Raw genomic sequence first — 57671 nt, 5'->3', positions numbered from 1 at the left:
TAAACGCAGCGTTTTTAAAGCTGATAGTTTTTAAAGTACCATACCCGTCGCGTACCTCGCTGCGGGCACGCAGCTGCCCCGAAACGCTTACCTGAGCCCGGGCTTTTGTGCCGGCGGCCGCAATAATTATGGGAATAGTTAAGGCAATAGTGTATCGGTTTAATACATTTTTGTACATTTGAAGTGGTTTTTTATTTGTTAAAGCAATCTAAAACTGTTTAACCCTGTTCGGGAATGCGACCTCCCGGCAGGGCTTTTTTTATGTCTTCTTTTGTCTGTTTACTTACCCATAGGCATCTGTCAAATAGTCTTGATTTTTTCCTCGTTCGTTATTATAAATATATCTATAATTAGTATAAAAATCAATTAATAGCCATATAAAGCCAATTTTTTATGATATATATCATAAAAAACTCATTTTTTATCAAAAAATGAAAAAACAAAGCTTTCAAATACATGCAAAATATAAGTTTTGCAATATTTTAATTGCTTTTTTGAACCAAAGTCACTTAAAATCAATAGTAAAAATTCTATTTAACAAATAAATAGCATTAAAATTACTTCAAATAGTGATTGCTGATGCCTATTTTATGATTTAAACAATAATATTCCGCTGCTTCCACATTGAAATATTTCCCTTACTATTGTATAGTTATAAAAACAAGCTTAACCTATTTGTAAATGATACAGAAAACCAACCTTTGCGATACAAGAAGTTGCTTTTTATGCCGCAACGCTATGGCCGAGTGGCTGCCGGCGGTGCAAGCCAATAAGATCAACCTGAAAGTTAAAAAAGGCGAGGTGGTTTTTAAAGAAGGCGACCCGGTTACCGGAATTTACTTTGTGTACCAGGGGCTGGTAAAAGTTTATAAAAAATGGGATGCCGAAAAAGAACTCATTATCCGCTTTGCCCGGGAGGGTGCAGCCTTTGGTCACCGCGGGCTGGGGCACAACAACGTATACCCCGTATCTGCCGCTGCTGTTGAGAATGGCACGGTGTGCTATATGAGCCTGGATTTTTTTGAAGCAACCCTAAAAGTAAATTCAAACTTTACTTACGAGTTGCTGATGTTTTTTGCTGATGAGCTGCGCGAATCGGAACGAAAAATGAGAAACCTTGCCCACATGCCCGTAAAAAACAGGGTTGCCGATGCATTGACCGCCCTGCAAGCTCAATTTGGCGTAACAGAACAAGGTTTCATTAACGTTGATATTAGCCGACAAGACCTGGCCTCTTACGTGGGGGCAACTTACGAAACCGTTTTTAGGATGATGAATGAGTTGGTGAACGAGAAACTAATCAGCCTTTCAGCAAAAAGCATCATGATTACTAACCATGATGCCCTTGCCAAACTTTCGCAGGATGCGAATTTCCAATAACGTTTACGCAATACCAACGTACACCTTCCCGTCCTGCACCATTATGGGATAGGTCTTTATCTGGTAATCATCGCCGCTTAGGCATTCGCCATTCTTTAGCGAAAATGTTTTTTTGTGGAAAGGGCATGCTACCTTCGGGTTACAATCTTCACCTGTGCTGCCAATCATCCCGCGAGATAAAACCATTTGCTGCTTGTGGGGGCACAAATTTTGAGTGGCGTACCATTCATTACGTCTACTAAAGTTAAATATGGCTATCTGCTCATCGCCGTGTTTTATGCAAGCGCCGCCATCTGCCGGTACATCATCTGTGTAGCAAGCCAACACCCATTGTATATCTGTAACTGTTTGCATTTTTTGTCTGTTTTAAAACTGTTTAAATAATACCCATTACCACTGCGCTTTAACCTGATCACGCATTGCCTCAAATTTTATATTAGGGTCTTTCACCTCGGGCGCGTTCACAAAGTGAGCAAAGCGCTTGCGCAGGTTACTATCCTCTACTACTTCTTTCCATTCGCAATGGTAGGTATCTACCAGCTCCTGCATTTCTCCTTCCAGCCGGGCAGCGATTCCCAAACTATCGTTCACAACCACATTTTTAAGATAGGCGATACCGCCATCCATTTTATTTAACCAGGTAGCGGTACGGGTGAGCGGGTCGGCTGTTTTAATGTAGAACATCAGGAACCTGTCGAGATATTTGATACAGGTTGCGCTATCTATATCTGTAGCCAGCAACAGGGCATGCTGCGGCTTGACGCCGCCATTACCGCATACGTATAAGTTCCAGCCTTTTTCGGTAGCAATAATGCCGAAATCCTTGGCCTGCGCTTCGGCGCATTCGCGCACGCAGCCGCTTACGCCCCCCTTTAGCTTATGCGGCGAGCGTACACCTTTATACCTATCCTCAATTTCAATAGCGAACGATACGCTATCGTGCAAACCAAACCGGCACCAAGTGCTACCCACGCAGCTTTTTACGGTACGCAAAGCTTTGCCGTAGGCATGCCCGCTTTCGAACCCGGCATTTATCAATTCTTCCCAAATATCAGGCAGATCGTTTACGTGCGCACCAAACATATCTATACGCTGGCCGCCGGTAATTTTGGTGTACATGCCATATTTTTTCGCCACCTGTCCTAACACTATTAGTTTATCGGGCGTTATTTCGCCGCCGGCAATGCGCGGAACAACCGAGTAAGTACCTCCTTTTTGGATATTGGCGAGGTAACGGTCATTGCTGTCCTGTATAGTATCTTGTTGTACAATAACATCATTCCACAAACTGGCTAAAATACCGGCGACTGCTGGCTTGCAAACTTCACAACCATCGCCTTTGCCAAAATGGTCAAGCACCAAATCGTAGCTTTTTATTTTACCTATTTTAACCAGATCGTAAAGCTCCTGGCGCGAATGGTCGAAATGTTCGCATATTACGTTTTTAACGTACTGCCCGTTTGCTTTCAGCGTGCCGGCAATAAGATCTTTCACCAAAGGCACGCAACCCCCACAACCCGTGCCGGCTTTTGTGCATTTTTTCAGGGCATCAATCGTTGTAGCGCCATCATTCACCGCATCGCAAATAGCTAATTTGGTTACCGCCTCACAGGAACAAACCAGCGCATCGTCCGGTAAACTCATTACGCCAGCGCCTTCGCTTGCTTCGCCGCCTCGTGCACCCAATATCAAATCCTCCGGGTTTGGCGGCAACATTATCTTATTATTAACGGTTTGCAACAGCATGTTATAAGCGTCGGCATCGCCAATTAAAATACCGCCCAGCAGGTACTTGCCATCGTTACTAATGTTGATGCGTTTGTAAACCCCCTTAAAGCTATCTTCAAAAACGAGGGTGCGGCAATCCGGCTCGGTTATAAAGGCATCGCCAAAGCTGGCTACATCCACACCAATCAACTTTAGTTTGGTGCTCATATCATAACCACAGAACGCCTTGCTGCTGCCGGTTAGCTGGGTGGCTACAATGTCAGCCATCTCATATCCCGGGGCAACTAACCCGTATATCATCCCATCGTACAGCGCGCATTCGCCAATGGCGTATATACACTCGTCGCTGGTTTGCATTTTTTCGTTAACCGTAATACCGCCACGGGTACCGGTATGGAGCCCTGCAAGTTTAGCCAACTCATCGCGCGGGCGGATCCCGGCGGATATCACCATCATATCTACCGGCAAACGGCTGTCATCGTTAAAAAGCAAACCATCAATTTTATCTTCACCGGTAAAACTTGCGGTGCTTTTATTAAGATGTATGTTTAAGCCAAGGCTTTTTAATTTAGATGCCAGCATACCGCTGCCCGCGGCATCTATTTGCCGCGGCATCAGGCGTGGTGCAAATTCTATTACATGGGTCTCTGCTATACCTAAATCTATCAGGGCTTTTGCAGCCTCGAGCCCTAAAAGCCCGCCACCCATTACTGCGCCGACTTTGGCGTTTGCGGCGTAAGCCTTTATCAGGTCCAGGTCATCAATGGTGCGATAAACAAATACGCCTTCCTTTTCTACGCCAGGCACATCTGGCACAAAGGCTGAAGAGCCGGTTGCCAGCACCAGGTAATCGTATGGTACGGTGAGGCCGCTTAAAGTGTGGATGTTTTTGTTAGCGCGGTCAATCTCCTGCACCGGGTTGTTCAGATGCAGGGTAATGCCATTGTCCGTATACCAATTGCCTGCGGCCATGGAGAGGTCGTCTGCCGATTTTCCGTTGAAGTATTCGCTGAGGTGAACCCTATCGTAAGCTGCGCGGGATTCTTCGCCAAAAACAATAAGGTTAAAATGAGATGACTTAGCAATAAGTTTTTCACAAAACTTATATCCTACCATGCCATTGCCTACAACTACGACAGTTTGTTGAAACATAACAGATTTTATTAATTTTTAAAGCAATCATTTGATTAAATGCATACGATTTGCGACCTATAGACATTTAACTGAACAATAATACACAATAAATTCATTTAAATCATATAATATAGCTATAAATTAATTTTTATTTTGCTTTTGTATGATTTAAATCATACAAAAGCTGTACTTTTGTTATTAAAGGCGTAAAAAACAATGGCTTTGTCGATAAAAACAGATAAAATCAATGAATTATATCTTAAAGTTACTTTAAAATGTAAAATTTAGACAAAAAATGAGACATGAACACGTTTTTCCAGAGCTTTTTGTTTTAGGGGCGGGCCCCGGCGACCCGGAGTTGATAACCATCAAAGGGCACCGTGTTTTGCAGGAAGCAGATGTTATATTATATGATAACTTGGCCAACAAAGCGCTATTAGATTTAGCCAAACCAAATTGCGAAAAAATATATGTGGGCAAACACCCCTACGGCGATTACACGCCACAGGAAGTTATCCACGAAATGATTGTGCAATATGCTTATACGCACGGCATGGTGGTAAGGCTAAAAGGCGGCGACCCCTTTATCTTCGGCCGGGGGTTCGAAGAAATAACCTACGCCCGCCAGCATGGTATCCAAACACATTACATACCGGGCATCACCAGCATGCAAGCATCCGGGTTGGAAGATATCCCCCTCACGCACCGCGCCATAAGCGAAGGCGTTTGGATGATAACCGGCACCAAAAAAGACGGCACTCTCCCCGCCGACCTTCGTTTGGCTATGCAAAGCAACGCTACTGTAGTTATATATATGGGTATGAAACAAATACCGTCTATTACAGCAACTTATTTAGCTGAGGGTAAGGGCAGCACCCCCGCAGCAATAATCCAGCATGCATCATTACCGCATCAAAAGTGCGTAAAGGGGCGGGTAAAAGACCTTGCCGAAATGGCCGCCCAAAATCAATTAACCTATCCTGCCATTATCATTATAGGCGAAGTAGCTGCGTTAAATTCTCCGTTAAACTTAAACTATCAACCATCACAACATGAAAATACGTATAAAAGGGAACTCGTTACGATATAGGCTTACTAAAAGAGACGTAGACCGTCTGCATAAAACCGGCTTTATTGAAGAAACTACCGACTTTGGGGCTGTATATTTTACTTACGCGTTGCAGCGCTACTCCATACCTGAGCTTACCGCCTGCTACCACAATAATTGTATAACCGTATTTATTTCAACTGCCTGGGTTGATGAATGGGTAAACACGGGTAGGGTTGGATTCTCGGCTGCGGATAAACAGTTAAGTCTTTTGGTTGAAAAAGATTTTGTTTGCCTGGATGATGTTGCAGAAGACCAGAGCGACAACTACCCCAATCCAATACTGCAAATAAGGAATTGACTAACTGCTATAAAAGCGATTGCGGGGCTGCCAAGGCACCAACTATTAAGGTGTTTTCAAAAAGAGTTGGAGTTCCGATGAACCTTATAGTCCTATACCATATGAGCAGTGCAGGTTCTGTACACTTATCGCTTATTATTTGGTGTTTTATTGCTTAATAAACAAGGATTTAAAAGGTCAAAAAAAAGGGACAAACGATATGATTTATCGCTTGTCCCAAGAGGTGATCCCGCTGGGATTGCAAAAAAGTAAGATAAATACCTTATATTCAGTTATTTATATCGTAAAATCTAATTAGTATACCGCGAAGTATACCGAATTCTTTGTATCAATTTGATGTTGTTTCAGAACGTTTGTTACTCAAATATAAGAATTAAATCAGTACAATTCAATCAAAATAAAGGCAAATTATTGAGTTAAATGTTTGATTTTGAGGATTTTTTTTGATCAATATTATCCTAACTCGGGCTAAAAATGTGGCGGAACTTTGATTTTTTTTCAGTAAGGAAAATGCAGTTTAATTGTCCGGACTATCCAATGTTTTTGGGTATTTTACTAAACAATCCAAACTAAACGTGCATAATTCTAAAAAATTATTGGCTCCATTGAAGAATTCCAAAAGGCAAAAAGTTACCAAACGACTTTTGATGGACTTTTTTCGAACCATTTTTTACATAATTGAAAGAAATTAGCAGATAGCTTAAGTTGGTTCGAGCCCAGTCTGGGGAGCCAGAATGGGCAAGCACGAAAAATCGGTCGCTTGCCCTTCTTTTTTGCCCGCTATTTTGCTGTTAATCAAGTAGATACAAGAATATAATTCACTTGTAAAAGCGGTTCGATGTTGCAATTCCTCGAAAGTGAATTTTTGGGGGTACATCGAACCAATTAGTTCACGCTTTTCAGAAGTGCTTGATTTATAATAGATTCTGTCCAGCTGCGTTAATTTGATAATAGCCCTCCTAAGTATCGGTTCTATGTTTTCAGCTTTAGAGTTTACTGCTGCCGCCTCTGCTAACTTCGCTTCCAATACGTTGATCTTGTATTCATTTTCAGACTTGATGGTCTTGTAATCCGCGCCGTCTATATCGCCATTCAAAAGTAACTCCCTTGCTTTGGCAATACGGCTGTTCAGGTCGTTGATCTCTTTAAGGAGTTCAGAGCGGGAAATCAGTTGCGTTGTGTTTTGGCTTTTGTAAGTATCAGCAATAACTTCCGTAAACAACTCTGCATAATTTTCCTCGATGGTAAATTCCTCTATCACTTCATTAAATACCTTATTCACTTCTTCAGCCTTATACCTGCACCCGCAGGCAGACGAGCAATGGTAATAGTAGTAATAACTGTTACGCCCTTTAGATGCGCTGCCGCATAGGACACGGCTGCACTTAGAACACCTGATAAAGCCTCGTAGCGGCAACATATCCGGCGAAAGGACTTTGGTCTTCTCTAACTTCTTTTTGCCGCTCAGGACGTCCTGTACATCATAAAAAAGGCTTTCAGAGATAATGCCTTCATGCAAGCCATTGACAGTGTGCGCTGCTTCATCCTTATATTTAACGATCAGGATCTTTCCGCAATACACCGGGTTGCGGATAGCGACATAAAAGTTGTTGCGTTTGCATCTCAAACCCATCTCCGCAGCCTTTTCATAAACCTGCTGGATAGAGTAAACGCCTTTAGCTAATTCTTTAAAAGCCCACTGAATGATCTTAGCCTGTGGCGGATCAATGGCAATGAATTTCTTACCGGACACATCATGCCTGTTCACATAACCCATTGGTGCGTGTGATACCCAACGCCCTTCTTTCCTGGCACGTCTCAAGCCATAAAAAGTATTTAATGCCCTGCGGTCGTTCTCAATTTCCGGTGCTGTGAGATAAATCGCCAGCATCATTTTATTTTCGGGAACCTCCATATCTAAGGGCTGTTCGATCGCCTGCGGTTCCACACCCAATATTTTCAGGGTATTGATCATTTGGTAAGCATCGGGGGCATTACGGCTGAACCTGTCCCACTTGGTGAACAGTACCAGGTCAACTTTACCCCGTTGCTTTCTAAGGTTAAGCAACAAGCCCTGCCATTGCGGCCTGATGAAGGTTTTGGCAGAATGGTCTTCAAAAATGGTTTTTCGTATGCTAATGTTATTGATCTCGCAATAACGCCTTAAAACCTCTTCCTGGCTTCTTTGGGAATAACCCTTGTCGGCTTGTTCATCGGTACTTACACGGATGTATATATCTGCAACTTTCATTTTTTAATCTCCTGATTTACAATGAATTTAGCTAAAAAATACATGATTTCCAAGACTTCTTCAGCTTTTTTTTCACTTATTTCCACACCCCTTTTCTTCAATATTTCTATTGCTCTTTGAGTAGTGATATTTCGCTTCCGTCCCGAATTGTTGCCCATGCCGCTGAGATTAAGCGGCAAAATCGCGTCATCGGACGGGTTTGATTGACAAGCTTTTCGGTAGTACCGAACAATAAAGTTTGGTTACGGCTCTTTAACACAGATAGTCATTGCTCCGCTTAAACAACCGGGAGTGCTAAGCCGCTAAATTGTCAAGGGTGGCGTAACAACTCCAAACAACAATCGCCATTTACATGCCCTTTACGATTTAGGGGCTGGGCTAACTTTGTGAGTGCGGTGTAATGCAACGATAGGCATTCAGAGACGATTTATTTATTCGTTAAACTAATAAATTACAAGCCGTGGTTATAGAAATTGTCACTATAAAAGGCATATAGCATTAGTCTATGTTCTTGCTTTTCTTTTAAGCCAGCTTTCTGGTTTTGCAGATGTAACGAGGTAGGAGTTACTCCTGGTTTTGCAGCGAGGCTGGCGGCGAATGAATATAGCGTGGATATGCGTGATGTAATGAGCCGCTTGCCGCAGCTGCATTACTCCAAAGAACAAATTACAAACTGCTAATAAGCAAATGTTGCTCATAGACCCTTTCAGCCACATTCAATAGCTGTTTTAGCGTACCTAACAATGCTCTTACCTTATTCCGATCTGCTTCGTACCCATCTTTATACCTGACATTCACATAGGCGTGTTTCAGTTCGTTAAACAGCATTAGATTCCCCGGTTCATCTGTCTTAAATACGATAACAAGATCAACTGTAAACATCTCGGTTATGGTCAATAACCTCGATAGGTTGTGATTGTTGATATCATAGTTCAGTACTGCACGCACCAAGGCGACCAAAATACACTCCGCACATTGATGCCGGCAGAAAAGGGCAGCGTTATCTGCATCTTGTTGTAAATGATATTTTGCACCGTTGTAAAAGTCTAATCCCAACCGGTGCCAGTGTTGCCATTGCGATGATGGATGTTGAACGGCAGATAAAGGCATGGCAGCGGGTAGTAATAACTCCCCAGACAAATAAACGGCCGGATGAATTAATGCGGTATTAAAAAACACGTTGCCACGCTTTAATCCCGTGAACAAGGCAGAGGCATGATGTACTAATGCTACAACGGTTGCCGTTTCCCGGCAACTGTCTTCTATCATACCTGCAAGGCTTTGTGCCAAGCGTTGTTCATCATTAGCGGTAAGTACAAGTAGGTATATTTTATCATTAGTTGCCGTACCCAAATAAATCACCGCCTGAACAGAGCTAACTTTATAAATGATGATGGAAAGAAGCTTGCTAATCAGTACACCTTGCTTATCCGGCATGGTGCTATTCAATTGGTATAATTTAGCAGCATAAACCTCCCGTTCGGCTTGTGAGAGATTAGCGGATAACGAAAACGGCACCCTGCCCATAGGAGCGTTGCATTTCAATGATGGCTTTGCCGATAGCCGCTGAAAAATAAACCATGCAGCCCCAAATAGCTTTTCCATGTTTTCGTTTACGGTCAGCAGGTCTAAAGGCTCTATAAATTCACGGGCGGGTTTGCTTGACAGGCCATGCTCCAGCCAATCGTAAAGCATCGCACGGTATTGAGGCAAAGTGTATTGGCTAAAAAAATCATTAAATAGCAGATACGGATTCTGCTGTTGTTCTTTGCTTAGCGATACCGGGTAATAACTCCATTCCATTTGTTCAAACGAAAGTTCATTTGCTATTACCATAACGTTAGGTTTGTCGGGCATATCTTTAATAAGATATGCTGCTTCGACCAAAGAAATTGTTAACTTATGAAAGTAAAGCAATCCCGATGGGCTACCTTTTTCATCCCGGTAAAAGTCCGGCTTCAATATGGTAAAACACCAGTTCTGTAACGTTTCTAAATGTCCCGGCAAACTATCGTGATCAAAAAAGGTCGTGATAACGCTTAACGGATTGTTAACCTGCTCGGGTGTCAGGTTAAGCGGGTAGAAATCCCAGTGGTTAAATTCTTCAGCCTGCATAAAATTTCGTTTTCACCTGTCGGCATTGGCAGGTATTCAAAATAAGTACACAATGCAGCCGTACCGAACCATAGCAAATTGTATTTTACAATGGCACTGTTGTTTGTTACATTTACATTTTATAATACATTTGATTATGGCAGAAACTACTTTACATATTGGCAGGAAAATAAGTCGCATTCGCGAGCTACGAGGTATGAAGCAGGAAGCACTTGCCGCCGAATTGGGTATAAGCCAGCAGGCGGTTTCAAAGATTGAGCAAAGTGTAGAGGTAGAAGAAACGGCGTTGGATAAGATTGCGGCAGCTTTAGGAGTTTCTGTATCCGTAATTAAAAATTTTGACGACCAGAAAGCAATTAATCTTTTTAATAACATTTACAATAATCAATTTCATGAAAATTCAACTGCTTTCATCTATCAACAATTCAATCCGATAGAGAAGGTTATTGAATTGTATGAACGCTTGTTAGCGAGCGAGCGTGAAAAAATTGAATTGATAAAAAATAAATAAAAAGCAGACTTTTATTACCACCCTACAACCTCTTTTTTTTAACAAGCTGTCTTAATATCTTGGCCGTAGAAAAGATGGCCCTTGCTAAAGCGCCTTGTCAATAGCCAATCTTATACGAAGTTTTTAATTCTTTGTGTTAGCTAAAAAGTCAATCATGCCAATTAAAAACTGTTTCTTTATTTTTGTGCTTATAATTTTTATACAATCGACATTATTGGCGCAAAATAAAATCCCTAAAGCTGAAAAATTGCAAGAAGATGTAGGCGATATTAAATTTGATCCGAAGATCGATAAAGCTGATTTTTATCTTTGCCACAAAGACTTTATCATACAGTATTACAACTTCGGAACAAGTTATAATGGAGGGGGGCGGGGTATTAAAGATTTTATCTATAAGCGATACCACTATGATTCGGCTTACAAGTTAGCTACGGGATTTATCACTATAAGGTTTGTAATAAATTGTAAAGGACAGACAGATCGGTTTCGCCTGTCTGAAATTGATAACCATTACCACCCAACTACATTTGACAATGGTCTGAAAAGGCAGTTGTTGAAAATTTGCAAAGCTCTAAATCAATGGATACCAGGTAAAGACAGCAAAGGCAATATTTACGACAGTTACTATTATATCAATTTTAAATTGGTAAAGGGCCAAATATTAAATATCACACCATGAAAAAACTTGCAGGTGTGTTTGTTTTGTCATTCCCGTTCTTAGTTCTGGCGCAAAATAATTGTAGTGTATATAAAGATGCCGCTCATAAAAAAGCTTGTGAGCTTTATAATCGGGCTATAGAAGCAAGTCAAGGAAGCAAAACTTCTCAAATCATTTTTTTGAATTCAATTGAAGCCTGTCCTTCTTTCGCGCCTTCTTTAAATGAAATGTCGGTTCCCTATTTAAAACGTGGCGATTTTTCTACATGGAAAGTATTGATGGATCAAGCTGTAAAGGCAGATCCTCAATATTTAAGTACCAGAGGTTGGTGTTTATTCAAATTTTTAAGAGACTATAAAAACTCTTTTCAGGATTTAAAAAGAGCGTATGATATCAATTCCGGTATTCCTGGATATTCCGGGGATGGTGATTATGATCTGCGAATTGTTATGGCCTTAAATCAGCGGGAGATGGGGAATTATAATTTGGCTATTAAATATTTCAATGAATGTATCCAGGATAATGAGAAGAAAAAGGTTGTTGGTTTATTCGATTATTTGCATCGTGGCGTAACAGAATATAAGTGCAAGAACTATCAAGCCGCTTTAAATGATCTGTTATTGGAAACAAAAAAGTATGAAAAATTAGCTGATACCTATTATTACCTTGGTTTAACATACTTTAAGTTAAAGTTAAACAGAAAGGGTAAACAAAATCTGTTAAAGGCTAAAGAACTGTATTTGCACTCAGGTTATTATCGAAATGACCCCTATTGTGAAGCATTGGATCAAGTATATTTAAGTGATATCAATAAGGCAATAAGGTCCCTCAAATAAGGGTTTTTTCAAATGGCATTTTATAGTCAGCGAAATGCCCCGCATGTAAAAGTCAACTTAATAAAAAGCATTAAATCGATGGCATGAAGTTTAGCGTGAATAATTAGACAACCTATTCGAAAGATATTTTCAATATTTCCAAAGCCTTTTTTTGCTCCCTAACCTTTCCTACGCGGATGGCATCGGTTAACGCAAGCATATCATATAACCGCTCATCATCTTTAACTGCCAGCACCTGGTTAGGGTATAAGGGAATAATGGCCTGTCCTTTTACTTTTCCGCCAGCATCCGGCCACACATATTGTTCGTCCGCTATAAAGAAATCTTTTAAAACAGATGCACTGTGTGCGGTTGGTAACCCGCGAAGGATCGGCCCAGGTTCAGCAGGAAATACGAATTTCAAACCATGTTCGATAAAACCATACAACCCGGTCTTGAAAACGATACGCTTATCGGGGCTGATTAATTTAGCGATCATTGAGCGGTTTAGAGATTCACTGATCTCCGAATTGCTGATATGTAAGCTCGCAGCAAGGTCTTTGCTTAACCAGTTTTTATCTGAACAAATGATCTTTAACAATACCACCACATCATGTGGCCGCATCCCGTTATGTGCTTTCATATACAAATTTAGCCATAATTCCTCAATTCGCAAAACGCGAATTTATTTTAATACGCTACCTTCTGTTTGTACGTGCTTGCTTTTGCTTTCTGCGGTTTCTGCCCAGAATAGCCTCGTCATCAATATCGTCACTTATTTGAATACCGCCTGTAGGATGGTTATCGCTATCCATAACAGTACCAGTATTGTCAGTGTCCAAATGAATTTCATTTGCCTTTGAATCGTCAGCTCTAAGTCCATTAGCTTCTTCTGTACCTCCGCTAAGGCCTGTTGGTTGTCCAGCGACAATTGATGTATCTGGTGCAAGGTTTTCAGGAAGTCCGTCACCTCGCCGTTCGTTACCGGCGGATTGGGCTTCTCCGTAGATTGCTTTTGTTCTGTCATTTGCAAGGCTAATCGCCTTGCTATCTCGGTCTTGCTCATAGTCGATAAATTTGATCAGCTCCGCCCACTTAAAGCGGTTACCTAATGCCTGTCCCTTTATCTTAAAGTCATTAATAAAATAAGTGATACCGCTAACCCTGCCGGTACTTGCCTGATTAAATAACAGGTAGATGCCACGCTTTTCACATTCTTTGATAAAACGCTGTAAGGGTACGCCGTGGGTGCCGACCAATGGATTAAGCAAGGCCTGTAATACACTTTTATCAGATGGATGGCCTGTCCTGATCGACTTTTCAATTTCGTTTTTGGTTAATGAACGCTGGGTTGCCAGTACGGGCTTGCCATTTGTTACATGGTTACTGTGTCCTATTGCTTTGTTGTTACCTTGTTGCTTTGATCTGTTGGTATTAGTGTCTAATGATCTATTGTTAGGGTGATCTTTGGGTATATTGTCACTCCGGTCTGAGGATATGTTGGTATGGCGATACTTTGTTATACTGCTATACTGATCTAATGGTATCAAGTTATATTGTTTTTCTAATCTGCGTAGTGCTGACTGGCTCTTATGATAGTTATTACTGTCGGATACTACTTTGCCATCGTAGGTAATACGGTTAACGAGCAGGTGGACATGAGGGTGGCCTGCATCATGGTGCCTGACAATCAGGTATTGGTTATCTTCATAACCCATTGTTTTCATATACGCCAAAGCCATTTCCAGTAGGCATTCATTAGTTAATTTATCCGGGCGTTCTTCTTTGGAAAAATTAAGGCTGGTATGCCACACGTATTTGGATAATGCCGGGCGTAATTCCCGGATCAGTTCAACTTCCTTTTTAATCATACCCGTAGACAGAGAAGAAAAGCTGGTTGCCAATAGTTCGGCACGTTGCCCGATGTCAGGATGGTCCATTTTCTTTAAGTTATAGCCTAACGCGCCCATAAAGTTGGAACCGAACTTTTCAACTGCGACCATCTAACAAATGACCAATAATAGATTGTTGCTGTGCCAGTAACCGGTTGAGTAGATCCAACAATAGCTGCGAATGGCCTTTATACATAAACCCGCTGTTAGCCCTACGGGCGAGCTGGTTAAGATTGTTCCCGATACGGTTTAATCCGGCGTATAACTGGTGGTCTGACTTGGGCATCACTTGCCTGGGGAAACTTCCTTTGAATAATTTATCCCTGACCATGACACCAATGGGTTTGCCACAGCTTTCGCTATAAGCCTCCAGTCTTTGATGCTCCGTTTCCGTTAAACGAAAGACGATTACTTTAGAGCGTTTATTGTCTTTATCTTTCCTTGGCCTGCTCATTCCTTAATGATTTAGGCCAAAGCTGCGTGATTAATAGAGTTATAATTGACAAGCTTTACGGTAGTACCGATAAATAAATCCCCCCAAGGAACCCAAATTAAAGTGCTTATTTATTTGGAATGCTGAACTTGGTGAAGTATCTCCCTACCCGATGATAAGTGAAGCGAACCCATCGGCAAGTCGTTTTGGTATCACCAAAACATAACTTGCTTTAAACTATTGGATGAAAAAAATGCATAAGGCCAAGTATTTACTGACTCCCTTGATAATTTGTTGTTTAAGCAAAGTAATTTTTGCAACTTTGTTGCAATGGCAAAAAAAAATAGACTGGTTAGGACATTAACAGCATTCATTTTATTGCTATTATTTAGTTCACTCCCTTTTGTTGAATTGCTGCATAGGCATACCGATTTGCCCGCCAAAGCGAAAACTGCCGTTGTCATATATTCAAAATGTGCTATTTGCGATTTTATCTATTACAAGTCGTCTGCGGCAGTGAATTATAATAATCTAATATCAACAGCGATTTTTCCGCCGGTTGTCATATTCAACAGCCTTGACTTAAGTCCGGATCTAATATTAAGAGATCCCAGTCTCTTCCGTAATAAAGGTCCACCTTTTATATCTTAATAACCGGTTTAGATAACCCGCCTATTAATGGGGATTGTACGTACACCCCCGCCCTTATTGATTTAGCTATTCAAATTCTTTTATGATAAGGACTATTATCATTTGCATCATTTTTTTGCCAAATTTTTGCTTTGCACAATTCAAAAAAAATGCTTCGGATACAACGAAACAATTGAATGAGGTTATTGTGCGAAGTAAAATCGATGAGGCCTTAACTCAAGGCCCTGGCAATGTTTCTGTTATAAATACACGCCTATTTTATAATACCAACTTAACACCCGTTCAGCTCTTAAGAGGTACTTCGGGCATTAAAGTTAAACAGGATGGTGGCTACGGCTCAAGACTCGATTTTTTTATTAATGGCAGTACAGGTAAACAGCTTAAATTCTTTATTGATGGTCTTCCCATTAATACGCTTGGAGAATCAACCGGGATCAATAACCTGCCGGTAGAGCAGATAGAACGCATAGAAATATATAAAGGAGTTATCCCTGTAGACCTTGGTGCTGACGTTTTGGCGGGAGCGGTAAACATCATTTCACGAAAGGAAAAAACCGATTATCTCGAAGCGTCTTATGCCATTAGTTCATTCGATACGCACCGCATCAATTTATCCGGTCGCAAGTTGTGGACTAAAAACTTTTACACCAGTATCCAGGCGTATGGGGGCTATTCTAAAAACAATTATGGTATTGATGCCGATAATATCCGGGCAGACGGCAAGATAGAATTGATCCACGTAAAAAGGTATCATGATCGTTACGAAAACTACATTGTTAAAGCCGAAGCGGCGATAGTAAATTCCTCTTTTGCCGACCTGCTTAGCCTTTCCCTTAACAGTAGTGGCTTTGATAAACAACTGCAAAATAACTTGACCATGACACAGCCATATGCTTATGCCGCTTACCGGGAAAGTTTAACAGGCGGTATATTGAAGTACCAAAAGATCGATTTATTAAAGCACTTAAATGTCGGGGCGGCAGTATCCTTTAACCGGTTAGATGGACTATTTATAGATACGGCGAGGCGCATAACTGTTTGGAATGGATCAACCATAAAAAATGATGACGGAACTGAATATTACCGTTCAAAAGGTGCCGAGATAGGGCGCACAAGTTATTTAAGCACTTACACCAATACGCTTAACCAAAAGCTAACTGCGGCTTATTGGTTTAATAGTAGTAATAAATTAATTTTCAGTAATACCTTACAGCATTATAAACGGTCTGCAAAAGATACGTTAGCACAAAGGATCAACAACGGACTCGATTTGTACAATTCGCCTTCGTCGCAATGGAAAGATGTTGCGGGATTGGGCTACGACGGTAATCTTTTAATCCATGGACTGAAATTAAGTACGGCCTTTAAATATTTTTATACACGCCAGGCAGGGTCTTATATCAATTTTGACCGAAGCTTTACAGCTCATAATAGTACCAGCAAACCCGGTTATAATATTGCGCTGGCGTATTCGCTAAATCCCTTTTTTATAGCCAAAGCATCTTATGAGCATGCCATACGACTGCCAGATGCAGAAGAGGCATTTGGGGATCTGATACTGGTTAACCCGAACCCGGATCTGAAAGCAGAGGAAAGCAACAATTTTAATTTAAATATCCTTTACAACGCGGGAAAGTTACATGCGGAGGCGACAGGATTTTACCGCAATGTAGATCATTTGATATTTTTAGTACCCAACAGCCAAGGAAGTGCAAAATCTTATAATCTGCTCAAGGCTGGTATCAAGGGCATCGAAGCAAACATTGCCTATCAGGCGACTCGGTCGTTTACCGTCAACATTAACGCTACTTACCAGGATTTGAGGAGCCGGTCCGACATCGAGGGCCTCGGTATTCCTAACGACAGGTACAAAGGCCAGCGGATCCCAAATATTCCATATTTACTGGGAAATGCAGGTTTAACTTATCGCGTCATCAGGAAAAATGTTAATAGCCTGTCGCCGCAATTCTGGTATAATGTTAATTATACCCATTCCTATTACCTGTACTGGGCAAACGACGGTTACCAGCCCGACAAAATTACTATACCTAAGCAAATGTTACAAAATGCCGGCATCACATTCCCGCTTAAACGCCTCACCTTCTCAATCGAGGCATATAATCTGGCCAACGCCAAAACTTACGACAATTTTAAAGCGCAGCTTCCGGGCAGGTCTGTTAGTCTTAAGCTGCGCTATTATCTTTTAACAGAAAATAAAAAATCATAATTCACAATTACTCATGAAAAAAAATTACGTTTTAACACTATTGACAGTAACCGCTCTATTAATGCAGGCCTGTAAAAAAGATCAAAAAACTCAACCCAAAACCCCGGATGCGGCTTCAACTTATGCATTGAGCGTTACCGGCGGTAGTTATCCCACTCAAACTACATATATGTTCGGCAATGTAGGTTTCCCAACAGGAACACTTGGTACAAGCAATGCGGCCGAATCGCCGAGTACAGCACTGGTTTTTCATAATGGTAAAAATATGTACCAGTGTAACTTTGGGGCGCCTGCTACATTGCACAAGTTTGAGTTTGATGCAAATGGAAAAGCAAAGGAAGTTGGCTCGTTTGCCGTAGCTGGTTTAAAGACCATTGGCGCAGTTGATTTTATCAGCGAAACAGATGCTTTTGCAACAGTTGCCGGTTATGGACTGGTGGGTAAGCTGGTAAGATTTAACCCTTCTACAATGACAATAACCAGCACCATCGACCTGAGTAGCGTCCAAAAGACCGGCTCTACTGAGGTTTACTATCAGGGACTGATCCATCGCGACAATTACCTGTATATGGGCGTTAATTACCAGGATAAAAAAGGCAATAACTTAGAAGACAAAGTGTTTATAACCCTTATAGATATAACAACAGGCAAGGTAGCGAAGCAGATAGAAGATAACCGCAGCAGCGAAATGTGGAACAGCGGTACCGAATCATCATTTCAGCCAAATGTGATGATAAAAGATGCCGCCGGTGATATTTATGTGATGGGTTATGCCAATAACAATAAGCCAAGCGGTATTTTGAGGATAAAGAAAGGTAGTACTGACTTTGACACCTCTTACTTTTTTGATCTGAACAGTACAACAGGTAAGCCATGCATCGGTATTCTATATTTCAGTGCCGGGCAAGTGTTTACTGTGCGTTATGATGATGCGGTTGCCTATCCGTTTGACCTGGATGCCAGCTACAACTCTGTAGCTACCTGCCAGTATTATAAAATAGACCTTAACGCAAAAACCACATCAGGTAGCATCGCGCCCGGAATGCCTAAATTTTTCGGCAACGCTGCTTTTGCAGTGAAATTTGACGACAACAAGCTGTATTTCAATTGTGCAGGTGCTGATGCATCATCCAATGCCATTTACTCCTACCAGTTGAGCAACGGTGCTGTGAGCAAAGAATTTGGCCTGGCATCGGGAGCATGTAACGCATTTGCAAAATTAAATTAGTGCTAACCCCGGCGGTTACTTGCCGTTAATCTTTTGATATGAACGCTATCTGGTTATTAACAAGGCATCAGTTTACAGAATGGAGACGGAGCAAGCTGCTGTATGTTTTCGTGTTTACCTTTGCCTGCCTATGGATTTTTTGCTTATATACAGGTTTGTTGGCCTACCGGTCTGTTGCTGCGATGCGTGAAAATGCGGGCCGGGAAAGCCGCGGGCAATGGCTTAACCAGGACAGAAAACACCCGCACATTGCCGCCCATTTTGGCAATTTTGCGTTTAAGCAGGTAAACCCGTTAAGTATTTTTGATAACGGGACCGATGCTTACACCGGCACTTATGTGTACATGGAAGCCCACCGGCAAAATGATGTGTTGTTTAGTCCTGCACAAAGCACATCCAGCTTGGTGAGGTTTGGGAGTTTCAATATTGCCCTGCTTTTGCAGGTGTTTGTTCCGTTATTCCTTATCGTTCTCACATTTAACACAATCATATCAGAACGGATAAGCGGCACGCTTGCTTTGCTTAAAAGCAGCGGAATCTCATCACGGCAATTGGCTGTTGGGAAAGTATTTGCACCATGGCTGCTGGTTGCAATGGTTGTTGCCTTATTTTATATGCTCTCGGCTATCGTTTTAGTGGTAGAAAGGGTGGATTTCGTATCTCAGGATGTGTTAAAAACCGCTGCTATCTTCTGCTTTTATCTTGCATATTACTTTGTCGTAACTGTTCTGGGCGTATACGTATCAACAGTTGCCGGTTCGGTAAAACAAAGCCTTATTGTATTGCTGAGCGGTTGGGTATTTGCCTGTATTCTGGTTCCTAAACTGGTAGCAAATGTAGCTACTGGTCTTTATCCACTACCCTCCAATACTGAGTTCAAAACAGTCGTGATGAAAGATATTGTAAACGGGATAGACGGGCATAATACCAGCGACAAGCGCGCGCTTGCCTTAACAAAACAGATGCTAAAAAAATACAAAGTTGACAGCACCAGTAAATTGCCCATAAACATTGAGGGCATTATTATGATGGAAGGGGAAAAATATAGCAGCAAGGTTTATAATGATCACTTTGACCAATTGAGCCGCGTGCTATTAAAGCAGCAGAAGGTATTTGCGTTTACAAGTTTGCTTGATCCTCTTTTAGGGATCAAAAACTTGTCGATGGGTTTGAGCAACACCGATTATTTTAACGACCGCGCATTTAGATTGGACGCGGAAAGTTACCGGATGAATTTTGTGCAAACGATGAACCGGGATATGGCCCTGCATTCGAAAGAAGATGGCTTTACAACTTACAAAATTGGCCGGGAACTATTCAATTCCATCCCACAATTTTCTTACCGGTCATTGAATGCAGCGCAATCTCTCAAAAACTATGTGCCAGAAATAATGAGCCTGCTGTTGCTCACGGTATTATCAGGATTGATGGTAAAACGTATCGCTTACAAATTATAACCACTTATGCTTAAAACCGTATTTATTTTTGAATGTAAAAAGCTGGCCGCAAGCAGATCGTTTTATTTCATCGTTATATGCTTGCTACTTACCGCCATTTATTCGCTTTATAACGGACGTAAGTTCATCAGCGGGCAGCAGAAAAATATTCAATTAGCTATTGCAAGAGAGAATATCATTTTTGATGAAGTAGTATCAAGGATACAGCATCCTGATACCGCAACTGCGGATGCAAAATGGGCCTATAGCCACCTTACAGATCCCGGCTGGATTATTACGTCGCCCAATAAAAGATGGACATCGTGGTGGCAACCTACACAGCTGAGTTTTTTATCGATAGGAAACCGCGATGTATATCCCTACTACCACGAGTTGGAGCCATATAGCTTTTATATGCGCTTTTTCAAAAATGAAATTAGCAGCCCTTTTAAACTGCTATACGGCAATTTTGATCTGGCGTTTGTTATCACGCTGCTGTTCCCGCTTTTTATCATCGGCTTTACATTCGATGTTTATGCGGTGGAGCAGGAAAGCGGGACTTACGCACTTTTAAACACAGTAACAAGGGCCGACAAAATTATCCTTTGTAAGTTGCTGTTCTATCTCGCGCTTACCCTGGCGATGATTAATATAATTTTGCTCGTCAGCCTGCTGTTTGGTAATAGCATCACTATCAAGCAATGGTTTAGCTATGCCACAACAGCTAATCTTTATATTCTTACATGGTTTTTTATCGTTTATCTGGTCGGCCTATTAAAGAGGTCGTCGGTGCTGAATGCCATCATCCTGATTAGTTGCTGGATATTTCTCTCTGTCGGCTTGCCGGCTATATTTAACGCTGTAGCCAACGCAAGTTATCCCGTAAACGCAGAAGCTTTCAGCAAATACATCCGTAGGGTACAAATGAGTGATAACCCTGCCGTGAAAAGATCATTACTCAAAGAATTCTATCATTACTACCCGCAGTATGCAAATACGGATACCATTGGACCCTCTTATTCCAATAAATTATATACAGCTTACGGCAACTTGAACGACCGGCATGCAGATCCTCTGTTAAACGAATATTTTAAGCAAATGCAGCAACGAGAGGATTTTTTAAACGCTTGTAATTTTTTCAACCCGGTAACGCGCTGCCAGCAGCGTTTCAATACGCTAAGCGGTACTGATCTGCAGAGTTACATAACGTACGTAAAGCAGGTACGCCAGTATGTACAGGGGCTTAAAGAAAACCTCACTCAAAAATGTTTTGACGGTGTGCCGCTCAAGGTAAGCGAATTACAGCACCGCCTTTCTTTCGATCAATTCAATAAATCATTAAAAAATAAATGACAACCCCATGCTACAGGCAATAAACCTTACTAAGCAATATAATCAGCAAACAGCGCTCAGTAACCTAAATCTTTCGGTTAAAGCGGGCGAGGTGTTCTGCCTTTTGGGTCAAAACGGAGCAGGCAAAACAACTACCATCAACCTATTCCTGGGTTTTATCCAGCCTTCGTCTGGAAAAGCTTTAGTGAGTGGAACAGAGGTAGCAGCCAACCAGCAAACACGGAAGCATCTGGCTTACATCCCGGAAGTTGTGATGCTTTATGGTAACCTTACCGCTGTTGAAAATCTTGATTTTTTTAGCCGCCTGGCAGGTTTCAAGTATACCAGCGGAACCCTTTCAGGCTTTTTAAGCCAATGCGGCTTGCAGGCAGACGCACATAATAAGCGCTTGAGCGGATTCAGTAAAGGTATGCGCCAAAAGGTGGGTATTGCCATTGCAGTAGCTAAAAATGCTGAAGTGATTTTAATGGATGAGCCTACCAGTGGCCTCGATCCGAAAGCCACAAACGAATTTACTACAATTGTTAAGCAATTGGGGCAACAGGGGAAGTCCATCCTGATGGCTACACACGATATTTTCAACGCAGTAAATATAGGGACACACATCGGTATTATGCGCCAGGGCGAGTTGGTTCACACGTTAAAGGCATCGGAAATCAATGCGGGGGACCTGCAAAAGCTTTATTTGGAAACCATATAAGGTTTTTTATACAGTGGAAAGCCGCCCTTTTTTCCCCCGCAGTGGAATTTATAGATACAATTATAATTTGTTGCTATGCAGCATGAGTATGACCCAAGTTGACAAAAAAGCTGGATTAGGAAATAGATCATTTTGTCTGCTCGACAATTGTATTGGTCTTCACACCATTATGTTACAACCCGGACAAATCCCAATTAGAGTCACGCCAACAAACTCTGTTTGAAAATCCTCCGGTAAATAGAAATGCGGTACGCTCAGCTCATTTAAGCAGAATATATTATTACACTGTGTACAGTTAAAGTGCATGTGTTGCTGATGCTTAGATTTGGAAGCGTCATCTAAACTCAGCATATAATTAGCTGTTCCTCCGCTATCCAGCACCTTGTGAATTAAACGGATCGCTTCAAAGTTTTTGAGCACACGGTATAATGTAACTGAGTTTAATTTCATATCAAACTCTTGTTTAATCATAGCGAATGATATGCCTGTAGATTTCTTTGCCAGCAATTGTAATAACCCTATGCGTACAGATGTAGCTTTCAATTGATGTTGCCTAAGGACTTTGATGGCGCTGTTCAAATTCATCGCTACAGAATTAGTTTTGCTTGAAGGCAGTAAAATGGTTTCTATGATGACGGATTCGCTTATAAAGAGGATATCTTGCCCGGTAAGATATCCTCAGCTATTGATCACAAAAGGATCAATAAATTTTTCATTTTTTTTATAGCTTTCAACCTCTTTATCAGTAAGCAGGCAACTTTCCAGCTCAATTAAAAGCTGTGCTTTATCCATATCCTGACCAATAAAAACCAATTCAGTCATCCTATCGCCCCAGTCCTTTACCCATTTCCCTTCTATATAATCCTTATTCTCCTGAAAATCGGTGTACCTTATCCGTTCGGCATAGGTCATGCAGGCCCACCATACCCCGGCCATTTCTAAACGGCTCGATCCTCCTGCCTGGGAGAAGTTTAGGGCATCATCCGGCCGCGAAGCAATCCAGAACATCCCTTTTGAGCGGATGATATTGGTCGGAAAATCCTGGTTAAGCCAATGCCAGAAACGTTGCGGGTGAAAAGGCTTGCGCGCTCTGAAAACCATTGAACTTAAACCGTATTCTTCTGTTTCAGGAGTATGTTCATTTTCCAGTTCTTTTATCCAGCCTGCTGCCTGCGATGCTTTATCAAAGTCAAATAACCCGGTATCTAATATCTCTTTAAGCGGTACTTTGCCAAATACAGAACCGATAATTTTTGCTTCCGGGTTTAACCGCCTGATCAGGGCTGTCAGTAAGCCGAGGTCACCAGCAGAGATCAGGTCAGTTTTATTCAGGACGATCACATTGGCAAACTCGATCTGGTCGGTCAGCAAATTAACGATAGTACGCTGATCAGCGGTATCCTGCACCAGATTCCGGTCAAGCAACCTTTCTGCCGTGCCAAAATCCTTGTAAAAATTAAAACAGTCTACCACGGTCACCATCGTATCTAAGGTTGAGAAGCGGCTCAGGTCTATACCGGCCTGGTCATCCACAAAGGTGAATGTTTGCGCAACCGGGATAGGTTCGGATATACCTGTGCTTTCGATGAGCAGGTAATCAAACCTATTCTCTTTAGCTAATTTTTCTACCTCTATCATCAGGTCTTCCCGTAACGTACAGCAAATGCAGCCATTGCTCATCTCCACTAATTTCTCCTCTGTGCGGGATAAGGTTTTTTCGCTCGCTACCAATTGTGCGTCAATATTCACCTCGCTCATATCGTTTACGATCACCGCCACCTTTAAATTTTCTTTGTTATGGAGGATATGATTAAGGAGGGTTGTTTTCCCTGCTCCTAAAAAGCCGCTTAACACGGTTACCGGTAATTTATTCATCAGATAATTGCTTGCAATATTTTTCAAAAGTAAATAAATAAATAACAAAAGCAACATAGTTGCATTTTAAAGTAAAATGCCCTACCTTTACCTTGCACTCCCCACAGGCTGGTAAATAGCCTATGCAAATTATAAAATACATGATACCACAGGATTTTAACGAATGGTACCGCTGCATCACCGTTGCATGCGGGATAAAACCAGACCGCAACTTTATTGAAGGCCGGATACAAGCATTAGAAAATAAAACCGACAGTTATACAGAGAGCTTTATCCAGCTTTATGGCAAACAGCATTATGAAAATGTATTAAGCTGGTTTTATATGGCAAAAGGGAAGGTAAAGGCATGATTAGCACCGATATGAGGCCGGTAATCATCATCACCGGGTTTTTAGGGGCCGGCAAAACCACGTTTCTGAATGAACTAATCGCCTGGAGAAAAGAAGTTAAATTAGCTGTAATTGAAAATGAATTTGGTGAAGAAGGTATTGATGGCGACCTGATCATTAGTGCGGATAATAATGTGTTTGAATTGAGCAACGGCTGCATATGCTGTAGCCTGAGCGATGACTTTTACGACCTGCTGGAATCGCTTTGGAAAAGGAAAAGTGAGTTTGACGAAATGGTTATAGAAACTACCGGCATTGCAGATCCCGCCTCTATCGCTTCGCCTTTTTTAACCATAGCTGGTATGGGTAATTATTACCAATTGAAAAGAGTGATCTGCCTGGTAGATGCACGGCATATTGAGCGGCAGTTAAGGGAAACCGATGAGGCGAGGAAGCAAATCAGTTTCGGTGATATTTTATTGATTACCAAAACAGATCTGGTAGAAGCCGATCACTTAGCCTACCTTGAAAACCTACTGCAAGAGATCAATCCATTTGCAAAAGTGTTGGCGGGAAATAAAAATGGTTACCCATTGGATGCTATATTTGATTTGGAGCGTAGCACTATAGTACAAAAAAGGCCAAAGTTTAGCCTGGTGCCGCAATCGTTAAAACAACACCAGCATCTTGACCTGGTTTCGTTGAGTTTCACGTTCTCCGAACCTTTCGATATAGCCCTGTTGCAGCACAGGTTAACGGTATTCCTGAATTTCCAGGCGGAGAATATTTACAGGGTAAAGGGGATCATTTACGCACAAGAGCACAATTCCAGGGTCATTTTACAATCAGTCAATACTGACCTTGCCATCAGTTACGGTAGTGACTGGAAGCATGAAGAATTGAAACAAAGCAGAATAGTTTTTATAGGGAAGGAACTGAAAGCGCCGGGGTTTGAGAAGATGCTGAGGCAATGTTTAGCATTGGTTGCTGCTAAGTAATAAATAAAGGCTAAGTAAACCAGCCTGTATTCCCGTGAATCTTTACACTATGGGGTGCCATTTTATTAATAAGGATAGTTTAAAATAATGCTTAAAGATAGCTTATGAACGTAGAGCAAGAAATAAGTACAATTTGCTTGGAGATGTATGATACCTGCCAGCTTTTCACTGATCAGAAAGCTAAAGGCTATATAACCTATGATCCTGTACTGCAGGAAAGAGCATCACAAATAATGAACAGGGATTGCCTGAACGCGATTTACAAGCTGGCGGACGACCTGCCATCGCTGCATCGTTTAGATGTGTACCGGCATAAACCTCAAAACTATGAGGCTTTAAAGGATCTTGCCTATACGTTTCATAACGTGAGGTTCAGGGGTGAGCACATTCCGGCTCTTGAAAAAGCATATGGCAATCTGAATAAGTTACTCCTGGAATTTAAAAGATTAAGTTCAAATCTTGGCAAAGACACTACCGAGATTAGTTTAGAAGAGGCTAAAGCGATGGCATGGGATTCACTACCCGGAATAAATGAACAGGAGCAGCATGATTATATTGCTTTGATTAGCAATCCATTTGATGATGAGCCTGATCCTTCATTCAGGAATACAAGGACTGATCGATACTTATATAAGTTTCGGTTCTTTAAAACCTATATCAATGGTGTGTGCGTTGGCTGGGAATTTTTTGGCCAAGAGTAATAGTAATTTAAAAAATGCGCTGTCACCATGAAATTATTTTGCAGTGGGTTGATATTATTATGGTTTTACCCCGTAACACTTTTGGGCAGGTTCCAGCAGCAATTCCCTCCTTATAATCTTTCAGGTACCGTCACAGATAAGAATAAACAACCTGTTAAATTGGTAACCATGACGTTGATACCGCTACAAGACACGCTTCGAACTATTCAAACATTGAGTACGGCGGATGGCACTTTTGAGTTGAAGGGCTTAAAGGGGGGCATTTATAAACTGAAGGCATCCGCTATCGGTTTTGAAAATTCAATCAGCGAAGAATTTTCACTTCATGGCAACCTTGTACAAAATATGGTGCTCATTGCAAGGTTTGAAAAATTGAAAGAAGTGGTGGTGACATCGCGCCGGGGGGCCATAGAAGTTAATAATGGTAAACTGGTTTATAATGTGGAAAAAAGTGCCTCGGCATCCGGCAGTTCTGCCTTTGACCTGCTCCGACGCACACCCGGCGTAAACGTTGATCAGAATGACAACCTGCTATTGAAGGGTTCATCAGCTGTAAATGTGATGATGGATGGCAAAATGACCTATTTATCTGCGCAGCAGTTAGCCAATATGCTTAAAGGGATGGGAGGGGATAATATCAGCCGAATCGAAGTAAGCAGTACACCATCTTCACAATACGACGCTGCCGGTAACGGTGGGATCATTAACATCATTACCAAAAAAAGCAATAAGCCCGGTTACGCTATAAATATCAGTTCGGGTATTGGCGCAGGCAGATACCTGCTAAACAAACATAGTGTTACCGGGAATATCCGTACACCTAAGTTTAATATTTATGGCAATATCGGCTATGATTTGCAGCGGAATTATTTCGACAGATCGAATACCAATATATTAACGGCCAACGGCAGTCCAGTTACTTACAGCAGGCATTACCCGGAATCTTACAAAACGTATTACTATAGTTATAAAGCCGGGGTTGATTTTTACCTTACGCCAAAGTCAACTATCGGCTTTGGCTACACTGGGTTCCTGGATGATTGGAGCAAGACAAACAACGGAAAAACGCTGTTGACCAACGCATCCGGCGACCTTGTTGGACAGGTTAACAACCGGATCGTTTCCATGGAGCCTTATTATAATAACGTATATAACCTGAATTATTCACTTAAACTGGATACCCTCGGAAAGACGGTAAGCGCCGATGCCGATTACGTCAATTACAGTAATAATTCTGATGGTTTTGTAGGGAACCAATCATTCGATCCCAACAACGTTGCTTTGGAGCCCTATCAGCAATTAAACTATCATCAACCCAATATTATTACCATCCGGTCTGTAAAAACCGATTGGAACCTGCCTAATAAAAAGTTCAAACTAAAAACCGGGCTCAAGTACGCAGCTATAAATATTGACAATGATTTTAAATACGACTCGCTGATCAATAATAATACCGTTTACGCTCCGTCGCTTAGCGATCACTTTATTTATAAGGAACAAATAGCGGCAACTTACCTGTCCGCATCTAAGCAATGGAAACAAACAGAAATAGAACTTGGAATGCGCGTAGAGCATACCTACACATCTGCAAATAGTGTTAACGCGGGGACTTTGATTGAACGCAAATACACCAATTTCTTTCCATCTGTTATGATCAGCAACAACTTTGGGTTAAACCACAAATTGTCATTGTCTTTTACGGGACGGATCAACAGGCCCAACTATGCTGATTTAAACCCCGTGCGTTTCTATTCGGACAAGTATTCCTATTACGCGGGCAATCCCGCCCTGGTGCCCGAAAAGGCATGGATCACTTCCCTTAATTATACGTTTATGGATAAATACGTAGTTGGCTTAACCTACAACAGGGCAAATAATTTCATATCCAGGTCGATCAAGCTGGATAATGTCACCGGGGTACTTATTGCACAAAATGCCAATTTTTTGCATAAAGAAAGGTACGACCTGTTGGTAGTTGCGCCCATAAAAATCAGGGATTTTTGGGAATTAAATGCGACAGCTGACGTGAGTTATACAAAATACCCTATAACGCAATTGTATGGCAGCTATACAGCGAAAAAAATAAATGTGGATCTTATCCTAAATCAAACAGTTAACTTACCTAAAGACTTTTCCTTTGAATTGTTGAGCCATTACACCTCTCCCGAACTCTATGGGATCTTTGTTACCCGGTACTATTTTCAGCAAGATGCGGGATTAAAAAAAACATTGCTGCATAACAAGTTGGATCTGCGCCTGGCATTAAGCGATATTTTCCATACCAATCGTTTCTGGGGGCAGTCTATCACTAATTCGTTAAATTATTTTTACAAAAGCATTCCTGATAGTAGGCGTTTTTATCTGACAATGACCTATCATATTGGAGGTAAGCTTGACGGAGGAAAAAGCCATAAAACCGAAGAGCAGAACAGACTGTAAGGGTATAGACTACCTTAAGTGGTTTAATTTGTATGATGAGCAGCTGCCTTTTCTTTTATATAAAGTACAAGATGATCTATTTCAATTGTTAGGTTACTATGTCCTGCCCTGTTTTTTGTAGTTATTTAATCTTACAAAGCATCTTCATTATAAAATAAAAGCAATAATGTTGCGTTTGTTAATTATATTTAACTAATGTTTCAAGAGTGTAAGCAAACGGAAAATGATCAAAATTCAATCCTTACAATACAGTTATAATAAAGAGCTGAACTTATCATTCAGGGATTGGACGGTAACGCAAGGAGAACAGTGGTTAATGCTTGGCGAATCGGGCAGTGGCAAAACAACTTTATTGCACTTGTTGACCGGTTTACTTAAACCCTCGCATGGAGAAGTATATATCAACCAAACCGCTATTTGCCAGTTGTCCAATACCAAAATGGATCATTTCAGAGGTGCACATATCGGTTTGATTTTTCAGCGCGCGCATCTTATTAAAAGCTTAACGGTGCTTCAAAATTTACTATTGGCTCAATCACTTGCCGGGTTGCCGGTGAACAATAAACGTGTGGAAGATGTATTGAATTCATTAAATATTGCCGACAAAAAAGCTAACTATCCTTCCCAATTGAGCCAGGGTCAATTGCAACGCGTTTCAATAGCCCGTGCTGTAGTAAACAAACCGTCTTTACTCATCGCAGATGAGCCTACATCCAGCCTGGATGATCGAAATGCCCGTGCCGTACTTGATCTTTTGATCACACAGGCAGAACAAAATAACGCTACCCTCCTAATTGCCACCCACGATAAAAGAGTACAGGAACGGATTGAAAGGGCATACATTTTACAATCATGAATATGTTAAAGATCAGCTTTAAAAGCATTGCGGCTAACAAGCTTACTGCCGCTTTAAATATCATGCTGATCGCTTTCGGTACCGGCATTATTACGCTATTGATGCTGGCATCAGACCAGATTGGAAAAAAGCTGGAAAATAACGCCAAAGATATTGACTTGGTAGTAGGTGCCAAAGGGAGCCCCCTCCAGCTTATTTTAAGCAGTATTTTTTATATAGACTTCCCAACAGGTAACATACCATTAAAAGAAGCCGATGCCTTAGCACACAATCCGTTGGTTAAAACAGCTGTTCCTTTAGCCTTGGGCGATAATTACAATGGGTTTAGAATTGCAGGTACAGATAAAGGTTTTATACGTTTATATGATCTTCAACTTGCACAAGGCAGGTTCTGGAAAAATGATTTTGAAGTAACCCTTGGTTCCATTGTAGCACAAAGCGGGCATTTGAATATCGGCGATCATTTTTTTGGCGCACATGGTTTGACCGGTAATACCGATGTGCATAAAAATCATGCTTACCTGGTTACCGGGATTTTAAAACCCCAGGGAAATGTAACCGACAATCTTGTGCTGACCAATGTTGCCAGTGTTTGGAAAATGCACGAAACAAAAGAAAAAAACACCGGGGGTAAAACCGAGGCTTATGAAAATGGCGAGCTTGAAATTACATCATTATTGATCCAGTACCGCTCACCCATGTCTGTGATCCTGTTCCCACGAATGGTTAATCAATCTACCAGCATGCAGGCAGCATCACCGGCTTTAGAAAGCGCACGGCTTTTTTCACTTATTGGCATTGGTGTGGATACGTTGCAATGGTTTGCAGTTTTAATCATGTTCATATCCGCGATAAGTGTATTCATTAGTCTATACAATTCCTTAAAAGAACGCGAATATGACCTGGCTATAATGCGTGTGATGGGCGCGTCTAAGTTTAAATTGTTTTTAGTTATCATCACGGAGGGGCTTATTTTAACAACCATAGGTACAATAGCAGGGTTATTGATGGGGCACATCACGCTGCAACTGATCAGTAATTACCAGGATTCTACCCAAGCCAAACTATGGGGTAATATATTCCTGCTCCAGGAGGGTTATTTAATTGTGGTTGGATTTGGTATTGGCATAATCGCCTCCCTGCTGCCCGCCATACAGGCCTATCGGTCAAATATTTCAAACCTATTAGCACAGCATTAAAATGAAAGCCATATTGATAATTATGGGGATATTGATCTGTTCAATAACCGCCAAAAGCCAGGCGCAACACAATCCGAATGATAAGGTAAGCTCTTTTAACTGGGATATTATAGATATGGTGATGTTTAAAAAAGTTAATGACACAACGGTAATACCTGTTTATAGCGAAAGTGTGCAACGGTTTGAAAATCGTCATTTTCAGCTTACTGGGTATATGATCCCGATGAAGGCGGGCATGAAGCAAACTAAGTTTATGATCTCTACCCTGCCAATTAATCAATGTTATTTTTGTGGTAAAAATGGCAATCCTATTATGGTTATCGTCAATGCAAAAAGCCCGGTAACATTCACCTTCAAAACAGTTACTGTAGATGGTATATTAAAATTAGACAACGGCAATGCCTTTTATTTACCGCCGGTTTATTTAAACGATGCCAAATTGATAGAACAATGACCCATATCGTTATTAAAAAAATGCTGAATAGTAACTTTAAAAGCTGGCTGCTATGCTGTGTTGCAATCAGTTTAACAGTTACCTCCTGCCAGCCGCATTACACCCTTATCAAACAAGCCAGGGCCGAATACCATATCGATAGCAGCTTAGTTGTCGATTCCGGCATTTTAAAAAGCTATCAGCCTTACAAGCAAAAAATGGATGCACAAATGAACACCATCATTGGTGAAAGCAGCCAGGAACTTACCAAAAGCTACGATTTGCCCGAGACCCTTTTAGGCAATTTTTTTGCTGACGCAGTGTTTACAGAAGCAAAAAAAATAGACCCGTCAATTGATTTTGCGATGCCGACCACAAAGGGAGGCCTACGAAATAACCTCCCAAAGGGAAATATCAGGTTATCCACCATCTTCGAACTAATGCCGTTTGAAAATGAGCTTGTCGTGCTCAAGCTCAGCGGGCGAGACGTTTTACAGTTGCTGAATTTCATTGCCCAGGCCGGCGGCGAACCGGTGGCCGCTTTAAAGATGCAGATCAAAAACAGCGAGCCACAGGAAATTACTATTAACGGCAAACCATTTGAAGTGGCTAAGACTTATTCGGTGCTTACCTCAGATTATATAGCTGCCGGTGGAGATAATAGTAAAGGGATGGCTAATCCTATTGAAAAAAGGGTTTTAAATTTAAAAGTTAGGGACGCGCTGATCGCCTATGTTAAGGCACAAACAGCCACCGGTAAAAAAATAGATGCGACATTAGATGGAAGAATTACAAAAAACTAACCGCCGCCGGTTTATTAAACAAAGTGGGGTTGCCATGGCAACCCTTGCTTTAAGTACGTCATATATCGATGCGTTTGCCAAAGGCGACTTAAAACGGATAACCATACTGCACACCAATGATGTGCATAGCCGTATAGAACCGTTCCCGATGAATGGCTCCAGGAACCAGGGACTGGGCGGTGTGGCCAGGCGGGCGGCATTAATCAATAAGATCCGTGCAGAACAAAAGAACGTTTTGCTGCTTGATGCCGGTGATATTTTCCAGGGTACACCTTACTTTAATTTATTTGGTGGCGAACTGGAAATGAAACTGATGAGCGATATGGGGTATGATGCCGCTACAATGGGCAATCATGATTTTGATAACGGAATTGGCGGGTTTTATAAACAACTGCCCAATGCAAAATTCCCCATTTTAATCAGTAATTATGACTTATCGGATACCATTATGCACAATGCCACTTTACCGTATAAGCTATTTATTAAGGATGGTTTGAAAATTGGTGTTTTTGGATTAGGAATAGAGCTAAGTGGATTGGTGGACAAAAAGAACTACCGGGAAACCCAATATCTTGATCCGATAACGAAAGGAAATGAAATAGCCGCCGCTTTAAAGAACGAGCATCATTGTGACCTTGTGATCTGCCTTTCTCATTTAGGTTACCAGTACAAAGAAAATAAGGTGTCAGACCAGGTATTGGCTAAAGAAACCCGCAATATCGATCTGATCATCGGCGGCCATACGCACACCTTTATGAACGCCCCGGAAGATGTAAAAAACCTGGATGGAAAGATCACCACCATAAACCAGGTTGGCTGGGCTGGGATCAATTTGGGAAGGATAGATTATTATTTTGATCATAAACGCAATAAAAAAATCCAACCGGCAACGCCTTATGCTATATCCAATTATATAGATTGAGGTAAAATTCTCCGGCTTTATTGTACGGAACGGAATATTCCGTTAGGGACCTTTATAATGTATTTAATGAATGAGTGTCATTTATTAAGAAAAAATCAGCTTTTGAGATTTTTGCAAATGCAACATAATAGCAATTAAGTAACTTTGCGCATGAAACTTTTCTGGACCACGATAAATTTAGATAATATCGGAATGACTGCTTCAACCTTATGTGCGATTCACTGCGCGGTAGTTCCAGTAATATTTACCAGCCTTCCCTTAATAGGGTTAAGTTTTTTAGCCAATCCATGGATAGAATGGAGCATGATTATCCTGGCATTGTTCATCGGATTTTACGCTATTAGTACATCTTATTTGTTTAAGCATCGCAAAGTTTTGCCCGTTATCCTGTTGTTAGGTGGATTTACGTTCATCCTTTTAGGGCATACCATAATTAAAGGCTGGCCGCAATTTGTTATGGCACCAATGGGTGGCCTGCTGATTGCATTTGCTCATTTTGTCAATTACAAATACCAGGGTATTTGTGATGCCCAAGCCAATATTTTCCATCTTAAACATTTACACCATGAAAAAAGCCGACCGTAAATATTTCTTCTTTTTTCTTTTATGTATCTCGTTTCTTAATCCGGCTTGCAACCACCCTAAACAGGATGTCCATTTGCTATACCGGAATTATGTAAAGGGACATATGACAATTTCCAGGCGTTGATAATTACTTGAGCAAGTGCTTTTTTCTAAATCCAGCGATCCATTTTAATTGGATGTTTAGTAAATCCGATACCTTATGATTAGTTTTGCATAAGTTCTGCATTTATAATGATATAATGACCCTTTCCAAAAATAAATTTGATTTCGAAGAACTGTTAAACAGGCATCATTTAAAAAAGACAAGCCCGAGGTTAAGGGTACTATCCATGATGTCTTCCAAAAGTACCGCAACCTCGCAGCCAGACCTGGAAAGTGTTATGAATGATATAGACAGGGTAACACTATACCGTATCCTTAGCGCATTTGAAGAAAAGGGCATCATTCATAAGGTGTTTGACCTTAATGGGACAGCCAATTATGCGATGTGCTTATCAAATTGCGAAGAAAACCATCATCATGACGAACATTTGCATTTTAACTGTAGCAATTGTAAAAATGTTTACTGCTTGGAGGAGTTAAGCATGCCAGCCATAAATGTCCCCGCTGGCTTTAAAATTGAGGCACTTAACCTGTATGCAACGGGGATTTGCCCCAAATGCAGTAAAAAAAGCCCTGCTAAATAAATCATTAACCGATTTGACCATTCTTTAAAATCGGCCTTTCTATTAAAGCAACGTTGTTGCCAATAACGGCTATCCTGTTATATTTGTATAGTTACATCAAAGGCAAAGTGTAACAACTTAATTTCATAATAATTTTGATAGCTGCTCAACTTGGTAGGGTCCGCTATTATTTTGTTTAGTCATCAGTAACGTTAATCCCTGCTTTTTAAGCATTTTTACAGCCGATCTTGCTCTTCGAGTTTATTGACTTCCCTGTTAGTGAATTTGCCACCGAAATGATAAACCAATGATAGGCTTACCCTGCGGGAATCACGTGTATGGTTATAGCTGGCCTGTAGGTTGGCTACATTGTCCGCCCAAAAATGAATGGTTTTAAATATATCTGTTACAGAAAGCTTTGCCTCAAGCTTATTATTAAACAGGCTCTTTTTCGCACCCGCATCTGCCGAAAAGTAATATCTCAATAAATAAGTGCCGCTTAGCGCAGGGCTGGTATATTTTGCCCTTGCTTCCACCGCGAAACCATCTCGTAATTTATAGGTTTGAATAGTGCTTAGGTCGGCGGTATACCGATGAAGGTTATATTCAACAGCGCCAATTTGATTAGCGTAGGCCTGGTAATAAAAGTCTGCGGTGTTGTTCATTTCCCAGTTATCGCTCACTGTTATGGGAACTGAAAACATCAGATCGAACAGATTGCTATGTGCAAAATTTTTGTTGGTCAGCACCATAATTCCCGTTGTAACATCCTGTATGGATTGCTCGGCAATTAAACCGGTGGTACGGGTATAGCTGAGTGTAGCGATGTATTTGTCAAACAAACTATAATTAACAGATGCCACCCAGGACAACTCGGGCTGTAAGTTTGGGTTACCCTGGTAGTAGGAAAATTTATCAAAATAATACCGGGAGGGGTTTAATTCACTGTAAGCCGGCCGGTTAATGCGCCGGCTTAGGGATAGCCCTATTTTATGGGTGGTATTAACCCGGTAATCCAGCGCAAGCGAGGGGAAAAGATTGGTGTAACTCCTTTTATAATCCGTATTGCCCGATACACTCAACAGCTCCCCGTTTGATTGGGTATGTTCTGCACGAAGCCCGGCATCTATACTGATATTGTTCCATTTACGGGTGGCGGAAAGATACGCAGCCGCGACATTTTCGGTATATATAAAATGATTGCTTAAATAAGGTGCAATGACATAATTGTTGTTGATCAGCGAGTCATAAACAAAATTATTGTCGGTTTTTATGGAGGCGTATTTTACTCCGGTTTGTAACTTAATTTTACCAAGAGGCAAAACAAGGTCTGATTTAACCGAGTGGATGCTGATATTGCTTGGCTGGCTGATGCGCAGGCTTTGAAATGCTTGCAACTGGTTGCCGTCTAAATCGAAAAGCTGGTTGTCCTGCGTACCTTTGGAGTTATTATGGTAAATAGCATAATCGGCATCGGCGGTAATTTTACCCCCTAAAGTATCCAATGTTGCTTTATAGTTGAGTTGGTAAGCATTGTTGCTATTAGGTTCTCTGGTAATATTATGATTTTGCACTACCGCTGTAGCCGCGTTATCCGCATTGCGTAAAAAGGTTGGGCCACTGCCGTCCCGGCTCCAGGTATCGGTATTGCCATTATAAATAATACCGATTTGCTGGTTCTTGCTTAGGTCAATATCAACTCCGGCCTTATAACTGTTATATTTGCCGATACTCGGATCTTCCGAGCGGCGGTCATAAATAGTCACCGCTCCATTATTATCGGCCAGCCGAAGGCTGCTCCTGTGAAAGGTGCTGTGGTCATAACTATAGCTGTAAGTACCAAAAAAGTTTAACCTGCTTGTTTTGATATTGCCGGCCATACTTTGCATATTCGATAAGTATTGCCCCCCTGTGATACCCGTACTCAGTTCCGCCGCATAGCCCTTTTTATTGTTCTTTTTGGTGACGATATTAATGATACCGTTATTACCAGCCGCATCATATTTCGCGGATGGCGTGGTAATAACTTCAATATTCATGATATTTATGGCTGGTGTACTTTTCAGCAGGCTGCTCAATTGCCGTGCAGACAGGTAGGTCATTTTACCGTCTATCATTACATTTACATTTGGCGAACCTTTCAATACCAGGTTTTCATCCTGATCTGTACTGATACCGGGCGTGCGCTGTAATAGCTCAAAAGCCGAACTCCCGGTTGCGGTAATACTTTTGTCGATATTATAAATTAGCTTACCAGCCTGCATTTCTACCGCTTGTTGTTTAGCCGTTACAATAATTTCCTTGAGATTTTTAGAGGTCTCCTCCATGATAATAGTTTCCGGTTGCTTGCCGGGAATGATTATTATGGAGGATAGCTTATTTTTAAATCCTAAAAACCGGGCTTGTGCAAAATACTTGCCTGGCTTTAAAAGTTGAAAAATATATAGCCCCTTAGTATCCGTAGCTAAACTGGCTATTGTTGATGAGTCTGGCAGATATTTTAAGGTAATGGTAACACCTGGCAATGGCTTGTGTCTCTGGTCAGTAACCAATCCTTCAATTTTTAACTGTTGTTGCCCATAGCCTTTGCAATAAGTTAATAATAGCAGAGCTAATAGAAAGCATGGCGTAATTCTCATCATTTTAAACGGCGACGTTTTAGTAAAATATTGTTAATGCAACTAAGTTGTGTGTAAAACTACTATTTGTAGGTGAGTTCATGACTGTCAAAATCCAGCATCTTTTGTCGCCAACTTATAATAATCGAAGATAAATCATACTTACAGGCAATTTAAAGTAGACAGATAAAAATTATTTGTGAAAATAACATTTTTAACGCAACTTTATTGCATTAAATAACATGCAAATCATTTGCTTCATTTAAAAAAACTTACGGAGTACTTTATGGATCATCCCTTAATTTTTAGTTATAATATTTCCTTGGAAGCTTTTATTAAAAATATAGTCACCATTCTACCCGGCAGGGGAAAGCTGCGTTTGTGCCTGCACAAGACATTTTCGACATTACAAACATTGGCACTCTTATTAGCCTTATGTGCTGAGGCAAACTCGTGAATACGCCTGATACTGAGGGTAACTATGCCATTAATCTTCAAAAACTTTTACCCGGAGACCATTTGAATTAAAAACTTATTACATGCCAATCTATCTGCCCGGCTTTAAGCACCATCGTTTTTTGATACTGAAAAGGTTACTATTTGTATTATTCTCTCTAATTGCTACAGCTACATTCGGGCAGGTAAAGTATGTGATAAAAGGCAGGGTAGCAGACTCTCTTAGTCACAAGCCCGTATCTTACGCAAACGTTAACGTTAAGGATTTTGTAAGTGGCAAGCCGGTTGCAGCATTTTTAACGGATAGTGCCGGGAAATTTTTATGGACCGGTTCCATCAAACAAACAGTTTCTATAACTATTGTAAACATCGGTTATCAAACCAAAACCATCACCGTTCCAGCTGATTCTTTGAAACAAGATACCGTTTTAGAGTTTGCACCCATTTATCTTTCGGCAGATGAAAGACAGCTTAAAGAAGTTGTTATTACCGCCAGTAAGCCATTAATAAAACAGGAAATAGATCGTTTAAGTTATGACGTACAGGCCGACCCCGATAGTAAAACACAATCGGTTTTAGAACTTATTGGCAAGGTTCCGTTGTTATCCGTTGATGGTGAAGAAAATATCAAATTAAAAGGAAGTGGAAATTTTAAGATTTTCATCAACGGGCGGCCATCATCTTTATTAGCCCGCAGCCCAAAGGAAGCGCTCAAGGTAATGCCTGCTTCTTCCGTACAAAAAATTGAAGTGATCACAACACCTCCTTCTAAGTATGATGCCGAAGGGCTTGCAGGCATTATCAATATCGTTTTGAATAAAAGGCTTATTGATGGCTACAATGCTTCAATCGGCACTAATTACAACAACACTTTAGGCATAGGTGAAAACGCGAGCATAACCGGAAAGAAGGGGAAATTCGGTATTACCGGGAGGGCGTATGTTTACCAGGACTTTAAGCAAACCCTCGAAACCGAAAATAACCGTACTACGATAAAGCCTTATGCTTCCTTACTTTCACAAAAGGGAACCTATTCCTATGTAGGAAATTACCATACCGAAAACGTAGAGCTAAGTTACGAAGCAGATACGTTAAACCTTTTGACCGCTTCTATAAACTTTTTTAAAAGCAATTATGATGATCGCGATAATTTAGCTTCTGCATTATATAACGGACAAAGCCAATTGGTACAATCCTATAATTCCGTCAACATCAATCCCCAATACGAAAGCGGATTAGACCTCGATTTTAACTACCAATTGGGATTTAAACATAAAAAAGACAGGCTGCTTACTTTTTCTTATCAATATCATAACGCGCCTAATAACCAAAGCAACGATATACTGATCAGCCAGCAGTTTAATTACCCTTTAAACAGTTACCGGCAAGCAAATGAGAATGCAACCCTTGAACAAACCTTTCAGGCAGATTATGTGCAGCCTGGCAAAACATTCATTGTGGATGGTGGTATTAAAGCGATACTGCGCAGAAGTTTTAGTGACTATACCAGCCAGGCATTAAACCCGCTAACCGGGCAGTACGCTCCTGCCAAAGACCTTGATAATCAATTTGATTACCGTCAGGATGTTTACAGCCTGTATCATTCCTGGTACCTGAAATTGAAGCCGGTTGAAATTAAGGCAGGCATACGGTTAGAACATACAGAAGTGAATGCTGATTTTGTTACGCAGGAAAGCGCGTTAAATACAAATTATACCAACCTGATCCCCGTGGTATCCCTTCAGCATAAATTTAAGGATGCTACAATAAACTTAGGATACACGCAAAGGATTTCGAGGCCCGGTATTCTGCAACTCAACCCATATATAGACCGTTCTAACCCCTTATTTGTAAATACCGGCAATCCGGCTCTTAAAGCCGTGCTGAATAACAATTTTGAACTGGCTTACAGCACTTATGGAAAGGGCAGCTATAATGTTACTTTAAGCTATTCCTTTTCAAATAACAATATTCAGCAGGTAACAACTTTAATAGATACCACCTCTTTTACTACGTACCAAAATGTGGGGCAAAATAAAACTGCAGGTTTGAATGCCAGCATCAGTTACCCGATAACAAAATCTTTTTCAGCAACATTAAATAGTGAACTATCTTATCTATGGATTAGAGGTACATATAACGGCAATTTCTATGCAAATAATGGGATGCAGGGCTTTGCTTATGCCACTTTAAACTATAAGCTAAGCCCTACCTGGCGGGCTACAGCATCTGTCACGGTTTACAGTGCCAACATTACCTTGCAGGGATCAACAAATGCCTATGTATTTAATTCATACAGGTTAACAAAAACCTTACTGGATAAAAAGCTTACCATAACCGCCGGCATCAGCAACCCCTATAGTAAATTTCGCTATACAAGAGTTCAAACACAGACAGACGATTTTCAGCAAACTATCGTTAGTCAGCGCCTTTACCGAACATTTGGATTGAGTGTTAGCTACAACTTTGGCAGCTTGAAAGCTGAACTAAAGAAAAATCAGCGGAGTATAAATAATGATGACGTTACGGGGAAAAACAAATAACATTTAGTTCGATATTATACATAAGTAGTAATTTATTATATAGTTAACCTTTAAATATATAATAGACTAAATAAAAGGCGGAGATTTTGTAAAATATTTAATTGTTACATATTCGTAAATCATACTATTTTTGAGTTAATTCTCAATATGGCCATTACATTGTAAAAATGGACTACAATAATGTTAAAATCGTTAATCATTGTTGGACTCTTGTAATATTATATAGGATCACTATAAATGCCAAAGCCAGTAACATGCCGGCAACAACAATAAGAATTGCTTTCGATTCTTTTTCGTCAGCCTTTTTTTTTCTTCTTTCAACGCGCCTTCTAATCGCCCTGTTTCTATTGTTATAGCGCTCTGGTTTAGGATTTCTAATTCGCTTTTTTCGACTTGATTTTGCTTTGGCCATACCAGTTTTGGAGGATTGCTAATTAAGCATGCCATTTATGCTGAAAGATTATAGCTATGATTTGGGTTCGTTTATTGCTCAGATTACTCATAAATAGTCGAAATTTATGGTCTGAAATCAACGCTAAAAAAATAATCTTATTTAAAAGGGGCTCTAATCGAAATTAAAGCCCCTTAAATTTAAGAACCAGGAGTCGGTTTAGTATGTGGAGACAAATCGAACGGCACCACTACTTTAAAACTAATGTTTCGCCCTATATTGAAAATACCGGGCTGAACTCCAGCTGGCACTACAGGGTTGTCAAAATATTTAAGCCTGCTTAAATTTGACTGATAATTAACGTTGGCGAGGTTGGTTCCTTCAATAAATAATTGTACTACAGTTTTTCCGGAGTTGTTAACCACATTCCCACCAATCCCGGCACTTAACAAGTTATATCCCGCAGTATAGGTTTCTGTTCCGTAGGCCGAGAAAAAACGATTTTGGGCGTTAAAATGATCGAATCCAACAAAAACGTAAGTATTCCTAAATATACCAAAACCCTTAGCAAAATTGCCGCGCAATTCCGAATGGGTATGTAATGGAGGTATGAACGGGAGATGTTTTAAGCTATCCGCCACAGTGCCGCCGTTACCTAAATTTGTACCATAGGTTAATGCAAGAGAATTTGCAAAATGCAACCAGCTAACCGGGTGTATATCTAAATTAAATTCGCCACCATTGATACGGGCTTTGCTTTGTACATAAGTAAAAATAGCATATAGAGGAAAAGATGGATTTACAGAAGGTGTTCCATCTGCGTTTAGTTGCTGCTGCTGATAAATATAGTTTTGAATATTGTTATTATATAATTCAACACTTGCAGAAACGTTCGGCAAACTCAGAAAAGCACCGATATCCTCCTGGACACTAAATTCTGGTTTAAAATTACTGTTACCTACGTGATATATCTGAGAGCCCGGATCGGGGCCATTGGCAGATAGTTCAGCAATACTTGGAGCCCTAAATCCACGCGCGATATTGGCTTTCAACAAAAATTCGTCTGAGAAATTATAAGTCGCTCCAAAGCTTCCTGAAAAGCCAGAAAAAGTTTTATTTAAAATTGAAAACTGAGGTGTAACTCCGTTTGCTGTAGTAGGATTACTTCCTATATACAGTGATGGGTATTTATTATTTAGTGTATCAATATATGCTGCCTCGCCTTTAAAAGAGCGGTTGTCGTATCTCAACCCTATAGAAAGGTCTAACTTTTCAAAGCTTTTTTTGATAATGGCGAATGGCCCGATATCAAATTGGTGGTAGGCAGGTATCGGAAAATCGGTGGCATTGCCAATCTTATTATTTTGATATTGACCATTAACGCCAACACTAACGTCGTAATCATTTCCTAAGGTGTAATTATATTTTACATCGTAAGTATAGGTGCTTAATTGCAGGTTCAAACCGGCGATGGCTGCATCTTCAGGGTGTGTAAATTCCCTTCTGTGACTGAACTGATAACCAAGGTTAACAATCAAGTTTCCGTTGCCAAGTATAAAATTATTATTATTATAAATGCGGTAGAGCTGCACATGCTGGTGAAGCACGGGTATTTTATAAGAGTTTAATTCAGATGGAGATACAATTGTGCGAAACGCATCATCTTCGGTAATCTGTTTGGTAAATTTACGTGTCAGCGAATCCCGGCTTCCGTCTGGTATATCCTGTAAATCGTCAAATAGTGATGCATTTACATATGAATATCCCCAAGATTTATTCAGACCAATCATCACGCGTGCGTCCCTTTCCCGATAACCCGTAGCATAAACTCTTCCGTCGTATTGGTTTTTATAATCTTTAGCTTCTTTTCCTGATATTGTAGTTCCCCAAACAAAGCCATTATTATTCCCCTGCAAACGGAATGACCCGTTCAAAAGACCTTGGTTTGTACCATATAGACCAGTTAATGACCCCAATATTTTGCCATTTGCAACTGGCAGCGGAGTAAGCAAATTTACTACACCACCTATCGCATCAGAACCGTAACTTAAGCTGGCAGGACCTTTGATAATTTCAATACGGTCAATTGAATTTTGATCCACTTCAATACCGTGTTCATCCCCCCATTGTTGCCCTTCTTGGCGTATACCATCTTCCAAAGTGATTATCCGGTTATAACCCAAGCCACGAATAAACGGTTTAGATACATTGGGACCCGTAGTAACAGCACTGATGCCCGGGATATTAGCAATTGCATCAATTATGTTTCCTGCTGCCGCGCGCTGATCTATGTAAGCTTTGCCTACCGCCAAAGCCGGTACTGGATCTCTTTTTAATTCAGTTGCTCGGCTTACTCCAGTAATAACAACTTCGCCAGCTTCAATGGAGGAAATTTGAAGTTGAACATCTAACGGCGTGTTTTTTGTAAAATCAACTTTACGATTCACAGTGGCATAGCCTACATACCTGATCTGCACCAAATAACTTCCCCTTGGCAAGTGATTGAAAGCGAAGTGGCCTGTCACATCCGTTGAACCGCTAAGCCTTAGATCAGGAATATTGATTGTTGCGCCGTTTATTGGATTCCCTGTGGCTTTGTCAGTTACGGTTCCTGTAAGCGTACCAGTAGCCCCTTCATCGATTTTTTTATCCAATAATTTAACAGTTTTGGAAAATGATGAAAAACCAATCAATAATATTGGTAGAATCAAAAATATTTTTAATTTCATAGTATAGTCTTTGAAAAATGAGAAATACTGCTTTAGAGCAGTGAATAGTAAAAGAAAAAAAGTAAAATACTATGAAAAGGGAGGGGATCGTCCGGCAGAAAGAATGAGCGAAATCCCTGTAAAATGATATTTTGCCGCAATAAACAGATACTCACAAGTTCCTGTAGCATGTAATTGAGGGCTATCGTTGATTACAAAATGGTTCGTGTACATAGCAGCACATAGCTGGCAATTGGCCTTTACTGTCGGGTTGGACGAGTGACCAATTTCTTTAACTATCGCTAAGGGAGCGTGCTGATGCGAAAAAAGTATAATTTGACCTACTACAAAACATAACAGGAGGGTCAACGCACATAAAACACGAAATTTGCTTTGTTTCAATTTTTAATATTTTGTTATTTCTTAAGACAAAAGTAATTATTAACTGAGTTATTATTGATCTTTTTGAGAAATAAAACAACATTGTTGCATTGACGACTATATATTTCATTTCTATAAAGTTAACTAAACTTATATATCATATAAAATTGTTGAGATATCTATTGATTATAACTTAACATTAACTACTGTTTCAAAACACATTGAATACGCTAATTTGTATTTTTAAAGCATGCAACTTAAAACACTTCTCTCCGTATGGTCGCTTATTATTACCTGTGCCATATTTACCGGCTGCCAATCTGCCCTTGATAAAAGAAGCAGGGCGGATAACGATGTGCTCAATATGCATCATCCCTATGACGACAGCACACTGACCAATAAGCTTCTTCCGGTAATGATGCCCTATAACCGGCTGATAGACCCCGCCGGCAAAGTGGTAAGCTTTGGCGACCCCGAACAGGAAAACCATAGTATGGACGTTCAATTGATTGGCGGTACGGCTTTACTGGCTGTAGAGGACCGCTATGGCATTGCTATTATAGACACCGTAACCAAACGACTTAAAGCACGTTGGGCTTACGATGCCGACAGCAAATACCGAGGTCTGATGAGTACCTATTCGGGCCTGAAGGTTACCAAACTCAGCGGGAAGGTAAATATATTTTGGAGCGCGGCTTTAGCTAAGGGTAAAAACTCACGCTCTGTTGTTTTTCAGGCTGGTTGGGATGGTCAAAAGATCAGCATAATAAATACCATCGAATTTAAACCCGCAAGCCCTTCACCTATAGCGTTACCAAACGAGATCGCTATCAGCAACGAAAGCGGAAAGGACTACCTTTACGCAGTGCTAAACGGGAACAACCAACTCGTAAAAATCGATTTGACTACTCATAAAACAGTTTACGACGTTGCTACTGGCGTTGCCCCCTATGGTTTGGTAATTGTAAAAGATAAAGCGTATGTTACCAATTGGGCCGGGCCGCAACCTACGGATACGCTAAACAAAGAAACGGCCGGTGTACCTTATGGCAAAACATATATAAACCAAAAAACCGGCGCCACATTAATGGGCACGGTGTCTGTAATCAATCCGTTAACCGGTGCCACCATCAAACAAATAACAGTTGGCCTGCACCCCAACGCTATTATTGCCAGCCCTGACGGGCAATTTGTATACATAGCCAACGGAAACAGCGATGAAGTATCGGTCATATCAACCGGCACGCTTGAAAGTGTTGAATCGATACCGGTTAAGCTTATGCCAGGCAAAAAGAGCTTTGTTGGCGATACACCAAATGCCCTGGCCATTGATCCTGCCGGTACTACGTTATATGTAGCCAACGGAATGGATAATGCAGTGGCAGTTGTTCAATTAGGCAGCAAGGCGGCAAAAGGAGGCTCCGGCATAAGCAGGGTTAACGGTTTTATCCCAACAGAAGCCTATCCTGGGGGACTGGCTATAGATGGCAATAACCTGTTTGTAACCAATTTAGAGGGCGAAGGCGCACGTGTTGGGAGTAAAGAGCTAAGCCGCGATGACCGCCCCGGCGAAGATGCAGTAGAATCTTTTAATTCACACCATCAAAAAGCTACTGTATCGATCATTGGCGTACCGGATGGCATTACTTTACAAGCTTACACCAAAAAAGTAAAAGAGCTTAATCTTACCTTCAGGCAGGAAATAGCCCGGTTACTTCCGCGGAAAAACATGGCACCTAAGCCAATGCCCGAGCGTATAGGAGAGCCGTCGGTTTTTAAACATGTGCTTTACATAATTAAAGAAAACCGCACTTATGATCAGGTTTTGGGTGATATGCCCGAAGGCAATGGTAACAAATCGCTTTGTATTTACGGAGACAGCATTACACCAAACCAGCATAATTTGGCCCGCAAATACCAACTGCTGGATAATTATTACGCATCGGGCAAATGTTCGGCAGAAGGCCACCAGTGGACAGATGCCGCCATAGTGACCGATTATGTAGAAAAAAGTGTTAGGGCCTGGTTTCGCAGCTATCCGCATGTACAGGAAGATGCCTTAGTATATGCCAGTAATGGTTTTATTTGGAACAATGCTGCCGACCATGGCAAAACCGTTCGGATCTACGGTGAGGCTTGTCAACCCCAATTTGATAATTCCCAAACCTGGCTATCTATTTACAATGACTATAAAGCAGGCAAGCCTTTTAGATTTAACAACACCAGCACCATATCGCGAGTACGCCCTATGCTTTCGCAAAACTTCCCCGGCTCTGACGAACACCGGATAACCGAACAAGTTAGAGCATCGGCATTTATAAAAGAACTAAAAGAGTATGAGAACCAGCCCGGTGATGCCTTGCCGCAATTAATGGTGATGGCCCTATCGGCAGACCATACTGTTGGTACCCGGCCCGGCCTCCCTACTCCAAATGCAATGGTAGCCGATAACGACCTGGCACTGGGCCGGATAGTAGAAGCGGTATCCAAAAGCCGTTTTTGGAAAAACACCGTGATTTTTATAACCGAAGATGATTCGCAGGCCGGATGGGACCATGTATCCGCGTACCGAACTACGGGGTTTGTGGTAAGCCCCTACAGCGTGTTTCAACACAAGGTAAGTACCAACTATAACCAGGTCAGCATGGTACGCTCTATAGAACAAATTCTGGGCATCCCACCGATGAATATAATGGATGCTACCGCGCTACCTATGTTTAACTGTTTTAACCAGCGCCAAATTATAAAACCTTATCAAAGCCTGGCTAACAGAATTTCAATAGACCGGATTAATCCCGGCATTGCCAAATTAAAGGGGGCGCAACTGCACTACGCTAAACTATCTTTACGCCCCGAGTACGATCATATAGACGGCGGAAACGATGATGTGATGAACCGGATCTTGTGGTTTGCTGCAAAAGGCAAAAAAGCATACCCTGCAAACTTAGCGGGCAAAGATGCAGATGAATAAACCCTATGAACTTTGGCCTTCTAAGCGATTATTCAAAGCGGCTTGCGTTGTGCCTACGGGTTACCTGCTTTTAAACTTATTTAATGGAGCATACGCGCAAGCCTGGTTAAATATATTTAGTTGGAAAAATTCAAGAGCCTATTTAATTGAATATTTTTTAAATCTTAGAAATGGTTCGAGATTATTTTTGTAAGAGCTGACCGCTATCAAATAGCAGTTATTTATTAAAAAAACAGTGATATTATACAACTCGTAAATCGTTCAAAACTTTTAACTGTTCGACTAAATGGTTCGAATTATGTCCAGTCTGGGGAAGGGTGCCTCCAGCGAAGTAAGCGGCATTTTTGCTTGATGTGGTTACAATAACACCCCACTCATCCGTAAATAGCAACTTGGACAACGCATAAGTACTTCCGCCTTGATATATCTGTCTTACGCTTTTGGTGCTTAAGCCCTGAAAAGGGATGGTGTGCGAAATGCTTATTTATTGCCAAAATGTAACAATCAATACTTTAAATGTGTCTGTTTGATTGTACTTTCGTTTTAACGAATAATGAGAACCTATCATATTTTAACCGATTTGCAGCTGATCGATCTTTTAAAAAAAGATGATGAGCATGCTTTTGCCGAGATTTATGGCCGTTATGCAGAGCAATTGGCAGGTTTCGCTTCATCTAAATTATTTAGCCTGGAAGATGCAAGAGATATTATCCATGACTTGTTTGTGAAACTTTGGATGGATAGGAAGCAATTGCAGATTAACAGTAATTTAAAAGCATATCTATTTACTTTAGTACGTTATCGCATCGTTGATAAGATCAGGAAAAATATTACTCGCGAAGATTACGCCATAATGGTAATGGCATTAAGCACCGTTCATGAGACAACTATTGAGCAACAGATAGCCGCAAAAGAATTACAGCAAAGTATTGAAAAATCCCTTGAAGAACTATCGCCAAGAATTAAAGAGATCTATTTGTTAAGCCGGGAACAAAATCTTAGCACCCCTGATATTGCTAAGGAATTGAAACTTTCGGAACAAACAGTAAAAAACCAGTTGACCATTGCATTAAGACATTTACGTAAATCACTGGCGGTAGTTACCACTACTGCCCTAACAATGTGGTTGCTTTCCTGAGTTATTTTCACTCAAAAAAACATTTCATTTTCTTATAGTACTAAACTTCATTTCAAACGACTACTGTCAAATTCTGATAGCAATGAGTCGTAACCAAATTGAAGCCTTACTATATCGTTATCTGAAAAGCGAAACTACAATAGAAGAAAACGAATTAGTAGAACGCTGGTTGGACGAGAACGGCAATGTCAATAAGGAATGGGAAGGCCTGAATAAGTCTGGTAAAGAGCAATGGCTTTCCGCAGTCTTTGGAGAAATTAAAAACACCATTGTTTCCGGTGAGGGTAAAGTGGTAAAACTGCCACAAAGGAAGCGCTTTTTATGGCGAAGTGTTGCTGCAGCCGCAGCGGTGTTGGTAATCTCTTCGGTTCTATACGTAGCATGGCCGACCTTACAAAACCGCTTGCACCCCGTAGAACTTACAGCGCTTCGAGTACCGGCTAACCAAAAAAAAGTAATTACCCTTCCCGATGGTAGCCAGGTGTGGGTGAATGCCAACTCGGACATAAGATACCCGAAGGCTTTCAATGGTAAAGTTAGAGAGGTCTATCTTTCCGGAGAAGCTTACTTTGATATTGCGCATGATGCCGATAAGCCTTTTATCATTCATACTGGTGAAGTGGTAACTACGGTACTAGGTACTGCTTTCAATATCAGGGAAGATAAAAACAAAGACATCATAGAGATCACTGTAACCCGTGGTAAAGTGAGCGTAGCCAACGGCAACAGACTATTGGGTGTTCTTACGCCTAACCAGCAGATTAGCTTTAATACATCAAAAGGCAAAGCACTTAAGGCAACGGTAAATGCAAATTTGGTTATTGCCTGGCAGCAAAGTGAACTGCACTTCGATGATGTGAGCTTTGCTGATGCCATATCACAATTACATCAACGTTTCAATGTAGAAATCAGCTTCGCTAATGATAAATTGAAAAACTGCCGCTTTACGGGATCGACGTTAAACGTTGACAAACTGGATAGAATCCTTAAAGTACTCTGTGAATTTAACAACGCCACATACCAAACTAAATCAGATGGCAGCATCCTAATCGACGGAGCGGGATGCAACTAAAATTAACCGGACATCAAAATGAAAAGCATCTAAGCTCATAAAGACTTTTGTCCCCCAGGCGGGATGAAAAGTTAATAACCTGTAAACCGACGGTCATCGGCTTACAGGCGTCCCGGAAGACCGGGGTTTTAAATAATCTGTAGTCACTTAAAACATTTAAAAGTATGAATATTTCTGCAAAAATGCGGAAACCGGAGACATTATGTGCTTGTCTTACGGATCTAAAATTGAATAAACAAATCATTCGTCAGGTAATGCGCGTCAGCCTTGTAGTAACATTAATCGTTGTAACCACTTTTCAGGTATTGCTGGCTACTTCTACCAAAGGGCAGGATATGCGCACTGATAAAGTGACTGTTAGCTTACAGGGCGAAAGTCTGGCCAGTGGCCTTAAAAAGATTGAACAGCAAACCTCCCTGCGCTTTTACTACCGCAAAGCAGACATTAAAACGCTTACTGGATTAAGTCTTTCCATGGGCACCAGGACGGTGGAACAGACCTTACAGGAATTGTTGCGGAATACTTTTTTCTCCTTCCGCCAGGTTGATGGCAATATATTAGTGGAAAAAACAAGACCACAAACAACGTATCAGATTAATGGACGAGTTGTTGATCTTCATCATAAAGCTGTCGAATTTGCTACTATTAGTGTCCGAAAGGCCGCCAACACTCAAAAATTATTGGTAACTCAGGCTGATACGGGGGGGTATTTTAAAGTTACAATACCAGAAAAGGGAGATTGCCTGATTAGCGTTTCAGCGGTGGGTATGGATAGTTTGTCTATTGCCTTGAGCTTATCAGAAAAACAAGTTATACAACTTCCCGATATTGTGTTAAGTGCAAATACCACCCAATTGAAACAAGTGATAATCACTGGCAAGAAAGCGTTCATTGAACAAAAGATCGACCGTACCGTTGTAAACGTCGGTGCTTTAATCTCAAATGATGGTGCGAATGCATTGGAGGTTTTAGAGAAGTCACCAAGTGTAGTTGTGGATGGTACTGGCAAAATAAATTTCCGGGGTAAGTCGGGTGTCTTAGTATTGATTGACGGTAAACCAACTTATTTATCAGGCGATAATTTAATAGCTTATTTAAAAACCTTGCCTGCTTCTTCGCTAAATCAGATCGAACTCATGGATAATCCACCGGCTAAATATGATGCTGCCGGAAATGCTGGTGTAATCAATATTATAACTAAAAGATCAAAAGTAGCGGGTTTTAACGGTTCGTTATCGGCAAGTTATGGGCAGGCGCATTATGGCCAAACCAGTGAAAGCCTGAATTTGAATTACCGGGTAGATAAAGTAAACCTATTTGCAAATGCATCTTATGGAATAAATAAAGCCTACAGGCAGATAGATATAGACCGCAATTATTTTGATAATAACGGCAACTCTACATCTGGATTCGAACAGACGCAATACATTAAAGTGAAAAATAATAATACTAACCTTAAGTTAGGCATGGATTATTACCTCCGTTCTAAAACAACATGGGGTGTTGTTCTAACAGGGTCTTTATCTCCTTCAATTTTGGATAACCCGTCCGAAAATCGGATATATAATGGTAACCATTCGTTAAACTCAATCGTCGCTGCGCAAAATAACAGCAAAGGGCACTTTACAAACGGTGGCCTTAATCTTAACTATAGTCACCAATTCGATAGCCTTGGCAGGTCACTTACCTTTGATCTGGATTATCTAAAATACGATGCCCGTAGCGACCAATCATTTTTAAATCAAACTTATAATCCGGACGGGATATTAACAGCGACCCAAAGTATAACAGATAATTTACCCACTAATATCAATATATATACTGCAAAAGTCGACTATTCGAACCCGTTAAAAGGTAAAGCAAAAGTGGATGCCGGGGTTAAAAGCAGCTATGTAACTACAGATAATGCTGCCAACTATTTCGATATAAATAACGGATTGACTACCGTTAATTATAATCTATCAAACCATTTTTTATACAATGAGAATATTAATGCAGCGTATCTCAATTATAGTAAATCCATCAAGCGGTTCTCACTGCAATCTGGTCTGAGATTGGAGAATACGAATGCCAAAGGACATCAGTTAGGTAATAAGTTACATACGGACTCCGCTTTTGTAAGACATTACACTAATCTTTTTCCTACCGTATTTTTATTTTACAAGTTAGATAGTACCGGTACGAAAACATTGGTAGCTTCCTATGGGAGAAGAATTGGCAGGCCATATTATCAAGATCTGAACCCATTTATTTTGCTGGCGGATAAATTTACTTACTCAGCTGGAAATCCTTATTTATTGCCCCAATTCTCTGATAACTTCAGGCTGGCTTATAACTTTAAAAGTTTATTTAGTGCTGCATTGTACTATAATCATATAAGTGATTTGCAAAATGAACTTGTAAGGCAACAGGGTGAGGTATTTATCGACGGGACTGGTAATATAGGTACGGCCACTTATGTTGGAGCGTCACTAAACATATCTTTAGAACCAACCAAATGGTGGTTCTTAAATACTTATATGCAAGTGTTTAGGACACATTTTAAAGGCCAGTTGTATGCATCTTACTTGGATCAGGGACTTACCTTTGCGGAGGGAAATATGACCAATCAATTTACACTACCAGCCGGCTGGAGTTTAGAGTTAAGCGGCAATTATGTGATGCGTAGAGTCACCGGCCAGCAAATTAATTATCCGGTTGGACAATTGAATGCCGGCATCCAAAAAAAGATATTACATAATGAAGGTTCCATCAGACTAAACGGAAGAGATATACTTCATACCTATACATCAGATGGCATTATAAATTTTATCCCTAATGCCACAGCATCTTTTAGAAATCGATTTAACTCTCAGGTATTCACCCTGGGGTTTAGTTACAATTTCGGTAAGGCTATAAGCAGTAAAAAGCGGAGCATCGGAAGTGCAGATAGTGAGAAAGGGAGGGTAAAAAACTAATAGCATCATCTTTTAGTGTAAATTAAGAATATCCTAAAAAATAGACGCTTTCTATAGTAGTTAGCAATCCTTTTACCAAATATCGTTATGTAAACTAACAACTCAATGGCCCGGATTTTCTGCAAACCAGCAGTATCAAGTTTTTTATCGGAAGATTCACCGTGAGTATAAACTTCAACTGTGGTAAGCTCAAAGAGGAGATCAAAAACAACGAGCACGGCATAAGAATGATGACTTGGCAAATTAATCAGTCAAGGAATCCTTGTTGCGTGAAACTTGATACCGGACTATTATTCCTAACATTTAAAAAGGTAGATGTATCTTTTGATCACCATCACGAAAATAGACTAGGTAAACGGAACTCTATTTATGCAATTTGTAAGTCGTTCAATATCTTTAACTGTGCAATTAATTGGTTCGAATTATGTCCAGTCAGGGGACCTGCTTCGTCAGCGGCGGGCATTCCGTGATGTTGGAGATGACCCGAACAGGGCTCAAATGCGTTCGAGTGATACTATTGAACATTACAAAGAATAAGAAGTGCATTGTTAATTGAGTTTGGTTTGTGGCTATATGTCGTTTAACTCAGCTCGGTTCAAAAAGCTTGCTCGATCAAGAAAATGAAAAAACCCATCAAATTAAATGATGAGTTCGAAGATTATTTCAGAACTACAATTATTCCGCAATCATTTGTTGATAGAAATCTTTTCTTACGAAAGTTTACACCCCTGTCACGGTTCCCAAGATTTTGATGATACAAAAAAGGAAAAATATGTCGTGATAACCGTATTTACTGATATGGTTATCTAAAACAAAATCTTGTTTTATTGCTTAAGTTGATGAGCAATCGTCCCCTTCCCTAATTTCTTTTAGTTGCGGAGTACAAGGAATATACTCGTATAATCCTATGGAAACCATTGAAAGTCTGAAAAATGAAATCCTTTCTTTAAAAGAGGAAAATCTAAAATTAAAAAGTTCGCAACGTCTTGCTGCTGTTAAAAGTGACGAACAAGAAGCGTATCAGGTTTCTCAGGTTCGCTTCCATACCATATTTGAATCATCGCGGCTGGGCAATAAAATTATTGCTCCTGACCTGAGAATTCTGGAAGTTAATCCGGCTCTATTATCTTTATTAGGTTATGATAGAAAAGAAGAGCTTATTGGTACCAGGATACTTGATTACTCCCCTGAAGAACACCATCAGCATTGGAAATCTTTACAAGATAATCTCTGGAAAAGATCATCACCATCATTCAATCTCGAAACCTGTTTGCGAAAAAAAGACGGAACGCTGATCTGGTGTAATGTAAATTCAATATTATTTGAGGATAATAATGAAACATTAGGTTTTACAATTATTGAAAACATTACCACTAAACGGGAGATCAGGTTACATAAGGATGAATTTATTAACATCGCCAGCCATGAATTAAAAACTCCGTTAACCGCTTTGAAGGCGGTAGTGCAGTTGTTTAACAGAATTATAAAAAAGGATATTTTAGTCAATGATAAAGTGATAGAACTTGCACATGATGCGGAGCGGTATGTTGAAAAACTAAATCACTTGGTGGAAGATTTGTTGAACTCTACCAGGCTCGGTGAAGGCCAATTAAAGCTAAACAAAAAACGACTTTCTTTAAAAGAACTTATTGAAGGTTGTTGCAACCATGTGCGTTTAAATGGTACGCATGAGATTATACATACCGGTGACCTTTCTTTAGAAGTGTTCGCCGATAAACATAGGATAGATCAGGTATTAGTAAACCTGGTTAACAATGCTGTGAAGTATGCGCCCGATTCAAATTTAATTACCATTCATGTTGAGGATTTAATCGATAAGGTTAAGGTTTCTGTGATAGACACAGGCCAGGGCATTTCTGCTGAGTTTGTACCTTATTTATTTGACAGGTATTACCGTGTCGACGAGAATCGCAATCAAGGTTCCGGTTTAGGCCTCGGCTTGTACATTTCTGCGGAGATCATTCGGAAACACGGCGGTGAGATCGGTGTCGATACGGGGGTAGGAAAAGGTGCTGCATTTTGGTTTATATTGCCTAAGGATCTCCCGCCCGGTTCGTAACGTTCCGACATACAATAAATTAAGCGTAATTTAGATTTCTTTTCTATTTAGTTTAAATTTTCTTCTAACTCAAGTCCTATCATGCCAGTAGCCGAAGCCCACCATATCATTGCCATTGGCGCCTCTGCGGGCGGCATGGAAGAGATCAATACTTTTTTTGACCATACCCCGCTGGATGGTGTCGCTTATATTATCGTTCAGCACTTGTCGGCAGATTTTAAAAGCAGGATGGTTGAACTCTTGGCCAAACACAGCAAGCTTGAAGTAGTAGAAGCGGCTAATGGTGTTGCTATAGAGGTCAACAAAGTGTTTTTGATTCCACATGATAAATTCATGACGGTTAAAGACAACAGACTGTATTTAACGCCAAAGGGTAAAGCTAAAGGCCCGCACATGACTATCAACAGGTTCTTTCTTTCACTTGCTGTCGAATGTGGTAAAAAAGCAATCGGTATAATTCTTTCAGGACTTGGTTCCGATGGCACTGATGGTATCAAAGCTATCAAAAAAGCAGGGGGAATGGTCATTGCACGCAATCCTGAAACATCGGAATTTGGAAGTATGCCAACCCATGCAATAGCAACCGGCATGGTAGATTTTATTTTAGAACCCAATCTAATGCCTGTTGCCATAGAGGATTATGTAAAATATGGCGCGGAATTATTTTCGGATTCGCAGGATGATGAAAAGTACATTAAGGCAATTGTCGATCTCATCAAAGAAAAAATACCGTTCGATTTTACAGACTATAAGTTGACAACGTTATTAAGGAGAACAAAACGCCGGGCTGCATACTCAAACTTTACTACGCTTGGTAATTACCTGGATTTCTTAAAAACAGATCCAGCGGAAGTTCAAGCTTTAGCCAAAGATTTTTTGATTAGTGTCACCTCTTTTTTCCGGGATAAGGAAGCTTTTAATTATATTCAGACTCATATATTTCCGGACTTATTAAAAAGGCTTGCTCCGGATGAAGAACTAAAACTGTGGGTGGCTGGCTGTGCTACTGGCGAAGAAGTATACTCCCTGGCCATTTTATTGGCAGAATTATTATCGGACAGTCATAAAGGACTTATTATTAAAATATTTGCAACTGATATTGATAGCACAGCGTTGCTGCACGCCGGGAAAGGACTGTATAATTCCACGATTGCAAAAAGCGTATCTGCTGAACGGCTGGAAAAATATTTTATAAAGGAGGGTGTTAACTACAGGGTCAGTCCCATCATTCGTAAAATGGTCATATTTGCCCAGCATGACATGGTTAAAAATCCACCATACTGTAATATGCAATTTGTAAGCTGCCGTAACATGCTCATCTATATGACCTCGGTTCTGCAAAAGAAAATTTACACCATGTTGCTTTTCGGTTTAAAAAAAGATGGCTACTTGTTTTTAGGTTCCAGCGAAAACCCCATGCCTATCATGAAGAACCTGGAAGTCGTCAGCAAGAAATGGAAGATCTACAAGAATTTAGAAACCAAACGGGTATTACGGTTTGATGCATTTATGTTACCGGAAGTAACAGAGGTGAAACGTACAGCATCGCCATTCAATAGAACTAACACCGGAAAAAATATTACCACTAACCTGGCAGAGGCTATGCACGTCGACCTCGCTTATCAAATGGATTATCTCGCGGTTTGCATTGATGAAAACAACCTGGTGGTCAAATCATACGGAGATACGACCAAGTACCTGCTTCAGAAACATTTTACTGCTGACCTGGTCGAACTCTTGCCAAAACCTTTGGTTGTCGCGTTCAATACGCTCCGAAAAAAGGCGGAGAAAACTAACGAAAAGGTAACCATAACCGAAGTAAAGATCAAAACCGGTCAGCAGGTCAGAAACATAAATGTTACTGTAAGCCCCTTAATCGTTAAAAAAGATGAGCAAAATCTCTTTATGGTTACTTTCTGTGATAACAAATCCGTCACGTCCCCTAAGGAAGCTATTGTTTTCGATGAAAAAATTTACCTCGATGAATACACAGTCAACCTGGAGGAGGAATCCAAAGAGCTAAAGGAGAAACTTCACAATGCTTACGAGGAACTGGATGCTTCCAATGAAAATATGCAGTCTTTTAACGAAGAACTATTGTCAGCAAATGAAGAAATGCAAAGTTCAAACGAAGAAATGCAATCGGTTAACGAGGAATTGGATACCATTAATGCGGATTACCAGTTAAAAAACAGGCAATTGCTGGAGATTAACGATGACCTCAATAACTACTTCAGAAGTAACCTTAATGGTCAATTATTTATTAGTAACGACTTGCTCCTGATGCGCTTTTCCCCGGGAACGGTCAAGCAGATCAACCTGTTAGAAACCGATATAGGCAGGCCTTTAAGTAATATCTCTACTAATATCAAATTTGAAACCATACTGGATGATATTAAAGAGGTGATAGCCAAAGGAACCGTTATTACTAAAGAAATAGAAACCAATAATGGGAAATGGTATCAAATTATGACCATGCCGTATGTGCAGTCAGATAAGAAGAATAACGGCGCAATTATCACTTTTAACGATATCACTGAATTAAAAACAGCACAATTAGACCTGGATAAAAAGAATAAAAGTCTGCAAAGGATCAATGCCGACCTGGACCACTTTATCCATGCGGCCTCCCATGATCTGTTAGCGCCATTGAGCAATATTGAAACCAGTATTAATATCATGAATAAAATCAAGCTCACTGATGTTAAACTGATGGACTTTTTAACAATCATCAACACATCAGTGAAAAAATTCAGAGAACTGATAACGGATATTGGCACCATTGCAAAGGTCGAGAATGACATGATAAAAATGGAGGTTGTTGATGTTGATGATATCATCAACAATATTGAGTGGAGTTTGGAAAATAAGATCAATGATTCCGGTGCAATCATCAATAGGGATTTAGAAATTAAACATATCTATTTTTCAAAAAAGAACCTGCGTAGCATCCTTTATAATTTAGTCTCTAATGCAATTAAATTCCGGCGTGACGAAAAACCGGTTATCAATATTCACACTGAAAAAAAAGGTGATTCTATCTTATTATCGGTACAGGACAATGGTAAAGGTATTCCAAAAGGCGGAATTGATAAAATATTTGATATGTATGGTCGATTAAGCCAGGAAGTTGAGGGTCACGGCATAGGCTTGTACCTTGCAAAAAAAATAGTTAATGCAGCAAGCGGGAATATTGTGGTGGAAAGTGAGCCGGGGCAAGGTAGTACATTTGTGATCTATTTAAAAGAAGAGCCAGAACATATCGCAGTCAACGCCTCTTTGAATTAAAGATAAACAGGATCAATTAAATAGTAGTCATCATTTGACCATCCTTAAAATTATCAATTAGTTGGCAAAAGCTCCGGCAGCGATTTCATTATTCATTAAACCTAAGTCTAAATACATTTGAAAACAGCCATTTTAGTACTTACCCAGAGATTCTGATGAACCAGACTACCTGATTCCGGGGCAAGCTGACCACCAATTCCGGGGCAAACTGACCAGGGGATTCCGGGACAAACTGGCCACCCTGAACGTGTAGCAAATGCTGTAGAAGCAACCATCTTTCGGAGGCAACATATACCTCCAAACATGGCCAATTCGACGATCAGCATGAGTAAGATTAGAAAGATTTTAAGGATGTACAGCCAGCAGCGGCCTATAATGACCATCGCTGCTCAGACTGATGCATCCCGGAATACCGTAAAGAAGTACCTGGCAGCCTTTAAAGCCAGCGGCTTTACCTTCGAAGAGATCGATGCCCTTAACGATAAGGAACTCGAAGATCTCTTCGGGAAAAGCAAAGAACACCCGCCCACCAGCCGCATGCAGTCCATGCAGCGCTGTTTCCCCCACGTCGATAAAGAACTCAAACGCACCAGCGTCAACCGTTATTTGCTATGGGAAGCCTACCGTAAAGAGTTTCCTGATGGCTACCAATACAGTCAGTTCTGCTTTTATTACAGCCAGTGGAAGGCCAGGGTGAACCCGACCATGCACATGGATCACAAAGCCGGAGATAAGTTGTATGTGGACTTTGCAGGCGAAAAGCTAAGCTATACCGACAAGGACACCGGTTAAGTTATTGAAGTAGAGGTCTTTGTGGCTATCCTCGGAGCCAGTCAGCTTACCTATGTAGAAGCGGTTCCGAGCCAGCAAAAAGAAGACTTTATAGCGGCCTGCGAGAATACGCTACACTTTATCAGCGGCGTTCCTGCCGCCATTGTGCCGGATAACCTGAAGGCAGCTGTAACCAAAAGCAGCCGTTATGAACCTACTTTGAACGAAACGTTTGAGGACTTTGCAGATCATTACGGCACCACCATACTACCAGCGCGGGCGTACCGCCCGCGTGACAAAGCACTGGTAGAAGGTGCTGTTAAGATCATCTATACCAAGGTCTATGCACCTATCAACCGGGTTATCTATCATTCTTTAAAAGAGCACCGTGCCTTACCGCTTTATCGGTAAACGGGTTAAGCTGTTGTATTCCCGCACCATCGTGGAGATCTATTCCAACTATGAACGTATCGCCCTGCATAAACGGGCAAAGAACCCTTACGGCTATACAACCGATAAAGACCACATGGCCACTACACACCGCTTTGTAACCGACTGGACACCTGATAAG

45 protein-coding genes and 1 pseudogene (1 of these 46 running past the window's edge) are annotated in these 57671 nt (G+C 40.8%); 33 read left to right on the top strand and 13 right to left on the bottom strand.

Annotation, left to right across the window (positions count from 1 at the left end):
- On the bottom strand, positions 1-178 hold the beginning of the coding sequence (locus ACVW0P_RS16655; protein ID WP_457133070.1) for an alginate export family protein. The gene continues 1364 nt to the left of window position 1, outside the view; 178 of the gene's 1542 nt are visible here — the first part of the coding sequence; the start codon lies at positions 176-178; its stop codon lies beyond the left edge, outside the window.
- Positions 179-681: 503 nt separating this feature from the next.
- Here ACVW0P_RS16655 and ACVW0P_RS16650 point away from each other — a divergent pair.
- Complete coding sequence (locus ACVW0P_RS16650; protein WP_457133069.1) at positions 682-1380, top strand: Crp/Fnr family transcriptional regulator; 699 nt, start codon at positions 682-684, stop codon at positions 1378-1380.
- A 3-nt stretch (positions 1381-1383) separates the two neighbouring features.
- Here ACVW0P_RS16650 and nirD read toward each other — a convergent pair whose 3' ends face one another.
- Positions 1384-1734, bottom strand: coding sequence for a nitrite reductase small subunit NirD (gene nirD / locus ACVW0P_RS16645; RefSeq protein ID WP_354431519.1), 351 nt, complete (start codon positions 1732-1734; stop codon positions 1384-1386).
- 36 nt (positions 1735-1770) lie between these two features.
- Positions 1771-4260, bottom strand: coding sequence for a nitrite reductase large subunit NirB (gene nirB, locus ACVW0P_RS16640; protein WP_457133068.1), 2490 nt, complete (start codon positions 4258-4260; stop codon positions 1771-1773).
- A gap of 277 nt (positions 4261-4537) precedes the next feature.
- Here nirB and cobA point away from each other — a divergent pair, with 277 nt between their 5' ends.
- Positions 4538-5332 (top strand): uroporphyrinogen-III C-methyltransferase, encoded by a 795-nt coding sequence (cobA, locus tag ACVW0P_RS16635; protein WP_457133067.1) that lies wholly within the window; start codon positions 4538-4540, stop codon positions 5330-5332.
- The gene (locus ACVW0P_RS16630; protein WP_457133066.1) at positions 5295-5651 is read left to right on the top strand and encodes a DUF7009 family protein; all 357 of its coding nucleotides are present in this window, start codon (positions 5295-5297) and stop codon (positions 5649-5651) included. Before cobA ends, ACVW0P_RS16630 begins: the two co-directional genes overlap by 38 nt.
- 700 nt (positions 5652-6351) lie before the next feature.
- On the opposite strand, the gene ACVW0P_RS16625 is transcribed toward ACVW0P_RS16630, so the two are convergent.
- Positions 6352-7902: a recombinase family protein gene (locus tag ACVW0P_RS16625; protein ID WP_354431515.1), complete on the bottom strand. Its 1551-nt coding sequence runs from the start codon at positions 7900-7902 to the stop codon at positions 6352-6354.
- Between the two features lie 666 nt (positions 7903-8568).
- Entirely contained in the window at positions 8569-10017 is a 1449-nt protein-coding gene (locus ACVW0P_RS16620; protein WP_457133065.1) for a HEPN domain-containing protein, read from the bottom strand.
- Between the two features lie 136 nt (positions 10018-10153).
- Here ACVW0P_RS16620 and ACVW0P_RS16615 point away from each other — a divergent pair, with 136 nt between their 5' ends.
- The 3 genes from ACVW0P_RS16615 (at position 10154) to ACVW0P_RS16605 (ending at position 12022) form a co-directional block, all read left to right on the top strand.
- On the top strand, positions 10154-10528 hold the full coding sequence (locus tag ACVW0P_RS16615) for a helix-turn-helix domain-containing protein (protein ID WP_354431513.1): 375 nt from the start codon (positions 10154-10156) through the stop codon (positions 10526-10528).
- Between the two features lie 133 nt (positions 10529-10661).
- A complete protein-coding gene (locus ACVW0P_RS16610) occupies positions 10662-11207 on the top strand; it encodes a hypothetical protein (RefSeq protein WP_457133064.1) in 546 nt (181 codons plus the stop codon).
- Positions 11204-12022 (top strand): tetratricopeptide repeat protein, encoded by an 819-nt coding sequence (locus ACVW0P_RS16605; RefSeq protein ID WP_354431511.1) that lies wholly within the window; start codon positions 11204-11206, stop codon positions 12020-12022. The genes ACVW0P_RS16610 and ACVW0P_RS16605 overlap by 4 nt, the downstream gene beginning before the upstream one ends.
- 112 nt (positions 12023-12134) lie before the next feature.
- On the opposite strand, the gene ACVW0P_RS16600 is transcribed toward ACVW0P_RS16605, so the two are convergent.
- Genes ACVW0P_RS16600 through ACVW0P_RS16590 form a run of 3 tightly spaced genes read right to left on the bottom strand, consistent with a single transcriptional unit; the run spans position 12135 to position 14347 of the window.
- Positions 12135-12644: a hypothetical protein gene (locus ACVW0P_RS16600; RefSeq protein WP_354431510.1), complete on the bottom strand. Its 510-nt coding sequence runs from the start codon at positions 12642-12644 to the stop codon at positions 12135-12137.
- Positions 12645-12699: 55 nt separating this feature from the next.
- Positions 12700-14004 carry a relaxase/mobilization nuclease domain-containing protein gene (locus ACVW0P_RS16595; protein WP_354431509.1) on the bottom strand — a complete coding sequence of 435 codons (1305 nt, stop codon included), beginning with the start codon at positions 14002-14004 and terminating at the stop codon, positions 12700-12702.
- Positions 13991-14347, bottom strand: a complete 357-nt coding sequence (locus ACVW0P_RS16590) for a plasmid mobilization protein (RefSeq protein WP_354431508.1) — start codon at positions 14345-14347, stop codon at positions 13991-13993. The genes ACVW0P_RS16595 and ACVW0P_RS16590 overlap by 14 nt, the downstream gene beginning before the upstream one ends.
- An 817-nt stretch (positions 14348-15164) precedes the next feature.
- Between ACVW0P_RS16590 and ACVW0P_RS16585 the strand changes: the two genes are divergently transcribed.
- Genes ACVW0P_RS16585 through ACVW0P_RS16565 form a run of 5 tightly spaced genes read left to right on the top strand, consistent with a single transcriptional unit; the run spans position 15165 to position 21921 of the window.
- Entirely contained in the window at positions 15165-17204 is a 2040-nt protein-coding gene (locus ACVW0P_RS16585) for a TonB-dependent receptor (protein ID WP_457133063.1), read from the top strand.
- Between the two features lie 13 nt (positions 17205-17217).
- Positions 17218-18432, top strand: a complete 1215-nt coding sequence (locus ACVW0P_RS16580) for a DUF4374 domain-containing protein (protein ID WP_128535661.1) — start codon at positions 17218-17220, stop codon at positions 18430-18432.
- Between the two features lie 38 nt (positions 18433-18470).
- Positions 18471-19889: a DUF3526 domain-containing protein gene (locus ACVW0P_RS16575; RefSeq protein ID WP_128535660.1), complete on the top strand. Its 1419-nt coding sequence runs from the start codon at positions 18471-18473 to the stop codon at positions 19887-19889.
- Positions 19890-19895: 6 nt separating this feature from the next.
- Complete coding sequence (locus tag ACVW0P_RS16570) at positions 19896-21221, top strand: DUF3526 domain-containing protein (protein ID WP_128535659.1); 1326 nt, start codon at positions 19896-19898, stop codon at positions 21219-21221.
- A 7-nt stretch (positions 21222-21228) separates the two neighbouring features.
- Positions 21229-21921 carry an ABC transporter ATP-binding protein gene (locus ACVW0P_RS16565; RefSeq protein WP_457133062.1) on the top strand — a complete coding sequence of 231 codons (693 nt, stop codon included), beginning with the start codon at positions 21229-21231 and terminating at the stop codon, positions 21919-21921.
- Between the two features lie 159 nt (positions 21922-22080).
- On the opposite strand, the gene ACVW0P_RS16560 is transcribed toward ACVW0P_RS16565, so the two are convergent.
- Positions 22081-22506: a Fur family transcriptional regulator gene (locus ACVW0P_RS16560; RefSeq protein WP_128536116.1), complete on the bottom strand. Its 426-nt coding sequence runs from the start codon at positions 22504-22506 to the stop codon at positions 22081-22083.
- Positions 22507-22599: 93 nt separating this feature from the next.
- On the bottom strand, positions 22600-23796 hold the full coding sequence (locus ACVW0P_RS16555; protein WP_128536117.1) for a GTP-binding protein: 1197 nt from the start codon (positions 23794-23796) through the stop codon (positions 22600-22602).
- 122 nt (positions 23797-23918) lie between these two features.
- Here ACVW0P_RS16555 and ACVW0P_RS16550 point away from each other — a divergent pair, with 122 nt between their 5' ends.
- The 11 genes from ACVW0P_RS16550 (at position 23919) to ACVW0P_RS16500 (ending at position 33747) form a co-directional block, all read left to right on the top strand.
- A complete protein-coding gene (locus ACVW0P_RS16550) occupies positions 23919-24146 on the top strand; it encodes a hypothetical protein (RefSeq protein WP_128536118.1) in 228 nt (75 codons plus the stop codon).
- Positions 24143-25123 carry a CobW family GTP-binding protein gene (locus tag ACVW0P_RS16545; protein ID WP_128536119.1) on the top strand — a complete coding sequence of 327 codons (981 nt, stop codon included), beginning with the start codon at positions 24143-24145 and terminating at the stop codon, positions 25121-25123. The genes ACVW0P_RS16550 and ACVW0P_RS16545 overlap by 4 nt, the downstream gene beginning before the upstream one ends.
- A gap of 104 nt (positions 25124-25227) precedes the next feature.
- A complete protein-coding gene (locus tag ACVW0P_RS16540) occupies positions 25228-25824 on the top strand; it encodes a hypothetical protein (RefSeq protein WP_128536120.1) in 597 nt (198 codons plus the stop codon).
- Between the two features lie 27 nt (positions 25825-25851).
- The gene (locus ACVW0P_RS16535; protein WP_128536121.1) at positions 25852-28263 is read left to right on the top strand and encodes an outer membrane beta-barrel protein; all 2412 of its coding nucleotides are present in this window, start codon (positions 25852-25854) and stop codon (positions 28261-28263) included.
- A gap of 223 nt (positions 28264-28486) precedes the next feature.
- Positions 28487-29119: an ABC transporter ATP-binding protein gene (locus tag ACVW0P_RS16530; RefSeq protein ID WP_128536122.1), complete on the top strand. Its 633-nt coding sequence runs from the start codon at positions 28487-28489 to the stop codon at positions 29117-29119.
- A 2-nt stretch (positions 29120-29121) separates the two neighbouring features.
- Positions 29122-30318 carry an ABC transporter permease gene (locus tag ACVW0P_RS16525; RefSeq protein WP_457133061.1) on the top strand — a complete coding sequence of 399 codons (1197 nt, stop codon included), beginning with the start codon at positions 29122-29124 and terminating at the stop codon, positions 30316-30318.
- 1 nt (position 30319) lies between these two features.
- Entirely contained in the window at positions 30320-30772 is a 453-nt protein-coding gene (locus ACVW0P_RS16520; RefSeq protein WP_243837351.1) for a hypothetical protein, read from the top strand.
- 20 nt (positions 30773-30792) lie between these two features.
- Entirely contained in the window at positions 30793-31554 is a 762-nt protein-coding gene (locus tag ACVW0P_RS16515) for a 5'-nucleotidase C-terminal domain-containing protein (RefSeq protein ID WP_128536134.1), read from the top strand.
- Positions 31532-32476 (top strand): metallophosphatase, encoded by a 945-nt coding sequence (locus ACVW0P_RS16510; protein ID WP_457133060.1) that lies wholly within the window; start codon positions 31532-31534, stop codon positions 32474-32476. The genes ACVW0P_RS16515 and ACVW0P_RS16510 overlap by 23 nt, the downstream gene beginning before the upstream one ends.
- 150 nt (positions 32477-32626) lie before the next feature.
- The gene (locus tag ACVW0P_RS16505; protein WP_128536125.1) at positions 32627-33061 is read left to right on the top strand and encodes a MerC domain-containing protein; all 435 of its coding nucleotides are present in this window, start codon (positions 32627-32629) and stop codon (positions 33059-33061) included.
- Positions 33062-33300: 239 nt separating this feature from the next.
- Positions 33301-33747: a Fur family transcriptional regulator gene (locus ACVW0P_RS16500; protein WP_128536126.1), complete on the top strand. Its 447-nt coding sequence runs from the start codon at positions 33301-33303 to the stop codon at positions 33745-33747.
- A gap of 215 nt (positions 33748-33962) precedes the next feature.
- Here the strand turns inward: ACVW0P_RS16500 and ACVW0P_RS16495 are convergent, their stop codons facing one another.
- Positions 33963-36368 carry a TonB-dependent receptor domain-containing protein gene (locus tag ACVW0P_RS16495; protein ID WP_457133059.1) on the bottom strand — a complete coding sequence of 802 codons (2406 nt, stop codon included), beginning with the start codon at positions 36366-36368 and terminating at the stop codon, positions 33963-33965.
- Between the two features lie 515 nt (positions 36369-36883).
- On the opposite strand from ACVW0P_RS16495, the gene ACVW0P_RS16490 reads away from it, so the two are divergent.
- Complete coding sequence (locus ACVW0P_RS16490) at positions 36884-39343, top strand: outer membrane beta-barrel family protein (protein WP_128536128.1); 2460 nt, start codon at positions 36884-36886, stop codon at positions 39341-39343.
- A 196-nt stretch (positions 39344-39539) separates the two neighbouring features.
- On the opposite strand, the gene ACVW0P_RS16485 is transcribed toward ACVW0P_RS16490, so the two are convergent.
- Together ACVW0P_RS16485 and ACVW0P_RS16480 are read right to left on the bottom strand one after the other, a co-directional pair.
- Positions 39540-39755 carry a hypothetical protein gene (locus ACVW0P_RS16485; protein ID WP_128536129.1) on the bottom strand — a complete coding sequence of 72 codons (216 nt, stop codon included), beginning with the start codon at positions 39753-39755 and terminating at the stop codon, positions 39540-39542.
- A 179-nt stretch (positions 39756-39934) separates the two neighbouring features.
- Positions 39935-42463: a TonB-dependent receptor gene (locus ACVW0P_RS16480; protein WP_128536130.1), complete on the bottom strand. Its 2529-nt coding sequence runs from the start codon at positions 42461-42463 to the stop codon at positions 39935-39937.
- A gap of 610 nt (positions 42464-43073) precedes the next feature.
- Between ACVW0P_RS16480 and ACVW0P_RS16475 the strand changes: the two genes are divergently transcribed.
- The 10 genes and pseudogenes from ACVW0P_RS16475 to ACVW0P_RS16430 all read left to right on the top strand — a co-directional run.
- Positions 43074-45794 carry a bifunctional YncE family protein/alkaline phosphatase family protein gene (locus tag ACVW0P_RS16475; protein ID WP_128536131.1) on the top strand — a complete coding sequence of 907 codons (2721 nt, stop codon included), beginning with the start codon at positions 43074-43076 and terminating at the stop codon, positions 45792-45794.
- 553 nt (positions 45795-46347) lie between these two features.
- Entirely contained in the window at positions 46348-46932 is a 585-nt protein-coding gene (locus tag ACVW0P_RS16470) for an RNA polymerase sigma-70 factor (RefSeq protein WP_457133058.1), read from the top strand.
- 82 nt (positions 46933-47014) lie between these two features.
- Positions 47015-48004, top strand: coding sequence for a FecR family protein (locus ACVW0P_RS16465; RefSeq protein WP_457133057.1), 990 nt, complete (start codon positions 47015-47017; stop codon positions 48002-48004).
- Between the two features lie 164 nt (positions 48005-48168).
- A complete protein-coding gene (locus ACVW0P_RS16460; protein WP_457133056.1) occupies positions 48169-50961 on the top strand; it encodes an outer membrane beta-barrel protein in 2793 nt (930 codons plus the stop codon).
- Positions 50962-51330: 369 nt separating this feature from the next.
- Positions 51331-51498, top strand: a complete 168-nt coding sequence (locus ACVW0P_RS16455; RefSeq protein WP_457133055.1) for a DUF2630 family protein — start codon at positions 51331-51333, stop codon at positions 51496-51498.
- A gap of 370 nt (positions 51499-51868) precedes the next feature.
- Positions 51869-53041, top strand: a complete 1173-nt coding sequence (locus ACVW0P_RS16450; RefSeq protein WP_457133054.1) for a PAS domain-containing sensor histidine kinase — start codon at positions 51869-51871, stop codon at positions 53039-53041.
- An 81-nt stretch (positions 53042-53122) separates the two neighbouring features.
- Positions 53123-56329 (top strand): chemotaxis protein CheB, encoded by a 3207-nt coding sequence (locus ACVW0P_RS16445; protein ID WP_457133053.1) that lies wholly within the window; start codon positions 53123-53125, stop codon positions 56327-56329.
- Between the two features lie 324 nt (positions 56330-56653).
- Complete coding sequence (locus tag ACVW0P_RS16440; protein ID WP_457133052.1) at positions 56654-57121, top strand: helix-turn-helix domain-containing protein; 468 nt, start codon at positions 56654-56656, stop codon at positions 57119-57121.
- 21 nt (positions 57122-57142) lie between these two features.
- Positions 57143-57511, top strand: coding sequence for a hypothetical protein (locus tag ACVW0P_RS16435; protein ID WP_457133051.1), 369 nt, complete (start codon positions 57143-57145; stop codon positions 57509-57511).
- Positions 57489-57671 (top strand): annotated as a pseudogene (locus tag ACVW0P_RS16430) (IS21 family transposase); the annotation flags it as partial. The gene ACVW0P_RS16435 and the pseudogene ACVW0P_RS16430, both read left to right, overlap by 23 nt.

It is taken from the genome of Mucilaginibacter sp. UYNi724, from assembly GCF_054057495.1.
This window is presented reverse-complemented; position numbering and strand designations above follow the sequence as displayed.

Coding starts and splice junctions, on each gene's coding strand:
- ACVW0P_RS16575 (WP_128535660.1), top strand. CDS start 18,471: ATGAACGCTATCTGGTTATTAACAAGGCATCAGTTTACAGAATGGAGA.
- ACVW0P_RS16530 (WP_128536122.1), top strand. CDS start 28,487: ATGATCAAAATTCAATCCTTACAATACAGTTATAATAAAGAGCTGAAC.
- ACVW0P_RS16630 (WP_457133066.1), top strand. CDS start 5,295: ATGAAAATACGTATAAAAGGGAACTCGTTACGATATAGGCTTACTAAA.
- ACVW0P_RS16550 (WP_128536118.1), top strand. CDS start 23,919: ATGCAAATTATAAAATACATGATACCACAGGATTTTAACGAATGGTAC.
- ACVW0P_RS16540 (WP_128536120.1), top strand. CDS start 25,228: ATGAACGTAGAGCAAGAAATAAGTACAATTTGCTTGGAGATGTATGAT.
- ACVW0P_RS16495 (WP_457133059.1), bottom strand. CDS start 36,368: ATGATGAGAATTACGCCATGCTTTCTATTAGCTCTGCTATTATTAACT.
- ACVW0P_RS16545 (WP_128536119.1), top strand. CDS start 24,143: ATGATTAGCACCGATATGAGGCCGGTAATCATCATCACCGGGTTTTTA.
- ACVW0P_RS16570 (WP_128535659.1), top strand. CDS start 19,896: ATGCTTAAAACCGTATTTATTTTTGAATGTAAAAAGCTGGCCGCAAGC.
- ACVW0P_RS16470 (WP_457133058.1), top strand. CDS start 46,348: ATGAGAACCTATCATATTTTAACCGATTTGCAGCTGATCGATCTTTTA.
- ACVW0P_RS16600 (WP_354431510.1), bottom strand. CDS start 12,644: ATGAAAGCACATAACGGGATGCGGCCACATGATGTGGTGGTATTGTTA.
- ACVW0P_RS16525 (WP_457133061.1), top strand. CDS start 29,122: ATGTTAAAGATCAGCTTTAAAAGCATTGCGGCTAACAAGCTTACTGCC.
- ACVW0P_RS16615 (WP_354431513.1), top strand. CDS start 10,154: ATGGCAGAAACTACTTTACATATTGGCAGGAAAATAAGTCGCATTCGC.
- ACVW0P_RS16580 (WP_128535661.1), top strand. CDS start 17,218: ATGAAAAAAAATTACGTTTTAACACTATTGACAGTAACCGCTCTATTA.
- ACVW0P_RS16625 (WP_354431515.1), bottom strand. CDS start 7,902: ATGAAAGTTGCAGATATATACATCCGTGTAAGTACCGATGAACAAGCC.
- ACVW0P_RS16520 (WP_243837351.1), top strand. CDS start 30,320: ATGAAAGCCATATTGATAATTATGGGGATATTGATCTGTTCAATAACC.
- ACVW0P_RS16650 (WP_457133069.1), top strand. CDS start 682: ATGATACAGAAAACCAACCTTTGCGATACAAGAAGTTGCTTTTTATGC.
- ACVW0P_RS16595 (WP_354431509.1), bottom strand. CDS start 14,004: ATGGTCGCAGTTGAAAAGTTCGGTTCCAACTTTATGGGCGCGTTAGGC.
- ACVW0P_RS16440 (WP_457133052.1), top strand. CDS start 56,654: ATGAGTAAGATTAGAAAGATTTTAAGGATGTACAGCCAGCAGCGGCCT.
- ACVW0P_RS16500 (WP_128536126.1), top strand. CDS start 33,301: ATGACCCTTTCCAAAAATAAATTTGATTTCGAAGAACTGTTAAACAGG.
- ACVW0P_RS16535 (WP_128536121.1), top strand. CDS start 25,852: ATGAAATTATTTTGCAGTGGGTTGATATTATTATGGTTTTACCCCGTA.
- nirD (WP_354431519.1), bottom strand. CDS start 1,734: ATGCAAACAGTTACAGATATACAATGGGTGTTGGCTTGCTACACAGAT.
- nirB (WP_457133068.1), bottom strand. CDS start 4,260: ATGTTTCAACAAACTGTCGTAGTTGTAGGCAATGGCATGGTAGGATAT.
- ACVW0P_RS16480 (WP_128536130.1), bottom strand. CDS start 42,463: ATGAAATTAAAAATATTTTTGATTCTACCAATATTATTGATTGGTTTT.
- ACVW0P_RS16455 (WP_457133055.1), top strand. CDS start 51,331: ATGCAATTTGTAAGTCGTTCAATATCTTTAACTGTGCAATTAATTGGT.
- ACVW0P_RS16445 (WP_457133053.1), top strand. CDS start 53,123: ATGCCAGTAGCCGAAGCCCACCATATCATTGCCATTGGCGCCTCTGCG.
- ACVW0P_RS16450 (WP_457133054.1), top strand. CDS start 51,869: ATGGAAACCATTGAAAGTCTGAAAAATGAAATCCTTTCTTTAAAAGAG.
- ACVW0P_RS16560 (WP_128536116.1), bottom strand. CDS start 22,506: ATGAATTTGAACAGCGCCATCAAAGTCCTTAGGCAACATCAATTGAAA.
- cobA (WP_457133067.1), top strand. CDS start 4,538: ATGAGACATGAACACGTTTTTCCAGAGCTTTTTGTTTTAGGGGCGGGC.
- ACVW0P_RS16555 (WP_128536117.1), bottom strand. CDS start 23,796: ATGAATAAATTACCGGTAACCGTGTTAAGCGGCTTTTTAGGAGCAGGG.
- ACVW0P_RS16465 (WP_457133057.1), top strand. CDS start 47,015: ATGAGTCGTAACCAAATTGAAGCCTTACTATATCGTTATCTGAAAAGC.
- ACVW0P_RS16485 (WP_128536129.1), bottom strand. CDS start 39,755: ATGGCCAAAGCAAAATCAAGTCGAAAAAAGCGAATTAGAAATCCTAAA.
- ACVW0P_RS16460 (WP_457133056.1), top strand. CDS start 48,169: ATGAATATTTCTGCAAAAATGCGGAAACCGGAGACATTATGTGCTTGT.
- ACVW0P_RS16565 (WP_457133062.1), top strand. CDS start 21,229: ATGCTACAGGCAATAAACCTTACTAAGCAATATAATCAGCAAACAGCG.
- ACVW0P_RS16475 (WP_128536131.1), top strand. CDS start 43,074: ATGCAACTTAAAACACTTCTCTCCGTATGGTCGCTTATTATTACCTGT.
- ACVW0P_RS16605 (WP_354431511.1), top strand. CDS start 11,204: ATGAAAAAACTTGCAGGTGTGTTTGTTTTGTCATTCCCGTTCTTAGTT.
- ACVW0P_RS16490 (WP_128536128.1), top strand. CDS start 36,884: ATGCCAATCTATCTGCCCGGCTTTAAGCACCATCGTTTTTTGATACTG.
- ACVW0P_RS16510 (WP_457133060.1), top strand. CDS start 31,532: ATGGAAGAATTACAAAAAACTAACCGCCGCCGGTTTATTAAACAAAGT.
- ACVW0P_RS16505 (WP_128536125.1), top strand. CDS start 32,627: ATGAAACTTTTCTGGACCACGATAAATTTAGATAATATCGGAATGACT.
- ACVW0P_RS16515 (WP_128536134.1), top strand. CDS start 30,793: ATGCTGAATAGTAACTTTAAAAGCTGGCTGCTATGCTGTGTTGCAATC.
- ACVW0P_RS16620 (WP_457133065.1), bottom strand. CDS start 10,017: ATGCAGGCTGAAGAATTTAACCACTGGGATTTCTACCCGCTTAACCTG.
- ACVW0P_RS16590 (WP_354431508.1), bottom strand. CDS start 14,347: ATGAGCAGGCCAAGGAAAGATAAAGACAATAAACGCTCTAAAGTAATC.